This is a genomic window from Sanguibacter gelidistatuariae (assembly GCF_900096585.1).
GTDB classification, from domain to species: domain Bacteria; phylum Actinomycetota; class Actinomycetes; order Actinomycetales; family Cellulomonadaceae; genus Sanguibacter; species Sanguibacter gelidistatuariae.
Map to the genome: position 1 here is coordinate 230,687 of NZ_FMYH01000006.1, position 53,972 is coordinate 284,658.

59 protein-coding genes (2 of these 59 running past the window's edge) are annotated in these 53,972 nt (G+C 70.3%); 22 read left to right on the top strand and 37 right to left on the bottom strand.

Annotated features, from left to right (window positions below; all coding sequences use genetic code 11):
• Positions 1-135 carry the 3' portion of a YbaK/EbsC family protein gene (locus tag BLQ50_RS14040; protein ID WP_093184795.1) on the top strand. It extends 483 nt beyond the left edge of the window, so only the last 135 of its 618 coding nucleotides appear in the window; its start codon lies off the left edge, out of view; the stop codon is at positions 133-135.
• A 30-nt stretch (positions 136-165) separates the two neighbouring features.
• On the opposite strand, the gene BLQ50_RS14045 is transcribed toward BLQ50_RS14040, so the two are convergent.
• Entirely contained in the window at positions 166-738 is a 573-nt protein-coding gene (locus BLQ50_RS14045) for a TetR/AcrR family transcriptional regulator C-terminal domain-containing protein (RefSeq protein WP_093184798.1), read from the bottom strand.
• Between the two features lie 143 nt (positions 739-881).
• Here BLQ50_RS14045 and BLQ50_RS14050 point away from each other — a divergent pair, with 143 nt between their 5' ends.
• Complete coding sequence (locus BLQ50_RS14050) at positions 882-1,481, top strand: biotin transporter BioY (protein WP_093184800.1); 600 nt, start codon at positions 882-884, stop codon at positions 1,479-1,481.
• A gap of 41 nt (positions 1,482-1,522) precedes the next feature.
• On the opposite strand, the gene BLQ50_RS14055 is transcribed toward BLQ50_RS14050, so the two are convergent.
• Positions 1,523-1,708, bottom strand: coding sequence for a hypothetical protein (locus BLQ50_RS14055; RefSeq protein ID WP_139185837.1), 186 nt, complete (start codon positions 1,706-1,708; stop codon positions 1,523-1,525).
• A 137-nt stretch (positions 1,709-1,845) separates the two neighbouring features.
• Between BLQ50_RS14055 and BLQ50_RS14060 the strand changes: the two genes are divergently transcribed.
• Positions 1,846-3,429 (top strand): ABC-F family ATP-binding cassette domain-containing protein, encoded by a 1,584-nt coding sequence (locus BLQ50_RS14060; RefSeq protein ID WP_093184805.1) that lies wholly within the window; start codon positions 1,846-1,848, stop codon positions 3,427-3,429.
• A 27-nt stretch (positions 3,430-3,456) separates the two neighbouring features.
• Here BLQ50_RS14060 and BLQ50_RS14065 read toward each other — a convergent pair whose 3' ends face one another.
• The gene (locus BLQ50_RS14065) at positions 3,457-3,816 is read right to left on the bottom strand and encodes a hypothetical protein (protein WP_093184807.1); all 360 of its coding nucleotides are present in this window, start codon (positions 3,814-3,816) and stop codon (positions 3,457-3,459) included.
• A 176-nt stretch (positions 3,817-3,992) separates the two neighbouring features.
• Here BLQ50_RS14065 and BLQ50_RS14070 point away from each other — a divergent pair, with 176 nt between their 5' ends.
• A complete protein-coding gene (locus BLQ50_RS14070; RefSeq protein WP_093184810.1) occupies positions 3,993-5,720 on the top strand; it encodes an ABC1 kinase family protein in 1,728 nt (575 codons plus the stop codon).
• A gap of 53 nt (positions 5,721-5,773) precedes the next feature.
• Here BLQ50_RS14070 and BLQ50_RS14075 read toward each other — a convergent pair whose 3' ends face one another.
• Together BLQ50_RS14075 and BLQ50_RS14080 are read right to left on the bottom strand one after the other, a co-directional pair.
• Entirely contained in the window at positions 5,774-6,337 is a 564-nt protein-coding gene (locus BLQ50_RS14075) for a hypothetical protein (RefSeq protein WP_093184812.1), read from the bottom strand.
• Positions 6,338-6,513: 176 nt separating this feature from the next.
• Positions 6,514-7,440: a universal stress protein gene (locus BLQ50_RS14080; RefSeq protein ID WP_093184815.1), complete on the bottom strand. Its 927-nt coding sequence runs from the start codon at positions 7,438-7,440 to the stop codon at positions 6,514-6,516.
• Between the two features lie 202 nt (positions 7,441-7,642).
• Here BLQ50_RS14080 and BLQ50_RS14085 point away from each other — a divergent pair, with 202 nt between their 5' ends.
• On the top strand, positions 7,643-8,797 hold the full coding sequence (locus BLQ50_RS14085; RefSeq protein WP_175559138.1) for a winged helix DNA-binding domain-containing protein: 1,155 nt from the start codon (positions 7,643-7,645) through the stop codon (positions 8,795-8,797).
• Here the strand turns inward: BLQ50_RS14085 and BLQ50_RS14090 are convergent.
• A complete protein-coding gene (locus tag BLQ50_RS14090) occupies positions 8,778-9,665 on the bottom strand; it encodes an EamA family transporter (protein ID WP_093184820.1) in 888 nt (295 codons plus the stop codon). The genes BLQ50_RS14085 and BLQ50_RS14090 overlap by 20 nt on opposite strands.
• 40 nt (positions 9,666-9,705) lie before the next feature.
• Here BLQ50_RS14090 and BLQ50_RS14095 point away from each other — a divergent pair, with 40 nt between their 5' ends.
• Positions 9,706-10,206 (top strand): MarR family winged helix-turn-helix transcriptional regulator, encoded by a 501-nt coding sequence (locus BLQ50_RS14095; RefSeq protein WP_093184823.1) that lies wholly within the window; start codon positions 9,706-9,708, stop codon positions 10,204-10,206.
• A gap of 1 nt (position 10,207) precedes the next feature.
• Here BLQ50_RS14095 and BLQ50_RS14100 read toward each other — a convergent pair whose 3' ends face one another.
• The 6 genes from BLQ50_RS14100 to BLQ50_RS14125 all read right to left on the bottom strand — a co-directional run bounded on the left by BLQ50_RS14100 (position 10,208) and on the right by BLQ50_RS14125 (position 15,236).
• Complete coding sequence (locus BLQ50_RS14100; protein ID WP_093184826.1) at positions 10,208-11,191, bottom strand: peptidoglycan-binding protein; 984 nt, start codon at positions 11,189-11,191, stop codon at positions 10,208-10,210.
• 236 nt (positions 11,192-11,427) lie between these two features.
• Positions 11,428-11,799: a hypothetical protein gene (locus BLQ50_RS14105; RefSeq protein WP_093184829.1), complete on the bottom strand. Its 372-nt coding sequence runs from the start codon at positions 11,797-11,799 to the stop codon at positions 11,428-11,430.
• Positions 11,800-11,993: 194 nt separating this feature from the next.
• Positions 11,994-12,842 (bottom strand): hypothetical protein, encoded by an 849-nt coding sequence (locus tag BLQ50_RS14110; RefSeq protein ID WP_139185838.1) that lies wholly within the window; start codon positions 12,840-12,842, stop codon positions 11,994-11,996.
• Entirely contained in the window at positions 12,839-13,426 is a 588-nt protein-coding gene (locus BLQ50_RS14115; protein ID WP_139185839.1) for a S24/S26 family peptidase, read from the bottom strand. Before BLQ50_RS14115 ends, BLQ50_RS14110 begins: the two co-directional genes overlap by 4 nt.
• Before the next feature lie 17 nt (positions 13,427-13,443).
• The gene (locus BLQ50_RS14120) at positions 13,444-13,848 is read right to left on the bottom strand and encodes a hypothetical protein (protein ID WP_093184838.1); all 405 of its coding nucleotides are present in this window, start codon (positions 13,846-13,848) and stop codon (positions 13,444-13,446) included.
• A 152-nt stretch (positions 13,849-14,000) separates the two neighbouring features.
• On the bottom strand, positions 14,001-15,236 hold the full coding sequence (locus BLQ50_RS14125; RefSeq protein WP_139185840.1) for a sensor histidine kinase: 1,236 nt from the start codon (positions 15,234-15,236) through the stop codon (positions 14,001-14,003).
• 39 nt (positions 15,237-15,275) lie between these two features.
• Here BLQ50_RS14125 and BLQ50_RS14130 point away from each other — a divergent pair, with 39 nt between their 5' ends.
• A complete protein-coding gene (locus BLQ50_RS14130) occupies positions 15,276-15,941 on the top strand; it encodes a response regulator (RefSeq protein ID WP_093184843.1) in 666 nt (221 codons plus the stop codon).
• 45 nt (positions 15,942-15,986) lie between these two features.
• Here the strand turns inward: BLQ50_RS14130 and BLQ50_RS14135 are convergent, their stop codons facing one another.
• The 8 genes from BLQ50_RS14135 to BLQ50_RS14170 form a co-directional block, all read right to left on the bottom strand.
• Positions 15,987-16,580: a hypothetical protein gene (locus BLQ50_RS14135; protein WP_093184846.1), complete on the bottom strand. Its 594-nt coding sequence runs from the start codon at positions 16,578-16,580 to the stop codon at positions 15,987-15,989.
• Complete coding sequence (locus BLQ50_RS14140; RefSeq protein WP_093184849.1) at positions 16,580-16,882, bottom strand: hypothetical protein; 303 nt, start codon at positions 16,880-16,882, stop codon at positions 16,580-16,582. Before BLQ50_RS14140 ends, BLQ50_RS14135 begins: the two co-directional genes overlap by 1 nt.
• Positions 16,883-16,928: 46 nt before the next feature.
• Positions 16,929-17,747 (bottom strand): TrmH family RNA methyltransferase, encoded by an 819-nt coding sequence (locus BLQ50_RS14145; protein WP_093184854.1) that lies wholly within the window; start codon positions 17,745-17,747, stop codon positions 16,929-16,931.
• 223 nt (positions 17,748-17,970) lie between these two features.
• Positions 17,971-19,983, bottom strand: coding sequence for an ABC transporter ATP-binding protein (locus BLQ50_RS14150; RefSeq protein ID WP_093184857.1), 2,013 nt, complete (start codon positions 19,981-19,983; stop codon positions 17,971-17,973).
• Positions 19,980-21,713 carry an ABC transporter ATP-binding protein gene (locus BLQ50_RS14155; protein WP_093184861.1) on the bottom strand — a complete coding sequence of 578 codons (1,734 nt, stop codon included), beginning with the start codon at positions 21,711-21,713 and terminating at the stop codon, positions 19,980-19,982. Before BLQ50_RS14155 ends, BLQ50_RS14150 begins: the two co-directional genes overlap by 4 nt.
• A 135-nt stretch (positions 21,714-21,848) precedes the next feature.
• On the bottom strand, positions 21,849-23,090 hold the full coding sequence (locus tag BLQ50_RS14160) for an SPFH domain-containing protein (RefSeq protein ID WP_093184865.1): 1,242 nt from the start codon (positions 23,088-23,090) through the stop codon (positions 21,849-21,851).
• Positions 23,091-23,187: 97 nt separating this feature from the next.
• On the bottom strand, positions 23,188-23,679 hold the full coding sequence (locus tag BLQ50_RS14165; protein ID WP_342672066.1) for an NfeD family protein: 492 nt from the start codon (positions 23,677-23,679) through the stop codon (positions 23,188-23,190).
• 148 nt (positions 23,680-23,827) lie between these two features.
• The gene (locus BLQ50_RS14170; RefSeq protein ID WP_093184871.1) at positions 23,828-24,643 is read right to left on the bottom strand and encodes an ABC transporter ATP-binding protein; all 816 of its coding nucleotides are present in this window, start codon (positions 24,641-24,643) and stop codon (positions 23,828-23,830) included.
• Positions 24,644-24,712: 69 nt separating this feature from the next.
• Here BLQ50_RS14170 and BLQ50_RS18680 point away from each other — a divergent pair, with 69 nt between their 5' ends.
• A complete protein-coding gene (locus BLQ50_RS18680) occupies positions 24,713-25,552 on the top strand; it encodes a hypothetical protein (protein ID WP_245701234.1) in 840 nt (279 codons plus the stop codon).
• Between the two features lie 51 nt (positions 25,553-25,603).
• Here the strand turns inward: BLQ50_RS18680 and glgA are convergent, their stop codons facing one another.
• The gene (gene glgA / locus BLQ50_RS14180; protein ID WP_093185048.1) at positions 25,604-26,824 is read right to left on the bottom strand and encodes a glycogen synthase; all 1,221 of its coding nucleotides are present in this window, start codon (positions 26,822-26,824) and stop codon (positions 25,604-25,606) included.
• 58 nt (positions 26,825-26,882) lie between these two features.
• On the opposite strand from glgA, the gene BLQ50_RS14185 reads away from it, so the two are divergent.
• Both BLQ50_RS14185 and serB read left to right on the top strand, forming a co-directional pair.
• Positions 26,883-28,121, top strand: coding sequence for a glucose-1-phosphate adenylyltransferase (locus BLQ50_RS14185; protein ID WP_093184874.1), 1,239 nt, complete (start codon positions 26,883-26,885; stop codon positions 28,119-28,121).
• 170 nt (positions 28,122-28,291) lie between these two features.
• Positions 28,292-28,990 carry a phosphoserine phosphatase SerB gene (gene serB, locus BLQ50_RS14190; protein WP_425424101.1) on the top strand — a complete coding sequence of 233 codons (699 nt, stop codon included), beginning with the start codon at positions 28,292-28,294 and terminating at the stop codon, positions 28,988-28,990.
• A 93-nt stretch (positions 28,991-29,083) separates the two neighbouring features.
• On the opposite strand, the gene BLQ50_RS14195 is transcribed toward serB, so the two are convergent.
• From BLQ50_RS14195 to fabG, 3 genes are all read right to left on the bottom strand, one after another.
• Entirely contained in the window at positions 29,084-29,617 is a 534-nt protein-coding gene (locus BLQ50_RS14195) for a SixA phosphatase family protein (protein ID WP_425424102.1), read from the bottom strand.
• Positions 29,614-30,381, bottom strand: coding sequence for an enoyl-ACP reductase FabI (gene fabI, locus BLQ50_RS14200; protein ID WP_093184877.1), 768 nt, complete (start codon positions 30,379-30,381; stop codon positions 29,614-29,616). Before fabI ends, BLQ50_RS14195 begins: the two co-directional genes overlap by 4 nt.
• Positions 30,382-30,512: 131 nt before the next feature.
• The gene (gene fabG, locus BLQ50_RS14205) at positions 30,513-31,238 is read right to left on the bottom strand and encodes a 3-oxoacyl-ACP reductase FabG (RefSeq protein WP_245701236.1); all 726 of its coding nucleotides are present in this window, start codon (positions 31,236-31,238) and stop codon (positions 30,513-30,515) included.
• Between the two features lie 242 nt (positions 31,239-31,480).
• Here fabG and BLQ50_RS14210 point away from each other — a divergent pair, with 242 nt between their 5' ends.
• Genes BLQ50_RS14210 through BLQ50_RS14220 form a run of 3 tightly spaced genes read left to right on the top strand, consistent with a single transcriptional unit; the run spans position 31,481 to position 33,052 of the window.
• Positions 31,481-31,864: a DUF3099 domain-containing protein gene (locus tag BLQ50_RS14210; RefSeq protein ID WP_093184882.1), complete on the top strand. Its 384-nt coding sequence runs from the start codon at positions 31,481-31,483 to the stop codon at positions 31,862-31,864.
• Entirely contained in the window at positions 31,857-32,102 is a 246-nt protein-coding gene (locus BLQ50_RS14215) for a hypothetical protein (RefSeq protein WP_093184884.1), read from the top strand. The genes BLQ50_RS14210 and BLQ50_RS14215 overlap by 8 nt, the downstream gene beginning before the upstream one ends.
• A complete protein-coding gene (locus tag BLQ50_RS14220) occupies positions 32,099-33,052 on the top strand; it encodes an SURF1 family cytochrome oxidase biogenesis protein (protein WP_245701238.1) in 954 nt (317 codons plus the stop codon). The genes BLQ50_RS14215 and BLQ50_RS14220 overlap by 4 nt, the downstream gene beginning before the upstream one ends.
• 34 nt (positions 33,053-33,086) lie before the next feature.
• Here the strand turns inward: BLQ50_RS14220 and BLQ50_RS14225 are convergent, their stop codons facing one another.
• The 5 genes from BLQ50_RS14225 to BLQ50_RS14245 form a co-directional block, all read right to left on the bottom strand.
• On the bottom strand, positions 33,087-33,545 hold the full coding sequence (locus BLQ50_RS14225; protein ID WP_093184887.1) for a GatB/YqeY domain-containing protein: 459 nt from the start codon (positions 33,543-33,545) through the stop codon (positions 33,087-33,089).
• A gap of 63 nt (positions 33,546-33,608) precedes the next feature.
• On the bottom strand, positions 33,609-35,837 hold the full coding sequence (locus tag BLQ50_RS14230) for an FtsX-like permease family protein (RefSeq protein ID WP_093184890.1): 2,229 nt from the start codon (positions 35,835-35,837) through the stop codon (positions 33,609-33,611).
• A complete protein-coding gene (locus tag BLQ50_RS14235; protein ID WP_093184892.1) occupies positions 35,834-36,577 on the bottom strand; it encodes an ABC transporter ATP-binding protein in 744 nt (247 codons plus the stop codon). Before BLQ50_RS14235 ends, BLQ50_RS14230 begins: the two co-directional genes overlap by 4 nt.
• Complete coding sequence (locus BLQ50_RS14240) at positions 36,574-37,098, bottom strand: PadR family transcriptional regulator (RefSeq protein ID WP_093184895.1); 525 nt, start codon at positions 37,096-37,098, stop codon at positions 36,574-36,576. The genes BLQ50_RS14235 and BLQ50_RS14240 overlap by 4 nt, the downstream gene beginning before the upstream one ends.
• A gap of 142 nt (positions 37,099-37,240) precedes the next feature.
• Entirely contained in the window at positions 37,241-38,839 is a 1,599-nt protein-coding gene (locus tag BLQ50_RS14245; RefSeq protein ID WP_093184897.1) for an ABC-F family ATP-binding cassette domain-containing protein, read from the bottom strand.
• A gap of 231 nt (positions 38,840-39,070) precedes the next feature.
• Between BLQ50_RS14245 and BLQ50_RS14250 the strand changes: the two genes are divergently transcribed.
• The 8 genes from BLQ50_RS14250 to BLQ50_RS14285 all read left to right on the top strand — a co-directional run bounded on the left by BLQ50_RS14250 (position 39,071) and on the right by BLQ50_RS14285 (position 46,095).
• Entirely contained in the window at positions 39,071-39,688 is a 618-nt protein-coding gene (locus tag BLQ50_RS14250) for a biotin transporter BioY (RefSeq protein ID WP_093185057.1), read from the top strand.
• Between the two features lie 28 nt (positions 39,689-39,716).
• Positions 39,717-40,502 (top strand): energy-coupling factor ABC transporter ATP-binding protein, encoded by a 786-nt coding sequence (locus BLQ50_RS14255; protein ID WP_093184900.1) that lies wholly within the window; start codon positions 39,717-39,719, stop codon positions 40,500-40,502.
• Complete coding sequence (locus tag BLQ50_RS14260) at positions 40,499-41,203, top strand: energy-coupling factor transporter transmembrane component T family protein (RefSeq protein ID WP_093184904.1); 705 nt, start codon at positions 40,499-40,501, stop codon at positions 41,201-41,203. The genes BLQ50_RS14255 and BLQ50_RS14260 overlap by 4 nt, the downstream gene beginning before the upstream one ends.
• A gap of 89 nt (positions 41,204-41,292) precedes the next feature.
• On the top strand, positions 41,293-42,375 hold the full coding sequence (locus BLQ50_RS14265) for an ATP-binding protein (protein ID WP_093184906.1): 1,083 nt from the start codon (positions 41,293-41,295) through the stop codon (positions 42,373-42,375).
• Positions 42,376-42,428: 53 nt separating this feature from the next.
• On the top strand, positions 42,429-43,304 hold the full coding sequence (ypfJ, locus tag BLQ50_RS14270) for a KPN_02809 family neutral zinc metallopeptidase (RefSeq protein ID WP_093184909.1): 876 nt from the start codon (positions 42,429-42,431) through the stop codon (positions 43,302-43,304).
• A 125-nt stretch (positions 43,305-43,429) separates the two neighbouring features.
• The gene (locus BLQ50_RS14275; RefSeq protein ID WP_093184912.1) at positions 43,430-43,687 is read left to right on the top strand and encodes a FeoA family protein; all 258 of its coding nucleotides are present in this window, start codon (positions 43,430-43,432) and stop codon (positions 43,685-43,687) included.
• A complete protein-coding gene (gene feoB, locus BLQ50_RS14280; protein WP_093184915.1) occupies positions 43,684-45,765 on the top strand; it encodes a ferrous iron transport protein B in 2,082 nt (693 codons plus the stop codon). Before BLQ50_RS14275 ends, feoB begins: the two co-directional genes overlap by 4 nt.
• Positions 45,766-45,804: 39 nt before the next feature.
• Positions 45,805-46,095 (top strand): hypothetical protein, encoded by a 291-nt coding sequence (locus BLQ50_RS14285; protein ID WP_093184919.1) that lies wholly within the window; start codon positions 45,805-45,807, stop codon positions 46,093-46,095.
• Between the two features lie 143 nt (positions 46,096-46,238).
• On the opposite strand, the gene BLQ50_RS14290 is transcribed toward BLQ50_RS14285, so the two are convergent.
• The 8 genes from BLQ50_RS14290 to BLQ50_RS14325 form a co-directional block, all read right to left on the bottom strand.
• Positions 46,239-46,631, bottom strand: coding sequence for a metal-sulfur cluster assembly factor (locus BLQ50_RS14290; RefSeq protein ID WP_093184922.1), 393 nt, complete (start codon positions 46,629-46,631; stop codon positions 46,239-46,241).
• 83 nt (positions 46,632-46,714) lie between these two features.
• Entirely contained in the window at positions 46,715-47,224 is a 510-nt protein-coding gene (gene sufU, locus BLQ50_RS14295; protein ID WP_245701240.1) for a Fe-S cluster assembly sulfur transfer protein SufU, read from the bottom strand.
• Between the two features lie 10 nt (positions 47,225-47,234).
• On the bottom strand, positions 47,235-48,551 hold the full coding sequence (locus tag BLQ50_RS14300; RefSeq protein WP_093184925.1) for a SufS family cysteine desulfurase: 1,317 nt from the start codon (positions 48,549-48,551) through the stop codon (positions 47,235-47,237).
• A gap of 93 nt (positions 48,552-48,644) precedes the next feature.
• Complete coding sequence (gene sufC, locus BLQ50_RS14305; protein ID WP_093184928.1) at positions 48,645-49,406, bottom strand: Fe-S cluster assembly ATPase SufC; 762 nt, start codon at positions 49,404-49,406, stop codon at positions 48,645-48,647.
• A gap of 11 nt (positions 49,407-49,417) precedes the next feature.
• Positions 49,418-49,759 carry a non-heme iron oxygenase ferredoxin subunit gene (locus tag BLQ50_RS14310; protein WP_093184930.1) on the bottom strand — a complete coding sequence of 114 codons (342 nt, stop codon included), beginning with the start codon at positions 49,757-49,759 and terminating at the stop codon, positions 49,418-49,420.
• Positions 49,756-51,012: a Fe-S cluster assembly protein SufD gene (sufD, locus tag BLQ50_RS14315; RefSeq protein ID WP_093184933.1), complete on the bottom strand. Its 1,257-nt coding sequence runs from the start codon at positions 51,010-51,012 to the stop codon at positions 49,756-49,758. Before sufD ends, BLQ50_RS14310 begins: the two co-directional genes overlap by 4 nt.
• The gene (gene sufB / locus BLQ50_RS14320; protein ID WP_093184936.1) at positions 51,012-52,460 is read right to left on the bottom strand and encodes a Fe-S cluster assembly protein SufB; all 1,449 of its coding nucleotides are present in this window, start codon (positions 52,458-52,460) and stop codon (positions 51,012-51,014) included. The genes sufD and sufB overlap by 1 nt, the downstream gene beginning before the upstream one ends.
• Before the next feature lie 93 nt (positions 52,461-52,553).
• Positions 52,554-53,270: a helix-turn-helix transcriptional regulator gene (locus tag BLQ50_RS14325; protein WP_093184938.1), complete on the bottom strand. Its 717-nt coding sequence runs from the start codon at positions 53,268-53,270 to the stop codon at positions 52,554-52,556.
• Positions 53,271-53,473: 203 nt separating this feature from the next.
• Here BLQ50_RS14325 and BLQ50_RS14330 point away from each other — a divergent pair, with 203 nt between their 5' ends.
• A protein-coding gene (locus BLQ50_RS14330; RefSeq protein ID WP_093184941.1) for an ABC transporter ATP-binding protein crosses the window boundary here: on the top strand, positions 53,474-53,972 show its 5' portion. Its footprint extends 422 nt past the window's final position; only the first 499 of its 921 coding nucleotides appear in the window; it begins with the start codon at positions 53,474-53,476; its stop codon lies beyond the right edge, outside the window.

Sequence of the window (53,972 nt, forward strand, 5' to 3'; positions counted from 1 at the left end):
CTGCTCGACGCCGGCGCGCGGGCCGGGTGGATCGTCATCGGCTCGGGAGTGCGTCGCTCGAAGATCGCCCTGCCCGGCCATCTCCTGGCCGCGCTGCCGGGCGTGCGCGTCGTCGAGCACCTCGCCATCGGCTGACCAGGGCGTTCGCCTCTGTTGGTTGGTGCATCACACCAACCGGGTGCGCAGCCCGTCCACGAAGACGCTCAGGCCGAAGCCGAACCGCGCCGTCTCGCCGGAGAGCTCCTGGGTGGCGGAGGCGTCGGTGCTCGTCACCCCGAGGGCGACCGACTGGGCGTGCGACTGCTCGTCCGCGGTATGCCCGAAGACATAGTGCAGCACGGTGAGGGCGGCCAGCTCGGCCTCCTCGGGCGTGAAACCCGCATCGACGAGCACCCCGGTGATGAGCGGAACGGTGTTCCCGCGACCGGTCCGCAAGGCGTAGGCGGCCGCGACGACCTCGGCTCCGTCGCGGTGCGCGAGCAGCGCGGCGCGCAGCCGGTGGGCCAGCTCGGTGATCCGGATATCCCAGTCCCCAACCGGCGCGGGTCCGTCGACAGCCAGCAGGATCTCGTCGGCGATCGCACCCAGCAGAGCCTGCTTGCTGGCGAAGTGCCAGTAGAGGGCGCCGGGCTGGATCCCCAACGACGTCGCAAGGCGCCGCATGGTGAGGTCGCCGAGACCGTACTCGTCGAGGATCGCGAGAGCCCCGTGCAGCACGTCGGTGCGGCTGAGCGCCATGCGAGGAGGTCCTTGTCGTCGAGCGGTCGGGGCGGGCAGGGAGTTGACGCTATCCCATCTCAGGGATATCTTGAACGCCGTTCAAGTAATTGAACACCGTTCAAGTTGATTTCCACATCCCACCACCGCCCCCAGGAGCCCTCGTGTCGTCTGCAGCCCTCTCCCCCGCCGCTACCCGGCCGGTCCTGGCCGACCTCGTGCCCACGATCACGGCCTCGCGCACCCTGACCGACGCGCTGCTGGTCGGTGCCGGGACCCTGTTCGTGGCCGCCTTCGCCCAGCTCTCGGTGACGCTGCCGTTCACCCCGGTGCCGATCACGCTCTCGTCCTTCGCAGTCCTGCTCACCGGCGCCGCGCTCGGCTCGCGCCGCGGCGCGCTGTCTATGGCGCTGTACGTCCTGGCCGGCGTCCTCGGAGCCCCGTTCTACGCCGACGGCGCGAGCGGGTGGGCCTTCGCCTCCTTCGGCTACGTGCTCGCCTACCTCCCGGCCGCGGTCGTCGCCGGCCACCTAGCCCGCCGCGGCAGTGACCGGACGCCGTGGGGGACGGTTGCCCTCGTCGCGGCGGCCTCGGCGACCATCTACGTGCCGGGAGTCATCTGGCTCATGACCTACCTCGACGTCAACCTCACCACTGCGCTCGCGCTCGGCGTCACGCCCTTCCTGATCGGCGACGCCGTCAAGGCCCTCGCCCTGGGCGCCGTGCTGCCCACCGCCTGGAAGGTCGTCGGGCGCAAGAGCTGAGCAAGCGGTTCAACCAGCCAGCAGCTCAACCAGCCTGCAGCTCAACCAGCATTGCGCAGCAGCCAGTCGGTGTCCGGGTCGCCGAGGGTCGGGTCAGGTACCGGAGCAGCCGGGTGGGTGGCGATCGTGTCCTCGACCCGCACCGGCTCGGGGAGCTCGCGGAAGCGTTCCCGCGCGTCGTCGGGCACCGCGTCGTCGGGCACTGTGCTGCTGTCCTCGGGACTCATCGAATGCGTGACCATCGTGACCATCGTCTCCTTCTGGGGGAAGAGCAGGTACCAGCACCGTACTCCCGGCGTTCCCTTTGTAGACTCGGCTCCGCCGGGCGTGCCTCGTGACGGCCCCCCAGAGACAAGAGCAGCGCATGAGCCTGATCCGGCTGAACGACGTCAGTGTCCGCTTCGACGACGCGCAGGTCCTGCGCGAGTCGTTCTTCCGCCTCGACGCCGGCGACCGGGTGGGCCTGATCGGGCGCAACGGCTCCGGAAAGTCGACCCTGCTCAAGCTCGCCCTCGGCCAGGTCGAGCCGGACACCGGGACCGTCGCCCTCGAGCTGGGCATCAAGATCGGGTACTTCTCCCAGTTCTCCGAGCTCGACGGCACGGCCACCATCACGCAGGTCCTCACCGAACTGTTCGCTGACATCCAGGCCGTCGAGGCCGAGCTCGCCTCGATCGAGGCGAGCCTCGCCGACGAGGCGTGCGACGCAGCCGACCTCGACCGGCTGATCTCCCGCCAGGGCGAGCTCTTCGAGGAGATGGACCGCCTCGACGGCTGGGACTACCCGCGCCGCATCGACACCACGCTGTCCACCCTCGGATTCGACGACGCGCACCGCATCTGCGCGATCGACGAGCTCTCCGGCGGCTGGCGCAACCGCGCGGCCCTCGCGAAGATCCTGCTCGAGGGTCCCGACGTGCTGCTGCTGGACGAGCCGACCAACTTCCTGGACGTGGCCGGGGTCGAGTGGCTCGAGGCCTGGTTCCGGGACTTCCGTGGCGCGGCGATCATCGTCTCCCACGACCGCGCGTTCCTGGACACCGTCGTGACCCGCATCGTCGAGGTGGAGAACTTCCACCTGCACGAGTACCCCGGGAACTTCGGGGAGTACGTGGTCGCCAAGCAGTTCCGGCTCAAGACCCTCGAGCAGCAGTTTGTCCACGAGTCTGAGCTGCTGGCCTTCGAGGCCGAGGGGATCTCCGACCGCCGCGAGGCGGCCAAGGCCGCGAGCCGCAAGCTCGGCAGCGCCCTCGCCAAGGTCAAGAAGTCCCGTGCGCCGCGTCCCGTGGACCAGATCATCACCGAGATCTACGGCGGCCTGCACGTCAAGGACGTGCTGTGCCGGGTCGAGGGGCTCGCCAAGTCCTACGGGGACAAGCGGCTCTTCTCCGACCTGAGCTTCGAGATCCGTCGTGGCCACCGGATCGTGGTGACCGGTTCCAACGGCAGCGGCAAGAGCACCCTGCTCCGCGTGCTGACCGGCGAGGAGAGCGCCGACTCCGGTGAGGCAGCGTGGACCAAGGGCACCACGGTCGTCTCCTACAACCAGATGCTCGACGCGCTCGACCCCGCCGACACGGTCAGCCACGCGGTCAACGCGCTGCCCGACTCCCTCGCCCTCACCGCGACCCGCAAGTCGGTCAACCGGTTCCTGGCCATGTTCCAGTTCTCCGAGGCCGACCTCAAGCAGAAGATCGGGAACCTCTCCGGTGGCCAGCGGGCCCGTGTGGCGATGGCCCAGTGCCTGCTCTCGGGTGCATCCGTACTGGTCCTGGACGAGCCGACGAACCACCTCGACCTGTCCAGCACCCAGGTCATGGAGCGCGCGCTGGCGCACTTCCCCGGGGCCGTCGTGGTTGTCAGCCACGACCGGTTCTTCAGCGACAAGGTCGGCAACCACCGTCTCGTCTTCAGCGCGGACGCCGAGCTGGCGGTGCTCCCCGCCTGAGCGGGTAGCGCCGCGCGGCCGCGAGTTCTACTCGGCGACGTCGGGCTGGGACTCCGGCTCGGCGTCGGCCGCTGCGGCGGGCGCCTTGCCGAGGGCCGCGCGCGAGGCGTCGCCGTTCCAGTCCGGGACGAGCTCGTCGATGCGCGCGGACTGCTCTGAGGTGAGCTCCCCGGCGTCGTAGGCGTCGATGTGCAGCGCGATCCAGGCGCCGCGGTCAGCCTCGTCCTCGGGGACGGGCGTCACACGGGCCCGGGCACCGAGGTCGTTCCAGCCCGGGATCTCCTCGTCCAGGTGGGCGACCAGGTCCGCGTCGATGGTCCCGGCGTCGAATGCGTCGATCTGCTCCTTGAGCCAGACGACCAGTTCTTCTTCACTTCTCTCGCTCACGATGTGCCTTGTTCTCTCGTGCGGATACGGATGCTGCTGGCCACCATCATCCCTTGCTCAATGCCTGCCCGACGCCGCGCGCACGCACCGGTTGCGGCCCGGGGGCCGCGCCCTAGGCTCGAAGGATCCTCCTCGCGCCCACCCGGACGGAACCTCATGACCCAGACCGTCGTCGCATGACCGAGACCGCCGTCGTGCTCCTGTCCCACCGCAGCCGGCTGGCCGAGATCCTGCGGGTGCTGGCTCGGTACGGGCTCGCGGGGATCCTCGACGAGGGTGCCTTCGACGCGATGATCGCCGACCGCCCGCGGACGCCCATGGCATTCCTCGCCGACTGGCTGACGGCCAAGGTCGACCTGGACGTGGCGCAGATGACCCCGGGTGAGCGGATCTGCGCGGCGCTCAGCGAGCTCGGCACCACATGGGTGAAGCTCGGCCAGATGCTCAGTGTCCGCCCCGACATCGTCGGACCCACGATCGCCGCCGCCCTCGCCACCCTGCAGTCGGGTGTCCCCCCGGACGATCCCGACGTCAGCCTCGCCCGGGTCGAGGAGGCCCTCGGCGGCCCCGTCGGTGACAGGTTCGCGTCCTACTCGACGGTGGCCTTCGCCTCCGGCTCAGTCGCGCAGGTGCACGAGGCGGTGCTCACCGACGGCACGGCGGTCATGGTCAAGGTGGTCCACGAGGGCGCCGTCGAGCGGTCCCGGGAGGACCTCGAGATCATGCACGCCCTCGCCCGCCAGGGTGAGCAAGACGACCCGGGCCTGGCCCGCTACCGGCCGACACAGCTGATCGCGGAGTTCGACACGATGCTCACCCGCGCCCTCGACCTGCGGGGCGAGGCGCAGAACCTCCGGCTCTTCGGCCGGCTGTTCGCCGCCGAGCCCGACCTCGTCCTCCCGGCGCCGATCGACTCCCTGAGCGGGGCGCAGATCCTCACGATGACCCGGATCGACGGCCTGCACATGAGCGACCGGGCGAGCGTGGAGGCGGCCGGGTGGGACGTCGACGCCCTCGTACGCCGGGCCACCGAGCTGTACCTCGACATGATCTTCCGGTACGGGATCTTTCACGCCGACCCGCACCCGGGGAACTTCCTGCTGCCGGGTCAGGGGCGGCTCGCCATCCTCGACTTCGGCGACGTCGGGCGACTCTCCCCCACCCGGCGCGACCAGCTCGAAGAGCTGGTGGTGGCGATCGGCGGGCACGACCTCGACACCCTCGTCGACGCGGTCGTCGAGATGACCAACCCGACCCCGGGAACCGATCTCAAGGAGCTGCGCTCGGCCGTGAGCGCCTGGGCGGACCAGTACCTGCTCGCCGCGGTCGGCTCCCTCGACCTGTCGGAGATCGTCTCGACCGCCATGTCGCTCATGCACGACCACCACCTGTCCCTGCCGGCCGACCTCGCCCTGCTGTTCCGGGTGCTCACCCAGCTGCAGGGCATGGGCGCCGAGCTCGGCATCACCCTCAACATCGAAGAGCTGCTCGCCCCGTACCTGACCCAGAGCGTGCAGGAGCGCCTCTCACCGCGGCGCCTCGCGCGGCGCGCCCTGCGCTCGGCGCACCGCTGGAGCGCCTTCCTGGACGGCCTGCCCGACGACCTGACCGCGCTCCTGGACGGTGTCCGCGAGGGCAAGGTGTCGATCGACCTCAACGTCCACGACGTCGACCACGTCGCCGACCGCCTGGTCGACGCCGGGATCGCCGCTGCCTCGATCCTTGCCTCGGCGCAGCTGGTGTCCCGGTCGACGGGGCCGACGGTCGCCGGCGTGTCCGTCCCCGGCCTGCTCGCGGCCGGGGTGGGCGCGCTCACCTGGCGCCGGCTGGCCGTCCAGCGCAGGCGGCGGCGCCCGTTGTCCGCGAAGGTCCGCGACGCGGTGTCGGTGGCCCGCGCCCGGTGAGCCGCGCGGACCCTCCGAGCACCATGGCAAGGGCCTCGACCCTGAGCCGCCCGTCAGCCCGTGGCGTCCGGCCGGTCGGTCTGGACCGAGACGACCGGTTCCGGGACCGTCGGCCCCTCCTGCGCCGGGAGCAGCCAGGACGCCGCCAAGGCGCAGCACAGCAGACCTACCGACCCCAGCACCAGGGCGACGACGGACAGCGTGTGGTCCGGGCCTGGCCGGAACGCACCGCGCAGCCCGAGGACAAAGGCCGCGAGCGCCGCCGCGACGGCGAGCGGGGGCAGGACCGGCAGCAGGCCCAGTCCGACCACCCCGACCGCCACAGCCGCGACGGACGACCGGCCAGGTCCACCGGAGGCGACCGTCAGCACGTAGCCGTGCCGGGCGAGCACCTCGACCGGGGTACCCAGCCGGGCGAGGATCGCCTCGCCCTCCGACCATCCGACGGGGTGGTCGAGCCGCGAGAGGTTGTTGTCCACCTGCGCGCGCATGTCCGCGAGGACCGTCTCGCGCAACGGTGGAGGAGCGTCGACGAGCGCCCGCTCGATCGCGCCCAGATATGTCTCGAACGCCTTGGGCAACGTGCTGCCCCGCGTGCCCGGTCGAGCTGCCCCCATGCCGTTCCCCCTGTGTCGTCCTGCCGACCCGACACCGTCGATCATTGCGCCGACGGTGCAGGACAGACCTCACGATACTCACGACCATGACGATCTCCCTGCATACTGACCGACTTGCGCCGCAGCCGACTTGCGCTGCAGCCGTTCGTCACCCGCGCCTGCGAGAGGACGACCGGTCAGTCCTCGGCGTCGAGCAGGCCGGTCGCCCTGGGCGAGTGCACGACGACGACCGGATGCCTCGCGTGGTGCAGGACCGCCTGGCTCACCGAACCGAGCAGTACACCACGGACCTCTCCTCGCCCCCGGGAGCCCACGACCGTCATCATCGCCTCCCGGCCCGCCTCGACGAGCACCCGGGCGGCCCGGCCGCTCACCACGCGCTGCTCGACGTCGACGCCTCGGTCCTGCGGGGTGCGCAGCCTCGCGAGGGTCTCGACGAGGCGCTCCTCGGCGGAGACCCGCGCGGCCTTCTCGCCGTCACCGTAGAAGATCGAGTTCTCCCGCCACCGGTCGATCAGCGGGACCTCGTACACGGCGACCGCGAGGACAGCCAACCTGCGGCGTCGGGCCTCGTCGACGGCGAAACGGACCGCCACGTCGCTGTGCGCCGAGCCGTCCACCCCCACGACCACCCGGCCATGGCTGGGCTGGGAGTGGCTGGGCTGGGACCGGTCCTGTCGGCGGGGCACGACGACCACCGGCGCCGAGCACCGTGCGGCGACGCGGGTGCTCGTCGATCCGAAGAACATCGCCCCGAGCGCCCCCATGCCTCGCGCGCCAAGCACCACGAGATCGGCGCCGACCCCCGCGCTGATCAAGGCTGCGGCCGGCTGCCCGTAGTCGAGCGTGGCAGTCAAGGTCACCCCGGGCTCGCGGTCGCGCGCGGCACCCCGCGCGGCGGTGAGCACGGCGTCGGCATAACCCCGCAGCTCGGTCACCGGCTCGGCGTGGGTCACGGCGTCCGTGAACGGCGCACTCGTCACCGGCAGGTGCATGACATAGCGGATGTCGAGGGCTACCCCGCGCAGCGCCGCCTCGCTCGCCGCCCAGGCCAGCGCGCGTGCGCTCTCGGCCGACCCGTCCACCCCGACGACCACAGCCATCGCGCTCACCTCACCGGTTCCTGCGGGGCCCCCTGGGCCCGTCGCCACCCGGCGGCACGGAGCCTGCACGAGAGACCTCGTCACCTTCCATTCTGCGCGCTCGTCCGCAACCGCGCCGAGGCGCCGTCGGGAGGACCACGCCCCTCGCGCGGCCGCTGCCCACGCTCCCCGTATCCGCGCTGGCAGCAGCCATACTGGACGGATGGCACTGGCGATCCCCCGGACGGAGCTGCTGCGGTTGCGCCTGCGCAGCCACGGACTCACCCGACCATCGAAGGGCCCCGTCGCCGGAGTATCAGGAGCCGTAGCGCCGGACGCGGCCGCCGCCCGGATGTTCGCACTGCAAGGTCAGGACCTGCCGGGGGCGCTGTGGTCGATCGGCCAGCGCGCACCGGGGACGGACCTCGCCCAGGTGCGCACAGCCTTCGACTCCGGCGAGCTCGTGAGGAGCTGGCCGCTGCGGGGAACCTTGCACGTCCTGGCGGCCGAGGATCTCGGCTGGGTGCTGGCGCTGACCGGCGCGCGGTCCCTCGGTGGGGCGGCGGGCCGCGAGCGCCAGCTGGGTCTCGACGCGGCCGCCTTCGACGTCGCCCGGGAGGTCGCGGCGGGCGTGCTCGAGCGCGGACGCCAAGCGTCGCGCGCCGAGCTCTTCGCGGCCTTCGACCGGGCTGGCGTGTCTACGGACGGCCAGCGCGGCGTGCACCTGTTGTGGCACCTGGCCGTCGAGGGCCTGCTCGTGCTCGGTCCCTTCCGGGGCGCCGAGCAGTTCGTCGTGCTCACCGAGGAGTGGATCCCCCAGCCGCGTGCGCTCAGCGGTGACGAGGCGGTCCGCGAGCTCGTCGTGCGGTATCTCACCGGGCGCGGGCCTGCGACCCTGGCCGACCTCACCTGGTGGTCGAAGCTCCCGGTGACCGCCGCGCGTCGGGCGCTGGACGACCTGCGCGACTCGCTCACAGAGCTCAGCTGCGCCGGGACGACGTCGTGGGCGCTCGGGTCCACGCTGGACCGGGTGGCTGGGGAGAGCCCGCGGCAGGTGCTCATGCTCCCCGGCTTCGACGAGTTCCTGCTCGGCTACTCCGACCGGAGCGCGCCCCTGGCGCCCCACCACGCGCCGTTGACCGTGCCGGGTGGCAACGGGGTGTTCAAGCCGACGGTGGTCGTCGGCGGCAGGGTCGTGGGACTGTGGTCTCGGCGGGCGTCCGCGCATCGCGTGATCGTGACATGCTCGCCCTTCGACAAGCCGTTCCCGCCGCGGGTGGCGGCGGCTCTTGCGTCCGCAGCGGCGGACTACGGGCGTTTCCACGGGCTCGAGGCGCAGATCGTGCTCGGAGACCCCGTCAGGACGAGAAGCGGCTGAACCCGGTGCCCAGCGTCCGAGCGGTGGTGCGAACCTGACCCACGACGATCCCCGCGAGGACCAGGACGAGCCCTGCCACCTGGCCACGCCCCAGGGCCTCGTGCGCGATGACGGTGCCCAGCAGCACGCCGGTCACCGGGTTGAGCAGCCCGACGAGTCCCACCGACCCGGCAGGGAGATGCTTGAGGCCGGTGAACCACGCGACGTAGGCGATCGCCGTCGCGACCACGCTCACATAGGCGAAGCCAGCCAGCGCGGAGAGGGACACCGGCGGCGGAGCCCCCTCCACGAGGACGGCGAAGGGCAGCACGGTCAGCCCTCCCGCCAGGAGCTGCCACGACGTGGTGGACAGCACATGGGTGCCGCTCCCCCACCGCCTGGTCAGCACGAAGCCGACAGAGGAGATGATCATGGCGGCGACCGAGGCGAGCACGCCGCGTACGTTCACCTCGCCACCTCCGCCGGAGAGCATGAGCACGACGCCGATCACCCCGGCCCCCGCGCCGAGCAGCGCCATGGCCCGTGGCCGCTCGTTGAGCAGCAGCCAGCCGAAGAGCATCATCACGACCGAGGACGTCGCCATGATCGTCGCCGCGACGCTCGTGGGGAGCAGCTGGCCTGCGACGTAGACGAGGGCGAAGAAGACACCCATGTTCAGCGCGCCCAGCACGAGCGAGCGCCACCACCACTCCCCGCGCGGCAGCTCGCGACGCAGCGCGAGCAGGAGCAGTCCCGCCGGCAGGGCGCGCAGCACGGCTCCGTAGAGCGGGTACCCCGCCGGCAGCGCGTGCCTCGTGACGTAGTACGTGGTCCCCCACGCGATGGGCGCGATCGCCGTCACGGCCAACCATCTCCATTTACCTTCCATGGAAGCAACTATAGCTTCCGAGGAAGATATAGTTGCTTCCATGACCGAACGATCTGACCACGTGGCCGACATCCAGGCCGAGTGGGCCCGCGAGCGCCCGGACCTGGACGTCTCCCCCCAGGGCGTCATCGGCCGGCTCCATCGACTGGCCGCCCGCCTGACCGACGAGCTTGTCACGGTCTATTCCCGGCATGGGCTGACCGAGGGCGAGTTCGATGTGCTTGCCGCTCTGCGCCGGGCCGGAGCACCCTTCGAACGGGCACCGGGCGAGCTCGCCCGGTTCACGATGGTGACCACGGGCGCGATGACCAAGCGCGTGAACCGGCTCGACGAGGTCGGTCTCGTCACCAGGCGGGCGAGCGAGGTGGACGGCCGCGGCAAGGTCGTCGCGCTGACGCCGGCGGGCAAGGAGCTCATCGATGCGGCGTTCACCGAGCACATGGCCAACGAGCACCGACTGGTGGGCGCCCTCGATCCCGCGGAGCGAGCCTGCCTCGAGCAGATCCTCGCCGACTGGCTCTCTCGGCTCGACGGGCCGTAGGTCAGGAGACCTTGGTAGCACCCACGACACGCATCGTCGTGCTGTTGAAGTAGCAGGTCTGCAGGAGGATGTCGCCGGCGACCCCCTCGACCGCATCCGTCGTGCTCCCCTGGCTGACGTCCCTCGAGTCCACGACCTGATAGGTGCCGTCGACTCCGCCGCCGGTGATGACCACCGTGTCTCCCGTGGAGAGCTTGAGGATCGGAGCCCCACCGCAGTTGTTGTGGATGGTGAGATACGGGACCGAGAAGAACGCATGGCCGTCGTCACCGCGGAACGCGGTCAGTCCGCCCGCACAGAGGTCGATCGTTGCCTGGCCCCCGGAGTTGGCGACATAGGTGGTCCAGGCCGGGGCCGCCGCTGCGGCCGCTGGCGCGAGTGCCGCTTGAGCAGGCGCAGCCGGCGTGGCGGCCCGGCGAGGGACGACGGTCTTCGCCACAGGCGCGGGCCGGTGCCACCCGGCGTCGGACTTCTCGACGAGCTGGGCGAGAGTCGCGGTGGAGGCCTCACCTGTCACCGGGTAGCCGGCGTCGGCCTGGAACGCCTCGACGGCGGAGGTGGTGTGGGGGCCGGCGAGCGCGTCCACCGCCCCGACGCCCGAATAGCCGAGGCTGAGCAGCGTCTGCTGGACCTGGCTGATCGTCTCGGCCGCCTGCGCCGCGGCCGCTCGAGCCGCCTCAGCAACCTGGTCCGCCTGCACCTGCTCCGCCTCAGCGCTGCGGGCTGCCTCCGCCACGCTGGCCGCTTCAGCGGCACGCGCGACCTCGGCGAGGCCAGCCACCTGTGCCTGCCGGTCCACGATGGCGTCGTCGATCGCCGCGTCCTTGGCCTGTTGGACTTGCGCCGAATCCACCGATTCCACCAGTGACGGTTGCACTTCCCAGACGACCGCACCGATGTCCGGCGTAGAGACGAGCGCGGGTGCGGTCCCCGAGGCCACGATCACGGTCAGCGCGACAAGGGTCGCGGCAAGCCTGTTCTGCATGGTGCCTCCCAAGGGGCTGCGCATACGTCGGACGATCACGTGCTGGTCCGCACGGAAGACACGATCAACAGACTTCGATGAATCGAGGCTCCGCACATCCAGTTTCGCCTGCACTGGACATTTCGGCCATCGGTAGCGATCGCGTCGGGCGGCCCGACGGCGCACAGCGCGTCACGCTGAGGCTCGCGCCAGCGCGCCGGCTCACGTCCAGCAGAGCCGGGGCACCCGTCCAGCAGTCATGAGGCCGAGTCCTCGGCCAGCACAGTCAGGGTGGTGGTAGTGACTGTCTCCGCAGGTGGCTGGCTCGCCTCGGGAATGGACACCCTGCGGGTGGACTCGCCCAGGACTCCACTCATCTCGAGCAGCGGCGCACCGGACCGGGCCGTGAAGGTCAGGCGATAGGCCCGTCCGTCGCACCCATCCGGCACAGCGTCAAAGGTGACGGCCGAGATCACGTACACCTTGTCGGCTGGGGAGTAGTCAAGGATGGGCGCCGGGTGGACCTGAGCGACCGAGCATCCTGTCGACGCGGCGTCCGGGCCGCCACGGCCGAGTCCCGCGCGGTCCGTGGCTGCGATCCCGCTGGCCGCCGTCCCGAGCAGCACCACGAAGCAAGCCGTCGCCAGGCCTCCGGATACCCTTCGAGCGCGGTCGCGCCGTCCACCCGTCACTGCGCACCTCATGTGCTGATGTACCGGGCGTCGTGCCCAGCTCCGGGCGTCGCTGCCCTGACCGACTGATCGGTCAGGGCGAGGCGGTCATGAGGTGTTGGTGAGGTGGGTGCTCCGAGGCTAGGCGCCCCTCATGGGCAAGCGAAGAGAGTCCCGTTGCTCTGCGAAGGCACCGACGTGCCATGGAGCCACGTGACGACGGTCGACCCACCGCCCACATACTGCGTACCGGGACCCGACTGACCACGCAAGACGAGCAGCGGCATCGACGAACAGGCCCACCCCGGGGCCAGCATGACGGCGTTGTTGCTGTTCATACGGGTAGCGAGCAGGAGCAGCGAAGGATCGGCAAGGTTGATCGTGATCTGCCACTCGGCGTTCTTGGTCAGAGAATCGCTGGCGACCGTGAAGTACACGTTGTATTCCGTGGGCGGAGGACCACCCCAGGACTCGAAGTTCGTCAGTGTCGCTGTGCAGGTCTTCGACGGGTCGTTGAGGACCTTGCAACCGACCAGCGGGAGCACCGGCGGCACCGTATTCGTCCAGGTGACCGGCACGCCCCACGACCCGATCGTCGCGGCTGCCCCGGCCACCGTCGCGGGGGTGTAGGCGGGCACTGTGACCGTGACCGATCCGCTGGCCCCCGCGGCCAACGTCACGTTCGCCGTGGTCAGCGCCGCTCCCCCGGTCCCGAAGAGCGTCAGGGCGAGGACGCGTCCACCGCAGCCGGTTCCCAGTCCCGCCACGGTCACGGTGGTCGCCTGCGAACCGGTGACCGGTCCGTTTCCTGCCGAGAGGGTCGGGGTGCAGCGACCCGTGAGCGTAACCGCGGTGATCTTGGCGGCGGCGACCGGGAGCTGGGCCGCCTGGGCCGGGCGCAGCGCGAGGCCGAGGAGCACGGCGAGCAGCACGGCCAGAGCGAGGGCCAACGGCAGCCGCCGGAGTCGTGAGACCAGCCCGTTCCGGTGCGCGGCGCTCACAGCAGCGCCCGTACCGGCTCGGCAGGCCGAGAGGGCGCGAGGGCTGTGCCGACCAGTTCGTCTGGCACGGCGTCTGGCACGGCGTCTGGCGTACGCGGCCACAGATAGATCGCTGCCGCGATGAGCAGCAGCGACAGCCAGATGTAGGGGTTTGCGATCGCGTACACCGCGCTCCCCAGGTGCGGGATGTGCGCGCGGGCGATGCCGACTACGAGCGCGGCGTCCGGGGTCCACGGGTCGATGAAGGTGTTGTTGTCCCCCTGGATCACCCAGCCGTCGACCCCGTCCCCACCGGTGATCCGGTGGATCACCCGGGCGCCGTCGACGCCGGGGGGCGTGTAGACGACGACGTCGCCCACGGCCGCTTCCCCGCACCGCGACCACACGAGGTCGCCCGTGAAGTACGTGGGCTCCATCGAGTGGCCCGAGACGATCGTCAGCGTGCTGCACCCGCCGAGCGAGGTCGGCCAGAAGAAGTACACCAGCCCAGCCATGAAGCCCACCAGGACCAGGCTCGCGACCGACGACCGGAGCCGGCGCGCACGGGGCGCGCCGGCTGTCGGCTGATCCTGGGGGGCTGTCACGGGATGAGGTGCGTTTGTCAGGAGTAGATGACCACTGCGACGCCCGTGATCGCCCTGGCCGAGGCGCTCGGCGTGACGGGGATCGTCAGGACGCCGGCCGCGGCGATGGTCCCGGTCAGCTCGGTGCCGATCGCGACGCCGGCCGAGTCGGTCAGCGTCACCTTGTACTTCAGCCCGACGCAGGCGGCGTCGACGGCCTTGAGCGCGACGCTCGTGGTCTTGTACTCGGCCGCGGAGAAGGCGTTCTCGAAGCCGACCCCGATCGGCGTCGCGGCTGGCTGGCAGCCGGCGACGACGGTGGTCCCGGCGCCGAGGCTGCCGGTCCCGAGGTTGAGCTGGGCGGCGGAGGCGATGGACAGTCCCGCAACACCGACGAAGGCGAGGGCGAGTGCTGCGGTCTTGCGGCGCTTCGAAGAAGCCATGATGTCTCTCCACGTTTTGAGGCGCTCATCGTGAACGCAGACACAAACTACGGTCGCGCCCGTCTCCGTGGCAGTGCCGCCTGGGTCCTAGTACCCAGAGTGGAGGCCTCCGACCAGGGATTTCACCCGTGCCGACGGCAGTTCATCACGATTCATCCTCCGATCGGCAGGGGCCTCGGTGACGCGACGACACCGCCGACACCTCCGAGCGGGAGCGCCGCACGCAGGCGCACACTGCCGTCCGCACCCGCCAACCCCACCGCCCCCGCCGCTCCGCCCTTGTCCAAGCTCCCAGTTGGCACGACGTCGACCCTGCCACCGGCCAGTGCAAAACGCTCGCCCAGCCGTCGAAGGCCGGTGCCGGTCTCGACCGCAGCCGGGTCGATCGCCGACCCGTCGTTGGCCACCTCGATTCTCAGTGCTCGCCCGACGAGGTCGACCGTCACGGCGAAGGCGGTCGCGTGCCCGTGCCGCAGACCGTTGGTCACCGCCTCCTCGACGAACCGCACCGCCAGCAGGCGGGTGGCCTGGGACATCAGCGAGCCGGCCGGATCGTCAACCGTGCGGACCTCGTCGCTCACGTCGAAGCTGGTCGCGATGCCTGGTGGCAGCCGTCGGAGCAAGATCCGGATCGCGGGCACCATGCCCACCTCGATGCCCTCGGGGTAGAGCATCCGGCTCATCTCGCGGACGTCGTGCTCACGGATCAGGTCGATCTCATCGCGCAGCTCGCGCATGCTCTCGACGATCTCGGGGGCGACGGCGTGGTCCTGCGCCTGCCTGATCATGATCTCGAGCCGGATGGACTGCACCACAAGGCGTTGCTGGAGGCTGCCGTGCAGGCCCTCGGCGATGCTGCGACGGACGCGCACCTCCTCCGTCTCCAAGGTCCGTAGGGCCAGCTCACGCTGGGTCGCCCGCTCTCCCGACAGTCGCTCTTCCACGCGCAAGGCGCGTTGGCTGCGCACGTAGAAGTAACCCAGGAGGGCCGCACAGACGCAGATGGTCATTCCACCGAGTCCCTCCGCGAGCCACAGCGCCCTCAGGTCGCCCGTCCAGGCTCCCGCGAGCAGGAGCACGCACCCCCGCGCGACGGAGGCGAGCACAGCTGCCGGGAGGATCGAGCGCAGCGCGCCCCAGACCCTCGACGCCCGGTGCGCGCCGCACACGAGGGCGAGGGTCGGCATGAGGACCACCATGACGACGTTGCCGGGCACGCGGATCCACAGCGCCTCGGTCACGGTCCTACCCAAGATCCTCGTGACGATCGCGCCGTGCACAACACCCATCAGCACGATCACGATCAGGACCAGCGCGGTCCCCACCGCCATGGCGCGCCGGTCTCGCCTCCGGTCGTTGTCCACCGTGCGCGCTACCTCAGCGTCCATCCGCCCATTATCACTGGTCAGGCACGTCATACTGACACGATGAGAGCTTCCGAGAGGCCTATCCGGGTCGCGGTGGTCGAGGACCACACCCTGTTCCGGAGCATGCTCGACCACATCGTCACCACGACCGACGGTCTGGAGCTGGCCGCCTCGTGCGCGACCGTGACGCAGGCGCGCACCCTGATCACCCCTGGCTCAGCCGACGTCGCGCTGCTCGACGTCGACCTGCCCGACGGAAACGGCATCGCCCTCGGCGTGCTGCTCTGCCGCACCGACCCGAACATCAAGGTGGTCCTGCTCAGCGCGCAGGACGCGATCGGTCTCATGCTCGACCTGCCCAAAGACGTCGCCGGGACCTGGAGCTACCTGTCGAAGACGTCGACCAACGACTCCGGCGCGCTGGTCCGCGCGATCAAGGTGGCGGCAGATGGTGGCAGCACGCTCGACCCGGCGCTGCTTCGGCGCATGCGCCCACGGGTGGGGACGAAGGTGGCCGAGCTGACCAACCGCCAGTACTCGGTCCTGCGGCTGCTCGCCTCCGGCCTGTCCAATGCCGGGATCGCCCGCGAGCTCGTGATCACGGAGAAGTCCGTCCAGAACCACGTCTACGCCGTCTACGCCACGCTCGGGATCGACGCAAGCCCCGAGTGCAACCCCCGCGTCATGGCCGCCCTCAAGCTGATCGAGGAGACCGGGTCGGACTAGCCGCCGCCTGCTGGCGGCAGCCGCGCTGCTCGCCCTGCCCTGCCTTCAGTCCAGAGCTCGGGACAGATCGTCCACGGAGAGCTGCGCGATTGGTGCGTGATCTGGGTTCACCGCCGTGAACGTGCCGGCGCCGCTCGGCTCGTACAGCCCGGCGCTGCCGCCGAGGATGTTGAGGCGATCTCCGGTCTGGCCGAGGAACAGCAGGTAGTCGGATCCAGAGACGACCAACGGGACCGCGTCGTCGACATACAAGGTCGAGTCGACGCGCCCACCGGTCTGGTTGAAGGTGACGATGTCGCCCGGGGTCGCGTCTCCGTGGTGGACCACCGTGACCTCGAAGCGCACCTCGGTCGCCGGAACTCCGTTGTCCGAGGACAGTGCCTGCTTGATCTCGTCATCGCTCAGGCCGAGCAACGGGTTCTCCTCGGGGGTGTCACCCTCCGGAGGTTGGGGCAGAAGCAGGGTCGAGGCGGTCGAGACGACCCTGCCTTCGACCACGAGGGCGGCTTCGCCGTAGAGACCGGCGAGGTCGTAGGGCGGGTAGTCGGCGATCATGTGGACCACCTCCGGTTCCTGGGGCGAACAGGCACCCAAGCCGGCAAGGACCGCGATCACGACGATCACGAGGTGGCGCTTCATCAGGTCTCGACCGTCCGGTCAGGCACCGCCGACGACGCAGCGTTCCGGCGCCCGACGGCGTAGCCCACCACGGCGCTGAGGACGAGGGCGCCAAGCCCAACCAGGGCGAGGGCAAGACGGCGGCGGGTGTCCAGCAGGACGACGCCGTCGGGGAACGTCGTGTCCGACATCGGCGCGTAGGCGAACCATCCAAAGCTCGTGGTCCCGGAGTTGGAGTTGGCGAACCACACCGCGCCTACTGTGACAAAGACGATCCCAAGAACGACAAGGGCGACGAGAGGACGAAAGCGGGGCAGATGCATGGCCCGATCTTGCCACGGCGCGCCGGACAGAGATAGAGCTGCTCGCTCAGCGCGTCGCGTAGAACACCACAGCGGCCGTCGCCGCGACGTTGAGGGAGTCCACTCCCCCGGCCATCGGGATCCGCACCACATAGTCCGACGCCGCCAGCGTCGCCGGCTGCAGCCCGTGCCCCTCAGTCCCCAGGATGAACGCCGTCTTCTCGTGCTTCATCTCGATGAACTTATCCAACGTCACCGAGTCGTCCGAGAGCGCCAACGACGCCACCGTGAACCCCGCCGCCTGCAGCTCAGCGATCCCCGCCGGCCAGCTCTCGATCCGCGTCCACGGCACCTGGAACACCGTCCCCATGCTCACCCGGACCGAGCGCCGGTAGAGCGGGTCCGAGCAGCGCGGGGTGACCAGCACGGCGTCGACCCCCAACGCGGCGGCGCTGCGGAACGCAGCACCGACGTTCGTGTGGTCCACCACGTCCTCGAGGATGGCCACGCGTCGGGCGCCCTCGCCGCCCCGGGCTCCAGCCAGCAGCTCCTCGACCGAGACGAGGGGCGGGCGGTGCATGGCTGCGAGCGCGCCGCGGTGCAGGTGGAAGCCGGTGATCGCCTCGAGCATGGCGGGTTCGCCGACGAAGACGGGGACGTCGGGCCAGTCGGCGATGACGTCGGCCATGGAGTCAAGCCACTTCTGTGCCATGAAGAAGGACCGCGGCCGGTGCCCGGCCGCGAGCGCCCGGCGGATGACCGTCGAGCTCTCTGCGATGAACAGCCCCTTCTCAGGCTCGCTCTTGGAGCGCAGGACGATGTCCGTGAGGTTGATGTAGTCGGCAAGACGGTCGTCGGCGGCGTCGGTGATCGCGATGAGAGGCACCCGACCATTCTCCCCGCCACCACCGGACCCCACGACCACGTCTCCGCTGACCCAAGTCCGCCCCAGCCGCCACGCAACCGCTCAGTCATCTCGTGAGTGCCCGATTTCCGCCCTGTTTTCGGCGGCGAACAGGGCGGAAATCGGGCACTCATCGGGGGCGCCGGGGGTCGACGGGCCGGAGGTGAGTACCAGGGGCGGGGGCCTGGGCCGGGAGAGATCGACCCTAGTCGACCTCGGCCACCGCGAACTGGCTCTGGTAGAGCCGGGCGTACGCCCCGCCCGCGGCCAGCAGGGAGTCGTGGTCGCCCTGCTCGACGATGTCGCCGTGCTCCATCACGAGGATGACGTCGGCGTCGCGGATCGTGGAGAGCCGGTGGGCGATGACAAAGCTCGTGCGGCCCTCGCGCAACGCGTTCATCGCCTTCTGCACGAGCACCTCGGTGCGGGTGTCGACCGAGGAGGTCGCCTCGTCCAGGATGAGGATCGCCGGGTCGGCCAGGAAGGCGCGGGCGATCGTCAGCAGCTGCTTCTCCCCCGCGCTCACACTGCCGCCCTCGTCGTCGAGCACCGTCTCGTAGCCGTCCGGCAGCGTCCGCACGAAGGGGTCGACGTGCGTAGCCACGGCCGCCTCGAGCAGGCGCTCGGTGGGCACGTCGCCGGTCGCCCCGTACCGGATGTTGTCCGCGATCGTCCCGTTGAACAGCCACGTGTCCTGGAGCACCATGCCGATGTTGGAGCGCAGCTCGTCCCTCGTCATGGTGGCGATGTCGACGCCGTCGAGCGTGATCCGCCCGGAGTTCACCTCGTAGAACCGCATGATGAGGTTGACCAGGGTGGTCTTCCCGGCTCCGGTCGGTCCCACGATCGCAACCGTCTGCCCGGGCTCGGCCACGAGGGACAGCGAAGAGATGAGCGGGACGTCGGGGCTGTAGCTGAACGCCACGTCCTCGAAGGCGACCCGTCCCTGGACGTCGGGCACGTGCTGGGGATTGGCCGGGTCGGGAGTCTGCTCGTCTGCGTCGAGCAGCTCGAAGACCCGCTCGACCGAGGCGACCCCGGACTGCAGCAGGTTCATCATCGAGGCGACCTGCGTGATCGGCTGGGTGAACTGGCGCGAGTACTGGATGAACGCCTGCACATCGCCGAGCGTCATCGTCCCCGACGCCACCCGCAGCCCGCCGACGACCGCGACGATGACGTAGTTGAGGTTCGCGATGAAGCCCATGGCGGGCTGGATGATCCCGGAGATGAACTGCGCCTTGAAGCTCGCCTCGTAGAGTGCGACGTTCTCCTCGTCGAAGGTCTCGATCGCGCTGTCCTGGTGGCCGAACACCTTGACCAGTGCGTGCCCGGAGTACATCTCCTCGACGTGCGCGTTGATCGTCCCGGTCGCGGCCCACTGCTTGATGAACTGCGGCTGGGAGCGCTTGGCGATGAGCGCCGTGACCAGGACCGACAGGGGCACGGTCACGAGCGCCACGACGGCGAGCAGCGGGGAGATCCAGAACATCATCCCAAGCACACCGATGATCGTCAGGATCGAGGTGACGAGCTGGGACAGGGTCTGCTGGAGCGTCTGGGCGACGTTGTCGATGTCGTTGGTGACCCGGGAGAGCACCTCACCGCGCTGTTCGCGGTCGAAGTAGCTCAGCGGCAGCCGGTTGATCTTCGCCTCGACCTCGTCCCGCAGGTTGAGCACCGTGTTCTGCACGACGGTCGCTGTGAACCGGCCCTGCAGCCAGCCGAAGAGGAACGAGCCGACATACACGGCGACCACGACGAGGAGCACGTTGCGCAGGGCCGTGGTGTCGAGTCCCTGGCCCGGGGTGAGCGTCATCCCGGACAGCAGGTCGGCGAGCTTGTCCTGCCCCGTCGCCCGCAGCCCGGCGATGACCTCGTCCTGAGTCTGGCCGGCCGGCAGCCCTGCGCTCATCACGCCCTCGAAGATGAGGTTGGTCGCGTTGCCCAACAGCTTCGGGCCCAAGACCGCGAGCGTCACCGACACGACGGCAAGTGCCGTGACGACGACGACGCGCACCCGCTCGGGTCGCAGGTACCCGGCGAACCGGCGCAGCGACCCACCAAAGTTCATGGCCTTCTCGGTGGGCATGCCCATCCCGCCCATCGGACCGCGACCTCCGGGACCGCCGGGGCCCTTGGCCCCGCGGGCCGACCGGACCACCGCGCCGTCGTCGGGCTTCTCGGAGGGTCCCTGGGTCGTGCGGTCGGCGCTCATGCTGCCTCCTCGGCGGAAAGCTGGGAGAAGACGATCTCCTGGTAGGTCTGGCAGTCGGCGAGCAGCTCGGCGTGAGTTCCTTGTCCCACGATCCGGCCGGTGTCGAGCACGATGATCTTCTCCGCCATGCGGATGGTCGCCACGCGCTGGGCGACGACGATCATCGTCGACTCCTTGGTGCGCGGTACCAGGGCACGGCGCAGGGCCGCGTCCGTGGCGTAGTCGAGGGCGGAGAAGGAGTCGTCGAAGAGGACGATCCTCGGCTTGCGGATGAGCGCCCGGGCGATCGCCAGGCGCTGGCGCTGGCCGCCGGAGAAGTTGGTGCCGCCCTGGGAGACCGGGGTGTCGAGCCCGTCGGCGAGCTCTTCGACGAATGTACGGGCCTGCGCCACCTCGAGCGCGTCCCACATCTGCTCGGGCGTCGCGCCCTCGAGCCCGTAGGCAAGGTTGGAGCCGATGGTCCCGGAGAACAGGAAGGGCTTCTGGGGCACCATGCCGATGTGCGCCCACAGATCCTGACCTGCGGCGCTGCGGACGTCGACGCCGTCGACGCTGATCGTGCCGCCGGTCGCGTCGAAGAGTCGCGGGATGAGGTTCATCAGGGTGGTCTTTCCCGAGCCGGTGGACCCGATGATCGCGGTGGTCTCCCCCGGCTCCGCGGTGAAGGTCACCTCCGACAGCACAGGGTCCTGGGCGCCCGGGTACCGGAACTCCACGTCGGAGAAGGCGACCCGCCCGGCGACCTGACGCAACGGGGTCGGGTCGAGCGGCTCCACGACGGAGGACTCGGTGTCCAAGACCTCCTTGATGCGCTCGGCCGAGACCGCGGCGCGCGGCACCATCATGAAGATCATCGTCGACATCATGACGGCCATGAGGATGTACATGATGTAGCTGAGGAAGGCGGTGAGCGAGCCGATCTGCATCTCACCGGAGTTGATCCGCTGGCCGCCGAACCACATGACGGACACGCTCGAGAGGTTCATCACGAGCATGACCACCGGGAACATCAAGGCCATGAGCTTGCCGACCCGCAGAGACGTCTCGTAGAGCTCGGTGTTGGCGACCCGGAAGCGCTCCTCCTCGTGCCGTTCGCGGACGAAGGCGCGGATCACGCGGATACCTGTGATCTGCTCGCGCAGGACGGAGTTTATCCGGTCGATGCGCTTCTGCATGGCGCGGAAGTACGGCACCATCCGGGAGACGATGGGCGCGACGGTGATCCCGAGCACCGGGACGATGACCACGAGCAGCGCGGAGAGCCCGACGTCCTGCTGCAGCGCCATGACGATGCCGCCGACGAGCATGATCGGCGCCATGACCATGATGGTCAGGCCGAGCATGACGACCATCTGGACCTGCTGCACGTCGTTCGTCGTGCGGGTGATCAGGGACGGCGCACCGAAGGTGGCTACGTCCTGCCCGGAGAACTTCTGCACGTTCGTGAACAGCCCCCCACGGACGTCGCGTCCGAAGCCCATGGCGGCCCGGGCGCCGAAGTACACGGCGGCGATCGCGCAGACGATCTGCCCGAGGCTCACGGCGAGCATGATGCCCCCGACGCGGAAGATGTATCCGGTGTCGCCCGTGGTGACGCCCTTGTCGATGATGTCGGCGTTGAGGGTGGGGAGGTAGAGGGAGGCGATGGTCTGCACGAGCTGCAGCACGATCACGAGAATAAGTGCGCCACGGTAGGGCGCGAGATAGGTCTTGAGCAGCTTGAGGAGCATGCGAGTCCCCATTTCAGCGATAAGTAGACAGGGCTGCACGCCCTGGCTGACGACTGGTCAGAAAGTGACCGATCGCCAGCCTACGGTGTGCAGCCCTGTTCGGGTGCGCTGTTTTGCGCGTCGCCGTGGAGGAACTCAGATCTCCTGCGGCGGCAGTTCCTGCTCCGGCCCGTCGGGCTGCTGCCCCGTCGGCGGGGCGAAACGCCCGCCCTCGGTCCCGAGCGTCCTGGGCAGGGACGGGGTGACCGGTGGAACGCCGTGGCTGCCGCTGGGACGCTGGCCGGCCTCGCGGGCCGGGTCGAAGGGGGCCCCGGACTGGGTGCCCGCGCTCGTCGCGTCCGCGGTCGCTGCCTCGGCGAGACGACGTGCCTCGGCGAGCGCCTGCGTCGGATCGGCCAGAGCCGGCTTGAGCGTGGTCTTCGACCGTTCGCGGCGCGCCGCGACGGACTCGTCAGAGACTTCCTCGCCCCCCGAGCTCTCCGGGCCGCCGACGATCCCGCCGAAGCCCTTGGTGATGGAGTCGAGCGCAGCGGTGAACTCCGCCGGCACGATCCACATCTTCGAGGACTGCCCGTTCGCGATCTGCGGGAGCATCTGCAGGTACTGGTAGGCGAGCAGCTTCGGGGTCGCGTCGCCCTCGTGGATGGCATCGAAGACCTGGAGGATGGCGCGAGCCTCACCCTCGGCGGTGAGGATCGCGGCCTGGGCCGAGCCCTCGGCGCGCAGGATCGCGGCCTGCTTCTCACCCTCGGCGGTGAGGATCTGGGACTGCTTGAAGCCCTCTGCGGTGAGGATGACCGCGCGACGGTCACGCTCGGCGCGCATCTGCTGCTCCATCGAGCCCTGGATGGACTGGGGCGGGTCGATCGACTTGAGCTCGACCCGGTTGACACGGATGCCCCAGCGACCGGTCGCCTCGTCGAGGACCCCACGCAGCTGACCGTTGATCTGGTCACGGCTGGTCAGCGTCTGCTCGAGGTCCATGGAGCCGATGACGTTACGCAGGGTCGTCACGGTGAGCTGCTCGATCGCGGTGATGTAGTTCGCGATCTCGTAGACGGCCGACTTCGGGTCGGTCACCTGGAAGTAGAGCACCGTGTCGATGCTCACGACGAGGTTGTCGGACGTGATGACCGGCTGCGGGGGGAAGGAGACGACCTGCTCGCGCAGGTCCACCCCGGCGCGCACCTTGTCGACGAAGGGGATGAGGAAGTGCATCCCGGCGTCCAGGGTGCGCGAATAGCGACCGAGGCGCTGGACGATCAGTGCGACCGTCTGCGGCACCACCTTGACCGCGCGGGTCAACGCGATGATAAAGAACAGGGCGATCAGCCCCGCGATGACGATGCCGATGATCTGCCCACTGTCTTCAGGCATGGATTGTCCTCTCGCTCACATACGTGCTCTGGTCCAAACGGGATAGGGCTTCCAGGGGTCGCACGCTCGCCGTCGGCGACGAGCCCGCGGCGTCGGGTCAGGCGAGGGCGGCGGGACCCGTCGAGGTGTTGTGCGACGTGGCCGCATCGACCACGGCTGTCGCGCCGTCGATGCGCACGACACGGACGTCGGTGCCGACCGGGAAGCGCTGGCCGGCCGCGGACCGCGCGGTCCACACCTCACCGACAAGCTTGATCCGGCCGCCGTCCTCGGTGACCTCGGCAACGACGACGGCGCTCCGGCCGACCTGCGCGGAGACATTCGTCTCGGTCAGGGGCGTGCGGTGACGCAGATACTTGAGCAGCCAGGGACGCAGGGCGAAGAGCAGCATCGTCGAGACGACGCCGAAGACGATGATCTGCACGATCAGGTTCGCGCCGAGCAGGCTGGCGAGCCCCGCGGCGATCGCACCGCCGGCGAACATGATGAGTACCAGATCGAGAGAGACCATCTCCACCACTACGAGGAGAAATGCCGCACCAACCCACCAGTACCAGTCCATGACTGCCTCCGTTCGTGAAGCCTTCATCGGCTTTACCTGAACTTTACGCTACTTCTGGGTGTTTACATACCCTGAAAACGCGTGTTCCCGGACTGGAAACCGCTGCCTGACCTGCACCGACGGGTGAGCCCTCGGCAGCCCGGAAGCGCCCTGCAGAGCCACTGCGGCCCACAGCTCAGCCGGAGTGTCCGCCCGACCGGGTCGCCCGCTGGGCAGCGCGCGCCGACCACCGGTCACCGGTGCGGGTGACCTCGAGGTCGAGGCCGAAGGCTGCCGAGAGGTGAGCGTCCGTGAGGACATCCTCGACCGGTCCGGCGATGTGGATCCCGCCGTCGCGCATGAGCATGACGTGCGTGAATCCCGGCGGGATCTCCTCGACGTGGTGCGTGACGAGCACAAGGACCGGGGACTGGGGGTAGGCGGCGAGCTCGGCGAGCGCGCCGACGAGCTCCTCGCGCCCGCCCAGGTCCAGCCCTGCGGCCGGCTCGTCGAGCAGCAGCAGCTCGGGGTCGGTCATGAGCGCCCGGGCGATCTGGACGCGCTTGCGCTCGCCCTCGCTGAGCGTGCCGAAGCGCCGCTGGGCCAGGTGCGCGACGCCGAAGGCCGCGAGCAGGTCGTCCGCGCGGGCCTGGTCGAGTTCCTCGTAGGCCTCGCGCCAGCGACCGGTGACCGCATAGGCGGCCGTCAGGACGACGTCGGAAACGATCTCGGAGGGTGGGATGCGCTCGGCCAGGGCGGCGCTGGCCAACCCGATCCGGGGACGCAGCTCGAAGACGTCGACACGCCCGAGCTGGGAGCCGAGGATGGTGACGGTGCCGGTCGTGGGGTGCATCCGCGCGGAGGCGATCTGCAGGAGGGTGGTCTTCCCCGCGCCGTTGCGCCCGAGGACGACCCACCTCTCCCCCTCGGCGATCTGCCACGACACATCATCGAGGATGTTCTTCTCACCACGGCGGACAGAAACGTTGTGAAGGTCAAGAACCCAGGTCATGGTTTCAGACCCTATCGGCATCCGGACGCCCCGGGTGACGAAATCGTGGACCGGCGTAGTTTTGGTTGCGTGATCTCGCCTACTCCCCTGCCCCAGCCCGCCCGCGACCCCGGGGCGATCCTCCCGCGGTCGGCAAGCCTGGCCGCCTGGCTGTGGGCTGGCGCGCCCGACGACCGCTCGGTCGTCGCCGCCCTGAGGATCCTCATGCACGACGACGAGCCCCACCAGCTGCGCGGCCACCTGCCGGCGGGGGTCGCCGTCGCGAGCCTCGCGTCGTTGTTCCACCTCTGGTCGGGACGGGTCGTAGCCGCGGTCGCCCTGTTCCCGGGACCGGGCGACGCGATGGGCGCCCCGGCCGCGATCAGCGCCGAGGCCATCGAAGCCGAGGAATGCGTCCTGGTGACGGTACGCGCGGACGAGGCGGACGGCGTCGTCGAGCACTGGGCCCTCGCGCCCGACATCGAGCCCTTCGGCAGCGCGCTCGAGCCCGGGTTCTTGGTCACGTGGGACGTGGTGGCTATCGATGCCTGGGAGAACCGCGCGCTCGGCACGGTCGGCGCCCTGGGCGACGCGGAGCGTCAGCTGCAGCGCGGCCTGCGCGAGGCGACCGAGGCATTGATGGAACTCGATGTGTCGCGGTGGCGCGACGCCGCCGGCGAGACCATCGCGGCCCTGCGCGAGGTCGTGGACCTGCGCCCCTATCTGCCGTCCGACCTCGACCCGCGCCGCTCGCACGTTCTCCAGTCCGCGGCCCGGCTGCGGGCGATCGTCGACCTGGCCACTGAGGACGACGGCGGCGCCGTCAACCTCTGGCAGGCCGACCAGCGCTCCACGGCCCTGCGCGAGGTCGACCGGACAGCCCGCCGCGCGATGTCCGCCGCGACCCTCCTCACCCCCCTCACCCCCTGACCCACCCACCCCACACCGCTGAGTGGGGTGGGGTGGGGCGGGAGGGGTGGGTCAGGGGGCGGTGAGGACTGTCTGGTAGACCTCAAGGGTGCGGTCGGCGATCGCGGCCCAGGCGAAGTGGTCCTCGACGCGCTTGCGCGCTGCGGCGCCCATCTGGGCGGCGCGGGCCGGGTCGCTGACCACGGCGACGAGCGCGGCCACGAGATCCGTGACGAACTTCTCCGGGTCGGTCGGTGTCCCCGTGCCGTCCTGGACCTGGTCGATCGGCACGAGCAGACCGGTCACGCCGTGGTCGACGACCTCAGGGATGCCGCCCGTCGCGCTGCCGACCACCGGCAGCCCGACGGCCATCGCCTCGAGGTTGACGATGCCCAGCGGCTCGTAGATCGAGGGACAGACGAAGACGGTCGACGCGGCCAGGACCGCGACGAGGTCGGGGCGCGACAGCATCTCCTCGATCCACACCACCCCGGTGCGCTTGCGGGAGAGCTCGGCGACGGCGCCCGCCACCTCGGCGGCGATCTCGGGGGTGTCGGGGGCTCCGGCGCACAGGATGAGCTGGACCTCGGCTGGCAGCCGCTCGGCGGCCTGCAGCAGATAAGGCAGACCTTTCTGCCGGGTGATCCGACCGACGAAGACGACGGCGGGACGCTCGGGGTCGATGCCCAGGGCCCGCACGACGGCGTCCCCGCGCTCGGCCTCGGCGCCCTCGGGGCGGCGCCAGCCGGCCAGGTCGATGCCGTTGTGCACGACGTGCACCTTGGCCGGGTCGACATTCGGGTACGACCGCAGGATGTCCCGGCGCATGCCCGCGCTCACCGCGATGACTCCGGCGGCGCCCTCATAGGCCACGCGCTCGGCCCAGCTGGACAGGGCATACCCGCCGCCGAGCTGCTCAGCCTTCCATGGCCGTAGCGGCTCGAGGGAGTGCGCAGAGATCACGTGCGGGATCCCGTGCAGCAGACCGGCCAGGTGTCCGGCCAGGTTGGCGTACCAGGTGTGGGAGTGCACCAGGTCGGCCCCCGCGACGTCGTCGGCCATGGCCAGGTCCACTCCGAAGGTGGACAGCACAGCATTGGCGCCGCTCAGCTCGGCGGGCGGGGCGTAGCCCGTCACGCCCTCGACCGCGTCGGCGCCGCTGCGGGGTCCGTCGAAGCACCGGACCCGCACGTCGATGCGGGGGCGGAGCACGGCGGACAGCTCGGCTACATGAACACCGGCCCCTCCGTAGACGAACGGTGGGTACTCACGGGTTAAAAGATCGACTCTCACGGTCGACACCGTAGCGCGTCTTGATGCAATTGGGGTCCTTCGGCTCTATGGTCGTGGCATGGCAGCCCCTAAAGTTCTCGCGATCGTCCTGGCCGGTGGCGAAGGCAACCGACTCAAGCCACTGACGGCACACCGTGCCAAGCCCGCTGTGCCGTTCGGCGGGATCTACCGGCTCGTCGACTTTGCCTTGTCCAACCTGGTCAACTCCCACTACCTGCACATCGTCGTGCTCACCCAGTACAAGTCCCACAGCCTCGACCGTCACATCTCCAAGACGTGGCGGATGTCGGCGCTGCTGGGCAACTACGTCGCCCCGGTCCCCGCACAGCAGCGGGTCGGCAAGCACTGGTACCTGGGCTCCGCGGACGCGATCTTTCAGTGCCTGAACATCATCGAGGACGAGCGCCCCGACATCGTCGTCGTGGTCGGCGCGGACCACGTCTACCGCATGGACTTCTCCCAGATGGTCGACGCCCACATCGCCTCCGGCGCCGAGATGACGGTCGCCGGCATCCGCCAGCCGATCGCCTCGGCCACGGAGTTCGGTGTCATCGACACGATGCCCGAGGACCCGACGAAGATCCGGGCGTTCCTGGAGAAGCCCGTCGCACCGATCGGCCTGGCCGACTCCCCTGGGGAGATCCTCGCCTCGATGGGCAACTACGTCATCAACGCCGACGCGCTCGTCGAGGCCGTCACCAAGGACTCCGAGAACTCCGGCTCCCGCCACGACATGGGAGGCGACATCGTCCCGTACTTCGTCGACCGCGGGACCGCCGGGGTCTACGACTTCATCCGCAACGACGTCCCCGGGTCGACCGATCGCGACCGTGACTACTGGCGCGACGTCGGGACGATCGACTCCTACTACGACGCCAACAAGGACCTCATCGCGGTCACCCCGGTGTTCAACCTCTACAACTCCCTGTGGCCGCTGCACACCGGCTACGTCGGGCTCCCCCCGGCGAAGTTCGTGCACGCCGGCGCCGGGCGCCTCGGGCACGCGGCCGACTCGATCGTCTCCCCCGGTGTCCTCATCTCCGGGGCGACGGTCGTCGGGTCCGTCCTGTCCCCCGGGGTTCACCTGCACTCCTGGGCCGCCGTCTCCGACTCCGTCCTGCTCGACGACGTCAAGGTGCACCGTCACGCCCAGGTCCACCGGGCGATCATCGACAAGAACGTCATCATCAACGAACGTGCCCGCGTCGGCCTCAACCCCGAGGAGGACCGTGCCCGCGGCTTCACGGTGACCGAGTCGGGCATCACGGTCGTCCCCAAGGGCACGATCGTCGACTGATCGCGACACGGTCTCGAGCGACACCGTGACAGGACTCGACCCGCAGGCGCAAGCCCGCGGGTCGAGTCCTCTCACGTTCTTGGCGGTCCGGGGACTTCGCCGTCCGGGCGTGGCCGTCCGTCCCGCGAACGCCCCGGATCCCCCGACCTGGCTCCGTCTAGGCTGGGCAGGTGACCCGACCCACGCCGCCCCTCACCCCCTCCACCACACCCGCGCCGAGCCTCTCCTCCGGCCCGCGCCGGCTCGTGGTCATGGACGTGGACTCCACGCTCATCTCCCAGGAGGTCATCGAGCTCATCGCCGCGCACGCGGGAACCGAGGCGCTCGTCGCGGACATCACCGAGCGCGCCATGCGGGGCGAGCTCGACTTCGCCGAGTCGCTGCGGGAGCGGGTCGCCACCCTCGCCGGCCTCCCGGTCAGCGTGCTCGACGACGTCCGCACCCGCGCGACGTTCACCCCCGGCGCCCGCGAGCTCGTCGCCGAGTGCCACCGGCGCGGCTGGGTGGTCGCCCTCGTCTCAGGGGGCTTCGAGGAGATCGTCGCCGATCTGGCCGCCGAGCTGGGCATTCTGACGTTCCGTGCCAACCGCCTCGAGGTGGCCGACGGTCACCTGACCGGCCGTACGACCGGTCAGGTCGTCGACCGCGCGTACAAGGCGCAGAGCCTGCGCGAGTTCGCCGCCGCCGAGGGCGTCGCGATCGAGCACACGGTCGCGATCGGCGACGGCGCGAACGACCTCGACATGATCGGCGTGGCCGGGATCGGGATCGCCTTCGCGGCCAAGCCGGTCGTGCGGGAGCAAGCGCCGTTCAGCGTCGACGGCCCGCGCCTGGACGCCGTCCTGGCGATCATCGACGCCCAAGCGTAGCTGGCCCCTCCTGCACGCATCCGGCGGCAGACGCGACGTAGAACGACAGCAGGGCCCCAGCGATCGCTCGCCGGGGCCCTGCTGCTGTGCATCCTAGACGTGCGGGCGATCCAGGGTCGTCAGCACCGCGCTGCGCCCGGTCCAGCCGTCCCAGCTGGCACCCGACTCAAGCACCGAGTAGGCGGCCGTCGGTACGCCGACCTGCACCTGGGCGAAAGCCGCCGGGTCGGACCCCGGCCCGGCCAGGTGCGCGGCGACCGACGACATGGCCGGTTCGTGCCCGACGACGAGCACCGTGCGGACCCGCGGGTCCACCGCGGCCACGAGGGCGAGTATCTCCTCGACCCCGGCGGTGTACACCTGCCCGCTGATGGTCACCTCGGGCTCGCTGTCACCTAGTCCTACCTTGAGCAGGTCCCACGTCTGACGGGTGCGGACCGCGTCCGAGCACAGGACGAGCTCGGGCACGATGTCTGCCTCCACGAGCGCCGGACCGATTCGGGTCGCCTGCTTGCGGCCGACCAGGGCGAGCGGGCGCAACGCGTCCGCGACCGATCCTGCCGGCTCCGCCTTGGCGTGGCGCAGCAGGACCAGCCGCCGCACGACCTGGGTCGAGGTCAAGGTCACATCCCCATCGCGTGGACGCCACCGTCCACGTGCACGATCTCGCCCGTGGTAGCCGGGAACCAGTCGGAGAGCAGGGCGGCGACGGCGCGCGCGGTCGGCTCAGGGTCGGTCATGTCCCAGCCGAGGGGGGCACGCTCGGGCCAGCCACCCTCCATCTTCTCGAAGCCGGGGATCGACTTGGCCGCCGTGGTGCGGATGGGGCCGGCCGAGACGAGGTTGACCCGGATGCCCGAGGGGCCCAGGTCGCGGGCCAGGTAGCGGGAAGTCGACTCGAAGGCCGCCTTGGCGACGCCCATCCAGTCGTAGACCGGCCAGGCGAAGCTCGCGTCGAAGGTCAGGCCGACGATCGAACCGCCCGAAGACAGCAGCGGCCTTGCGGCCACCGCGAGGGACTTGAGCGAGAAGGCGGAGACCTCGAGCGCGGTCGAGACGTCGGCCCACTCACCCGAGAGGAAGTTGCCGCCCATGACGGACTGCGGGGCGAAGCCGATCGAGTGCACAACACCGTCGAGGTGGTCGGTGTGCTCGCGCACGCGGCCCTCGAGAGCCGCAAGGTCCTCGTTGTTCGTGACGTCCAGCTCGATCACGGGAGCCGGTGCCGGCAGTCGCTTGGCGATCGCCTGCGTCAGGCGGAACTGCCGCCCGAAGGACGTGAGGATGACCTCGGCGCCTTCCTGCTGCGCGAGACGCGCGACGTGGAACGCGATCGAAGAATCGGTGAGAACTCCGGTCACGAGCAACTTCTTGCCTTCAAGCAGGCCCATCGTCTTCCTTCCGTCAGATGAGTAGGGATCACGCACCGGATCCCCACGGCGGTGGCTCACCGACGAACGGTGAGCCACCGATGACACTATGTGCAGACGTACGACGAGCGCCGCACGGAGAGCAAGACTGGTCAGTGCCCCATCCCGAGGCCACCGTCGACCGGCACGACCGCGCCGCTGATGTATCCAGCATCGGCGGAGGCGAGGAACTGCACAACACCTGCGACCTCGTCGGGCTGGGCGAAGCGCCCGGCCGGGATCGCGGCCTTGTAGGCCGCCTGACGCTCGGGCGGGAGCTCCGCGGTCATGGCCGTGTCGATGAATCCCGGGGCGACGACGTTCGCGGTGATGCCCCGACCGCCGAGCTCGCGGGTGATCGAGCGGGCCATGCCCACCAGCGCCGCCTTGGACGCGGAGTAGTTGACCTGGCCGGCGCCACCGTACAGGCCGACGACCGAGGAGATGAGGATGATCCGGCCGCGACGCATGCGGATCATGCCCTTGGAGGCCCTGCGCACGCAGCGAAAGGTCCCCGTGAGGTTGACGTCGATGACGCTCTCGAACTCCTCGTCGCTCATCCGCATGAGGAGCTGGTCGCGGGTCACGCCCGCGTTCGCCACAAGCACCTCGACCGGGCCGAGCTCGGCCTCGATCGTGGTGAACGCGGCGTCGACCGCGGCGGTGTCTGTGACGTCGGCGACCACGCCGAGCACGCCGTCGGGCAGGTCGCCGCTGCGGTAGATGGTGGCGACCCGGTCGCCGCCAGCGACGAAGCGCTCGGCGATCGCGCGGCCGATGCCGCGGTTCGCACCGGTCACCAGCACCACGCGCCCTGCGTTGGTGGATTCCTCAGCCACGGGTCCTCCTCGTTCACGGTTCATGACTGTGCGCCCTGGTAGGCCAGGCCAGCACATATGTGGGAAACGGTAGTCGACGCGTGGGCGCACTCGCGCGCAGGAATCGTCACGTGCAGGCGTCCGGACTAGTGGGAACCCTACAGACGATCGGTCCACGCGGCCCGCGAAGGAGCGACGGGTACCCCGCCGGCGGCCGCGGGCGTGGCCCTCGTCACAGCCGGGGGGACGCGTAAACTCAAGGGGTGAACACTCGTGGCTCGAAGGGGCTCAGTCGCGCGCGCCGGCCCACCAGGGCCCCGGCGGAGGAGGTCCACCGCATCACGACCGCGGCGGACTCGCTCCACGACGACCAGGCGCGACGCACGAGGCGGTACCTCATCCAGATGGGTATCCGGATGGTCTGTCTGGTGGCGGCGGTCTTCGTGCACGGGATCTTCATGTGGCTGCTGCTCGCCGGCGCGATCGTGCTGCCGTACATCGCGGTCATCGAGGCGAACGCGGGACGCGACAAACGCGAGGTCGGTGACCCGCTGATGGAGTATCGCCAGCTCCCGGGAGGGCCGGTACCTCCGCCCACGAACGATTCTGGCTCATCTCAACCATCTTCGGGAGAACCCCATGATTGACCTGCTCGGACTCGCCGACCCGATCTCGGACGACCTCGTCTGCAGCGGAAAGGGATGCCCTCAGCAGGCGGTGTGGGGACTGCTGTGGAACAACCCGAAGATCCACACTCCCCAGCGGCGCAAGGTGTGGCTCGCCTGCGACGAGCACCGCGAACACCTCGAGACATTCCTCGGCGCTCGGGGATTCCTCCAGGGAACGGTCCCGGTGGACGAGCTCGAGCAGCAGACCCGGCCGTGAGCGGAGCCGTGAAGGACACCGTGCGAACGTCCCCGACCGGTGGGCGCACCAGGGTGCAGTGGCTGGGCCTCGGCATCGGCGTGGCGATCCTCGTCGTCGGTTGCCTCTTCGCCGGGCGGTGGCAGTGGAACCGGCATGTGGTCCGTGACGCGGCGATCACGATCATCAAGGAGAACTACTCCGCTCCCCCGGTCCCCCTCGCCGAGCTCCTGCCGCAGGCAGGTGCCACCGTGGACGGGGACGACGTGTGGCGTCCGGTGTCGATGCACGGGCACTACCTGCCGGAGGCGACCGTGCTGCTGCGCAACCGGCCGATCGACAGCCAGGCCGCCTTCCACATCCTCGTGCCCTTCGTGACCGACGACGGCTCGGTTCTCGTGGTCAACCGCGGATGGCTGCCCTACGGCCGAGGCAGCGCCGAGCCGGACTCGATCCCGGATCCCCCGGCGGGCGAGATCGACGTCGTCGTCCGGCTCCGCGCCGACGAGCCCGCCGCAACCAACGGCGCCCCCGACGGCCAGGTCCAGAAGATCAACATCGCCCAGGTGCTCGCGGCCGGCCCGGACGGCGCAGCCTGGGCGCAGGGCCTCACCTACGGCGCCTACGGTGCACTCGCCTCGGAGACACCGGCCCCGGCGCAGTCGGTCGCCCCCCTGCCCGTGCCGGACACCGATCCGCGCTCGCACCTGTCGTACGCCTTCCAGTGGTGTGTCTTCGCCCTCGGCGGCATCGGCGGCTTCATCCTGCTGGTGGTCCGTGAGCGCCGGGAGAACACGCTGGCCGCGCTGGGCGGGCTGGCGCACCCCTTCGACCCGGCTGACCCGGGCACGCGGGGCGGGGCAGGGTCGGACGGGACGGCGGGTTCACCCGTAGGTCGGCGCGGAGCGCCGCGCCAGCCCACGCCGGAAGAGATCGAAGACTCCCTGATCGAGTCCCACACCGGGCGGTAGCGTCGGGCGGCAGCACCGGGCGGTAGCGCCCCGCTCAGCCTTGGAGCGCCTCGCGCACCTTCTGGGAGAGGACCTTGCCGTCCACCCGGCCAAGACCGGCCGCCGCGGCATTGGCGGCCTTCATCACCAGACCCATCTCCTTGGGCGTCGTGGCCCCGGTCGAGGCGATCGCGCCGGCCACGAGCGAGTCGAGCTGGGCGTCGGTGAGGGCGACCGGCAGGTAGCTCTCGATCAGGTCTGCCTCGGTCGTCTCGGTCAGGGCGCGCTCGTCGGCGCCGGCCTCGGTGTAGATCTGAGCGCTCTCGCGGCGCTTCTTCACCTCGCCGGTGAGCACGGTCTCGGCCTCCGCGTCGGTCAGCTCGTGGGCCGTCTTGCCCGACTTCTCCGCCGTGCGCAGGGCGGCGATCATCTGGCGCAGGGTGTTGGTGCGGAAGGCGTCACGGGCCTTCATGCTCACGGTCAGGTCGCTGGTCAGTGTCTCGAGGATGGTCATGGTCACCATCGTGCCCGACTTTTGCTCCGCACCCCACGCACTGACCCCGCCGGGTCGATTCGGTCACTCGTTGCGTGCCGCCTCGGGTCCGGTGATCCGAGCCAGCAGCGGGAAGGTCGACCCGATCAGAGCGAGCGCCCCGGCCAGACCGAGCACGACCGCCACGTAGTACGCACCTCCCGGAGCGTGCAGGCTGTAGTCGAGCTGAGACCGGAGGAACAGCTGCGCTGTCAGAAGACCCGCCCCGATCGCCACGAGTGCACCGATCAGGAGCGGCACCGCCGCCTCGAGGGCGACCACCCGACGCAGCATGGCGAGCGGCACCCCCGACAGCCGCAGCAGGCTGAAGGGACGACGCCGGTCACTGAGACCGCCCGCGACGCTCACCGCGAGGCTGCACCCCGCGACGACGAGGCTGATCGCGACGACCACGGTCGCCAGCAGCTGGTACTGCTCCATCTCCCGGGTGCTCTGGGCATGGCCCTCACCGCCCGTCGTCGGGCCCCGTGGCGCGCCCGGGTATGCCCGGTTGATGATCGTGCGGGCCTGCTCGACCGCGGCGAGAGTGCCGTCGGTGCCGACAACCAGCCGGACGGGTGCGAGGGCATACAGGTCGGCGGCCGAGAGCGGGGCTGCCGGCCAGACCACGTCGCTGCGGTCCGAGGTCTCCTCGAAGGAGATGAGGGCGACCTCGGCGCCGTCGGCGCACCGGCCGAGAGCACTCACCTGTGCCAGGCCTGCGCAGTCGACGTAGGAGTCGCTGCCGGCCAGGTCGAGAGCGTTCCGGGCATCCGAGGGGCTCTCACGCAGGACCAGGGCACCGTCGACGCCAGGGACCGCCGCGAGGTCGGCCAGCAGGCTGGCCGGGACCGTCGTCGGCGGACCGTCGACCTGGCGGACCTCGGTGAAGCTCATCGCGAGGGTCCCCGCAGCCGCCGAGCCGACCGGTGGTGCCCCCCGTTCACCGGTGAAGGTAGACACGATGGCGACCGCGGTCGTCCCGACGAAGAGGGCGAGGATGAGGCCGCTGACGGCCCGGAACCCTGCCCGCGGGTCGTCGGCGAGGCGTCGCCCGGCGATGAGTACGGCGGGCCTGCTGGTCCGGCGGGCTATGAGGCGCGACCCGACCATCGTCAACCAGGGGCCTGCCACCACGAGCCCGATCATGACCATGAGGATGCCCGGCAGATATGCGAGCACCTGACCGTTCGTGGAGCCGGGACGTCCGACGATCCCGAAGTAGGCGAGCTCGCCGATCCCGAGCGCGAGCGGGATGAGGCGAAAGGCGCTGGGCGGGGCGGGCGTCACCCGTCGGGAGACGCCCAGCGGCGAGATGGTCACCCGGCGCAGCGCCAGGCGTGCGACGACGGCGGCGGCGAGCGGCACCCCGACCACGACGCCCACGACGTCGACCGCGGAGAGGGCCAGGTCCGCGAGGAAGAATCGGGTCCCGGTGAAGGAGATCTGTGCCAGGGCCGGCCGGACGAGCGCGAAGATCCCGAAGCCGAGCAGCACTCCGAGCGTCGAGGCGACGACCGACTCGACGACGGACACCGTCCGTACCTGCCCGGGCGTGGCGCCCACGAGCCGCATCGCCGCGAAGCGCTGCTCGCGCCGCGCCGCGGAGAGCCGGGTCGCGGAGCCGATGAAGATGAGAACAGGCAGGACGAGTGCCGCGGCGACGACCGAGAGGACGAGCGCGGTGCCGGCGGCGTTGATCCCGATGCCGGGCGCACAACTGCTGCAGTCGGCGGGCGAGACGGTGCTCACGGCCTGGATCTGCTGCGCGCGACCGGAGGCGGACAGCTCGCCGGCCTCGTGACCGATCATGACGACGAGGCTGTCCGGCCCCGGCAGCGCCTCGTCTCCGATGATCCCGACCAGGCGGCCGTCGTACCGGTCGCCGAGCTGCTCAGCCGGAGCCGCAGCGAGGAGCTCGGCCATCGCAGGCGAGGCGTAGATCTCACCGGGTCCCGGCGGCGACGCGATCCCCGGCAACGCCGGGGAGTCCGGGCCGGTGACGGCGAGATCGACCCGGCCGATGAGCTCCCCGTCGAAGTGGTCCGCCGTGACCATCCACCACATCGGGTCGGCTGCGGTCGCGGCCGGGGGCGAACCCGCACCGGTCTGCAGCCAGGCGTAGCGGTCGTTCTGAGTCCCGACGGCGTTGATTCCTGCGAGCGTCACGAGCAGCAGGCCGACGCCGATCGCGACGGCGACCGCGGTGAGGACCAGCCGGACGAGCGCCTCCCGCCCACCGCTCAGCGACAGGCGCAGGCCGAGTGCGATCATCGCTGCACCTGTCCCGGTGACGTCGTGGTGGACGCGACGGGTCCCAGTGAGGTCACCTTGCCGTCGCGGACGATGACCTCGCGGTCCGCGTACGCAGCGACGCGGGCCTCGTGGGTCACCACGACGACCGTCGTGCCCTGTTCTCGCGCGGCGGCCGTGAGCAGGTCCATGACTCGCTCACCGGTGAGCGAGTCGAGCGCTCCGGTCGGTTCGTCGGCAAAGAGGACGGCGGGCCTGGCCACCATCCCGCGCGCCAGCGCCACCCGCTGCGCCTGGCCGCCCGACAGCTCTCCGGAGCGTCGACGCTCGAGACCGTCGAGCTCGAGCCGGGCGAACCAGCCGCGAGCTGTCTCGAGGGCCTGGGCCCGGCGGGTACCTCCGAGAAGAAGCGGGAGAGCGACGTTCTCCTCGGCGGTGAGTTCGGGCACAAGCTGGCCGAACTGGAAGACGAAGCCGAAGCGGTCGCGGCGCAGCGCGCTGCGTTCCGTCTCGTCCAGCAGATCCGTGCGGCGCCCGTCGACGAGCACCTCGCCACGGTCGGGCACAAGGATGCCGGCGAGGCAGTGCAGCAGAGTCGACTTGCCGGAGCCACTCGGACCCATGATCGCGAGCATCTCCCCCGGAGCAACCGTCAGGTCCGCGCCGCGCAGCGCGGGCGTGGGGCCGAAGGACAGCTCGACGCCGCGGGCCTCGAGCGCGGGCGCCTGACCCGGGCCCGGGCCCGGGCCCGGGCCGATCATGACCGGACCTCTGCCGCGAGGGCATCGAGCCGGGCGACCGTGAGGTCGATCCACCGCAGGTCGGCCTCGAGCCGGAAGAGCCCGTGGTCGGCGAGCAGGGCGTCGACCAGGCCACTCGTGCGCCGCACCTCGGTGAGCTCGCGCATCCGTTGCAGGTGCGCGGCACGCTGGACATCGAGGTACGCCTCGGCGTCCCTGCCGAGCAGCAGGGACAGGACGACCTTGGAGAACAAGACCGTCTGCAGGTGAGGCTCGGGCGCGACCGGCTCGGTGAGCCACGCCTCGACCTCGGTCGCCCCCTGCTCGGTGATCACGTACTGCTTGCGCTCCGGCCCGGCCCCGGTCTCCATCTCGCCGACGACGACCTTGCCGTCGCGTGCCAGCCGACCGAGCGTCGCGTAGACCTGGCCGAAGGGCAGGGGCTTGTCATGACCGAAGAAGGTGTCGTAGTCGCGCTTGAGGTCGTATCCGTGGCTGGGCTCACGATCGAGCAGGCCGAGGAGGGTCAGAGGAACGTTCATGCAGGCGACTATACCTCAGGTGTATAGCCTGAGGGAATAGTGCGACAGGCGATCATGCGGCCCGGACGCACCAACGCCGCCCCTCAGAAGAGGGGCGGCGTTGGTCACGGGGCCTAGCTGGCGGCAGAGCCATCCGTTGGGCTCAGGCGAGCTCGATGAGCTCGGCGTAGCTGTCGTTCCAGAGGTCCTCGTCGCCGTCGGGCAGCAGGAGCACCCGCTCGGGGGCGAGCGCCTCGACCGCGCCGTGGTCGTGGGTCACCATGACGACCGCGCCCTCGTAGTTCTTCAGCGCGCCGAGGATCTCCGCGCGGGAGGCCGGGTCGAGGTTGTTGGTCGGCTCGTCCAGCAGCAGCACGTTGGCCGAGGAGACCACGAGGGCCGCGAGCGCCAGACGGGTCTTCTCACCACCGGACAGGACGTGGCTCGGCTTGTTCGCGTCGTCGCCGGAGAACAGGAAGGACCCGAGCGTGGAACGCACCTCGGCATCCGTGAGGTCCGGCGCGCTGTGGCGCAGGTTCTCCAGGACGGTGAGCTTCATGTCGAGGGTCTCGTGCTCCTGCGCGTAGTAGCCCAGCTTGAGACCGTGCCCGGGGTGGACCTCACCGGCATTGGGTTGCTCGACCCCCGCCAGGATGCGCAGCAGCGTCGTCTTGCCGGCGCCGTTGAGACCCAGGATGACCACTCGGCTCCCGCGGTCGATCGCCAGGTCGACCCCGGTGAACACCTCCTGGGAACCGTAGATCTTGCTCAGCCCCGAGGCCGTGAGCGGAGTCTTGCCGCACGGCGCCGGGGTCGGGAAGCGGAGCTTGGCGACCTTGTCGTCGACGCGCTCGCCCTCGAGGGAGTTCATCATGCGCTCGGCGCGACGAATCATGTTCTGGGCGGCGACGGCCTTGGATGCCTTGGCACGCATCTTCTCGGCCTGACCGAGCAGCACGGTCGCCTTCTTCTCGGCGTTGGCGCGCTCCCGACGACGACGACGCTCATCGGTCTCGCGCTGGGCCATGTACGCGTCCCAGCCGAGGCTGTACTGGTCAAGCTCACCGCGGTTGGCGTCCAGGTGGAACACCTTGTTGACGGTCGCGCGCATGAGCTCGTTGTCGTGGCTGATGACGATGAAGCCACCGGCGTAGCTCTTGAGGTACTCGCGCAGCCAGATGATCGAGTCCGCGTCGAGGTGGTTGGTCGGCTCGTCGAGGAGCAGGGTGCCCACACCCGAGAACAGGATCCGGGCAAGCTCGACCCGGCGGCGCTGACCACCCGAGAGCGTACCGATCTGCTGGCCCAGGACACGCTCGTCCAGGCCGAGGTTGGAGGCGATGCGCTCGGCCTCGCTCTCGGCCGCGTAGCCGCCGGCCGCGGTGAAACGCTCCTCGAGGGCCGGGTAGCGCTCCATCGCGGCAACCTGGGTCTCCTCGTCGGCGCTCGCCATCTCACCCTCGGTGTCACGCATGGCCCGCACGAGCTTGTCGAGGCTGCGTGCGGAGAGCACCCGGTCCATGGCGATCATGTCCATGTCGCCGGTGCGCGAGTCCTGCGGGAGGTACCCGACGTCACCCGTCCGGGTGATCTGGCCCTTGGTTGGCAGCGTCTCCCCGGCCAGTGCCTTGGTCAGGGTCGTCTTGCCGGCTCCGTTACGGCCGACCAACCCGATTCTGTCGCCTGGGGCGATGCGGAAGGTAGCCTCTTCGAGGAGCACGCGGGCGCCGACTCGAAGTTCAACGGCGTGGGCAGAGATCACTGAGGTTTCCTCCGTAGGATGCCCACAAGTCTTGGGGGCGGGCACAAACGCCTCCAATTCTATCCGTGGATAGGCTTCACCTGGCACCGAATTACTTGACCGGTGTGCCCGCCGGGCGTCGTCGGCAGGCCCGCACCCCGAGGGCGCGCGGCTGCGGGCACGACCTCGCCCGTGATCGTCGGTTGCGTCACAGACGCTTTTGTCACGCTCTACGACCACCGCGAGGGAAGAATGTCAGACGCACCAGCCGCACAGTCCCCCGCCGTCCGACGCAACCTCGTTCGTGACTCCGCCGCGACCGACGTCGCGCTGATCGCCACCTTCGCGGCACTCATCACCGCCTGCGCCCTGCTTCCGGCGATCACGATCGCGGTCGTGCCAGTCCCGATCACCCTGCAGACCTTCGCGGTCCTGCTCACCGGCGCGGTGCTCGGCCCCCGCCGCGCGCTGCTCACCCTCGGCCTCTACCTCGCGATCGGGATGGCGGGGGTGCCCGTCTTCTCCATGGGCCGCACCGGCCTCGCCGTCCTCGCCGGCCCGTCGGCCGGCTACGTCGTCGCCTTCCCGATCGCCGCCGCGCTCGTCGGCGTCCTCGTCGGGCGGATCCCCGCCCGGGCCGGGCGCACCGCCCGGGTGGCGCTCACCTTCGCCGCGTGCGCCGCCGCCACGGCGCTGGTCATCTACCCCCTGGGGATCGCGGGCATGGCCTGGCGCCTGGACCTCACGGCCGCCGAGGCCTTCGTCGCCAACGCCGCCTACATCCCGGGCGACCTCGTCAAGTGCACCGCCGCCGCGGTGACCGCGACCGCGGTCCTGCGCGCGTTCCCCCGGCTGCAGCGGCGCGCCTGAGCATGCCCGACGACGAACGATCGCGCCCATGATCGAGTTCCTGGCGGCCCACGTCGCGGTGGCCGCCCCGGCCGGCGCCGCACCCACAACCGCGCCCCCAGCCGCCCACGCCGGCGCAGCCACCGTTACGCCCACCGCGCTATCCGGCGAGGTGACCATCCTGGAGCCTACGACGGTGACCCTCACGGAGCGCCGGGTCGCGGTGATCGGCGCCAACGGGTCCGGCAAGTCCACCTTCGCCCGGCTGATCAACGGCCTCGTCCTGCCTACGAGCGGATACGTGCGGGTGAACGGACTGGACTCCCACGACGACGGGCGGGCGGTCCGCCGCCAGGTCGGCTTCGTCTTCTCCGACGCCGATGCCCAGCTCGTCATGCCCACCCCGCTCGAGGACGTCACGCTGTCCCTGCGCCGGCTGCGGCTCGGTCGCCGCGAGCGCGCGGACCGAGCCCGAGAGATCCTCGACCGCTTCGCCCTCACCCACCTCGCCGACGTGAGCGTGCATGCGCTGTCCGGCGGGCAGAAGCAGCTCCTCGCCCTGGCCGGCGTGCTGGCGACCGAACCGGCGGTGCTCGTGTGCGACGAGCCGACGACGCTGCTCGACCTGCGCTGGCGCACCCGCGTCAACGACCTGCTCGCCGGCCTGGACCAGCAGCTCCTGCACGTGACCCACGACCTCGAGGCCGCCGCCCGGGCCGACCGGGTGCTCGTGATCGACCGGGCCCACGTCGTCTTCGACGGCGACCCGGCGAGCGCCGTCGCGCACTACCGCGAGCTCATGACCGGCCAGGCCCAGGCTCCGGACGAGCCGTGAGCGCGGGCCCCGGGCCCGTCGGCGAGACAGGTTCCCAGCCGCCCGGCCGCCGCCGCCGCGCGGTCCGCCCGCGCTGGACCGGTCCGCTCGGCCTCTACTCCCCAGGCCACTCGTGGGTCCACCGCCTGGGCCCAGGATGGAAGTTGGCCGTCCTTGCTGTGGTGTCGATCCTGCTCACCGTGTTCCAGCGACCCGCCGTGGCCGTCGCCGCGCTCGCCGGCGCCCTCGCCGTGCTGGGCGTAGCCCGCGTCCCGCTGCGCGCCACCGGACGCTCCCTGCTGCCCGTCGTCGTCGTCGCACTCACCTTCGGCGCCTACCAGTGGTGGGCGCGCGACTGGCAGAGCGCGCTCGTCACGTCCGCGAGCCTGCTGGCCGTCGTCGTGCTCGCCACTGGGATCACGGCGACCACCCGCACCGACCGGCTCCTCGACTCCATGACCCGGTCTGCCGGCCCGCTGCGGTTCGTCGGGATCCGGCCGCAGACCTTCGCCCTGACCGTCGCCCTCGTGCTGCGCACGGTCCCCGCGCTCATCGACCTCGCCTGGGACGTGCGCGACGCCGCGCGCGCCCGGGGCCTGGACCGCTCACCCCGGGCGCTCCTCGTCCCCTTCGTGCTGCGCGCGGTGGCCCGCGCGCACACGACCGCCGACGCGCTCACCGCCCGCGGCCTGCTCGACGACGACGGGGTGGACGGCCCCTGACCGATTGTTCACCGCGGGCCATGGGCACACGCACGTCCCGCGCGGTCTCTCGCCCTGCCGTTCAAGCCGCGCGGAGTTACGCTCGCCAGATGATCCAGATCGGGCAAACAGTCGATTCTGAGGGCGGCACCGCGGCGGAGCTCGATGTCCGTCGGTTCAACCGCCACACCTTCTGGTGCGGGCAGAGCGGCTCGGGCAAGACCTATGCGCTGGGCGTCGTCCTCGAGCAGCTCCTGCTGCACACCCGTCTGCCGATGCTCATCCTCGACCCGAACGCCGACTTCGTCCGGATGAGCGACGTCCACCAGGGCATCGATCCCGTGGTCGCGGCGCAACTGGCGGACGCAGACGTGCGGATTCTCCGGTCGGGTGACGCTCCCGGTGAGCGGCTCGTCGTACGGTTCAGGGACCTCGGTCTCCGCTCCAAGGCGGCGGTCCTGCGGCTCGACCCCCTGCTGGACGCCGAGGAGTACAACGTCCTCCTGCACCTCGATGAGGAGATCAGCAGCCTCCGCCAGGACAAGGGTGGCCTGGTGGACCATCTGCGCGCGGCCACCGACCCCGGACGCCGCAAGCTGCTCCTGCGGCTGGAGAACCTCGGGATCATGGACTGGGACCTGTGGGCGTGGGGCGGCAGGTCGGCCGAGGACATCATCGACACCCGGCCGCGTGCGGCTGTGCTCGACCTGAGCGGCTTCCGCTCGCACTGGGAACCGAAGGTCGCGGCGCTGGCAGTCCTGGACCACCTGTGGGGCACCCGCGAAGCCCGTCAGCCGGCGCTCATCGTCATCGACGAGGCCCACAATCTCTGCTCGGCCGATCCGGTCACCCCGGTCGACAGGGCACTGACCGAGCGGATCGTCCAGATCGCGGCGGAGGGGCGCAAGTACGGGCTGTGGCTGCTGCTGTCGACCCAGCGTCCCTCGAAGATCCACCCGAATGCCCTGTCCCAGTGCGACAACCTGGCCCTCATGAAGATGAGCTCCCCGCACGACCTGGCCGAGCTCGCGGACTACTTCGGCTACGCCCCGGCGGATCTGCTCGCCCGGTCACCGCGGTTCCTCCAGGGACAGGCGCTGTTCGCCGGCGGCTTCGTCGACCGGGCAACTGTCGTGCAGATGGGGAGCCGCCTCACCCACGAGGGCGGAACCGACGTCCCCGTGCCGATCTAGGCTCGCGGGCAGCGCCCGCGCGCCGGTGCCCGTGGCCCGGTACTCTCCCCGGTATGACGTTCCAAGAAGGTGGTTCCTTCGACTCCGGCCGGGTCCGCAAGCGCACCGGCAAGGCCGGCGGCGTGGCGATCGGCGGCGGCATCGGAGTCGTGGCGATCTTCCTGCTGTCCCAGGCCCTCGGGGTGGACCTCACGGGCCTGTTCGGCGGGGGCTCCTCGACCGAGACCGAGACCGGTCTGGTCGACTGCAGCACCGCCGAGCAGGCCAACTCCGACTCCGAGTGCCGGTACGGCTGGACGGTCGCCTCGCTCGACGCCTTCTGGGCCGACGCGCTGCCCGCACAGACCGGGGTGGCCTACACGCTCCCGGGTGCGGTCGCGTTCTCCGGGTCGACGACGACGGCCTGCGGCAGCGCGTCGAGCGCGACCGGGCCGTTCTACTGCCCGCCCGACCAGACGGTCTACGTCGACGTCGACTTCTTCACCGTGCTGCGCGACCAGTACGGGTCCTCGGGCGGCCCGCTCGCCGAGGAGTACGTCGTCGCGCACGAGGTCGGCCACCACATCGAGCAGCTCACCGGCGTGATGAGCTCGGCCGACCGCTCGGGCACCGGCCCAGCATCCGACTCGGTGCGGATCGAGCTCATGGCCGACTGCCTCGCCGGGATGTGGGCCGGCAACGCGGCCGTGGTCCCCGACCCGGACACCGGCAAGCCCTTCCTCGAACCCATCAGCGACACCGATCTCGCCGACGCCCTCTCGGCCGCCCAGGCGGTCGGCGACGATCGCATCCAGCAGGCGTCGACCGGTGAGGTGAACCCGGAGGCGTGGACCCACGGTTCGGCCGAGCAGCGGCAACGGTGGTTCATGATCGGCTACCAGGGCGGGAACTTTGAGCAGTGCAACGCGTTGACGGCCGCCACGCTCTGACCATGCTCTGACCACCGCACACCCCGGGTCACCCGGTCACACCGGCCGCCCGCGCACCTGACACAGTGCCATCTCAGGACCTCCGTCCTATGAGGTATGCCTAACCTTTGTCCTAGTGTCGGAGCATGCGACTGACCGAGGCACCATTCGGAGTCCCGCTGCGCCTGACCGCGGTCGGCGTGGGTGACCCGCTGCGGATGCGTGAGCTCGGCCTGCGGGTCGGCTGCGCGCTCGAGGTCACCCAGCGAGCCGGCTTCGGAGGGCGGGTCCTCGCCCTCGGCCCGACGCGGATCGCCCTCGATCACGTGAGCTGCGCCGCGCTCGACGTCGAGCCCGACGCCGGCCGCCCCAGCCCGAGGCTGTGCGCCGAGGTATCCGCATGAGCTGCCCCCACTGCCCGGCCGGCCCGACACCCGGGACGGACCCGGGAGCGGGCGGTGCGGGCGGCGTCGGGCAGGCGGTCCTGGCGCTCGTGGGAACTCCGAACGTCGGCAAGTCCACGCTGTTCGCCGCGCTCACCGGCGTCCGGGCGACGGTGCGCAACGCGCCCGGGACCACGGTCGATCTCGCGGCCGGCAGCTGGCAGGTGCGCGGAGCGGGCTCGCCCCGGGTGCAGCTGCTCGACCTGCCCGGGACGTACTCGCTCGTTCCCCGGTCCCCCGACGAGCAGGTGACCCGCGACGCCGTGGCCGGTACCCATCGCCGTCCCCCGGACGCGATCGTGCTCCTGGTCGACGCGCACGAGCCCGCCCGCTCGCTCTACCTCGCCGCGCACGTGGCCCGGACCGGGCTGCCCGTCGTCGTCGCGCTGACCCTGGCCGACGTCGCCCGCAGCCGCGGCGCGGGGATCGATCCCGCCGCGCTCGAGGCCGTTCTCCAGGTCCCCGTCGTCGAGCTCAATCCCCGCACTGGGTCCGGCGTGCCCGCGCTGCACCGCGCCGTCGGCCTGGTCCTCACCCGGCCCCGGACCCTGGTCGGACCAGCGGGGGCGGAGGCCGACTGGTCGCCGGAGGCGCTGACCACGAGCGCCGACGCCATCTTCGACTGGGTCCACGCGGTCATCGAGGCGACCGCCATACTCGACGCCGAGTCCGGCGTCGAGTCCGGCGTCGAGTCCGCTACGGCGGGCGGCGGGCGACCGGCGAGCAGGACACCAGCTCGCCGTGGTCGGGCGAACGATGCCCCAGCCGGCACACGACCCGTCCGCGCCACGCCGCTCACCGAGCGCCTCGACCGGGTCCTGCTCCACCCGCTGTGGGGGTCGCTCGTGGCCCTCGGAGTGCTCTGGGGGCTGTTCAGCGTCGCGACGGCCGTCGCGGCCCCGCTCATGGCCTGGGCGGACGCGCTGTTCAGCGGCCCGGTCGCGGTCGCGATCTCGACCGTGCTGGGGTGGGCCGGCTGGGGAGGCGGTTGGCTCGAGAGCCTGCTGGTCGGCGGGCTGCTCGTCGGCGTGGCCACGGTCGCGTCCTTCGCTCCGCTCATGGGGCTGATGTTCCTGGCGATCGCGGTCCTCGACGACAGCGGATATCTCGCCCGGGTGACGCTCATCACCGACCGGGCCATGCGCCGGCTCGGGCTCGACGGGCGAGCGGTGCTGGCCCTCGTCGTGGGCTTCGGCTGCAACGTCCCGGCGTTGGCGGCCACCAAGACGCTGCCGGACCGCCGTCAGCGCCTACTCGTCGGTCTGCTGATCCCCTACACCTCCTGCGCGGCGCGGCTCACGGTGTTTGTGCTGCTCGCGACGGTGTTCTTCCCCGGCCACGCGACGCTCGTGGTCCTGGTCATGTATGCGGCGAGCGTCGCGCTCGTGGTCGTGGCGGGCCTGGTGCTGCGGGCCACCCTGTTCCGCGACGTCCACGCCGATCCCCTGGTGATCGTGCTGCCGACATATCAGCGGCCTCGGCTGCGCTCCCTGCTCGGCGCGGCCTGGGTGCGCACCTGGGGCTTTGTCACCGGGGCCGGCACGATCATCGTGGCCACCCTCGTCGTGGTGTGGGCGCTGCTGGCCATCCCGGTCCACGGCGACCACCCCCTCGGCGACGTCCCGGTCCAGGACAGCGTCTACGGCGCGACGGCGCAGGCCCTCGCGCCGGCATTCGCCCCGGCGGGGTTCGGTGACTGGCACGCGACGTCCGCGCTGATGACCGGGTTCGTCGCCAAGGAAGTGGTGATCGGCGGGCTCGCGCAGTCCTACGCCGTCGCTGAGCCGGACCCAGAGGCCACGTCGAGCGCGCTCGGTGAGAACCTGCTAGCCACCTTCGACCGGTCCTCCGGCGGGCACGGCCAGGCGGCAGCGGCGGCCTTCATGGTGTTCATCCTCGCGTACACGCCGTGCCTGGCGACCGTCGCCGAGCAGGCGCGGATGCTGGGACGGCGGACCACGGCCCTGGCGGTCCTGGCCCAGGTCGCGGTCGCCTGGGTGCTCGCGGTCGCCGTCTTCCAGGTCGGGACCCTGCTGTGAGCGAGACTGCTGTGAGGCAGCTGTCATGAGCGTGCCGTCGTGAGCGTGCTCTCCGACGTCCTGCGCGAGCTCGAGGCCGGGGCGGATGTCGCGACCGTCGCTCGCCGACTGCAGATCTCCGATGATCTGGCCGCCGCCGCGATCGACCACTGGGTCGACGCCGGCCGAGCCGTCCGCCCGGCCCGGACCACGGCGCTGGCCGGCCCCGGCGCGACGCCGGCCGGCCAGCCGTGCCCCGGCTGCGCACCACGCCCGCTGTGGCGGATGGCCCTGTCCTGCCACGGCTGCCCCTTCGCCACCCGCCCCATCGCCACCCCACCCCCTCGCTGAGTGCGCTCGAATGGCTGCCCAAACCGGACATCGGGCAGCCATTCGACCGCACTCAGCGGGAGGGAACTCTGGGAGTCCCTCAGACGCAGCAGGACCCGGCACCGTGGTGCCGGGTCCTGCTGGTGAAACGGGTCCCGCGGGACTCAGACGTTGAAGCCGAGCGCCCGCAGCTGGTCCTTGCCGTCCTGGGTGATCTTCTCCGGGCCCCACGGCGGCATCCAGATCCAGTTGATCCGGAATCCGTCGACGATGCCCTCGAGCGCCTGGCCGGTCTGGTCCTCGATGACGTCGGTCAGCGGGCAGGCCGCCGAGGTGAGCGTCATGTCGATCACGGCATGGTTGTTCTGGTCGAGCACGACGCCGTAGATGAGGCCGAGGTCGACGACGTTGATGCCCAGCTCCGGGTCGATCACGTCGTGCAGGGCCTCTTCGACGTCGGCGACGTTGGACGGTCCGCCCGCGGGGGCGAGCGTCACGACCAGGGCCTCCGCTGACGCGGGGGGTGGGGCACTCTCGTGCGTAGTGTCACTGCTCATGACGGTCTCTCTCCTCGTGGTTGCCGGGCGTGAATTCTGGTGCTGCATAGGTCATGTGGTCGCCGCGGGTACGCGGACGGGTCTCAGCCGTGGTCGTGATGGGTAGTCACCACGACGTCGTCGAGCACGCCCGACGTCGCGAACGTGTCCCGCAGCGCGGCCCAGCCGAGCAGCGCGCACTTGATCCGGGCCGGGAACTGGGACACCCCGGTGAACGCGGTCGCGTCCCCCAGCTCGTCCTCGAGGTCCTCGTCCAGGCCCTTGCCGCGGGACTGCATGAGCTTGCGGAACGCCTCGCCGAGGTGTTCGCCCTGGTCGATGTCCTGCCCGGTGACCAGGTCGGTCAGGACAGACAGTGACGCCTGGGAGATGGAGCATCCCTCACCGTCCCAGCTGACCCGCTCGATGACCTTGCGGCCCGCGGCGTCTTGGGCGAACTGCACGCGCATGGTCACCTCGTCGCCGCAGGTCGGGTTGACCTGGTGGGACTCCCCGGCGAGCGGTCCTGTGGCCTCGACCAGGCCCCGCCCGTGGGGTCTCTTCGAGTGGTCCAGGATGACCTGCTGGTACAGCGCTTCCATCGAGTTGCTCACGATGTCCTCCTCATGTCAGACCGAAGAACGCTCGGACGGTGCCCAACGATTCCCGGAAGGCCGTGACCTCGTCGACGGTCGTGTAGACGGACGCGGACGCGCGGGCCGTGGCCGCGACTCCGAATCGGCGGTGCAGCGGCTGCGCGCAGTGGTGCCCCACCCGCACGGCGATGCCCGCGTCGTCGAGCACCTGGCCGACGTCGTGGGAGTGCACGCCGTCCACGACGAAGGACACAACCGCCAGGCGGTCGGTCGCGTCCGTCGGGCCGATGATCCGCACGCCAGGGATGTCGGCGATCTTGAGCAGCTCGACCGTGATGTCGTGCTCGTGCTGAGCGACCGCGGCCATGCCCAGGTCACCCAGGTACTGGGCGGCCGCGCCCATGCCGATCGCCTGGGCGACCATCTGGGTGCCGGCCTCAAAACGCTGGGGCGGCGGGGCGTAGGTGGCCTCGGTCATCGTGACGACCTCGACCATCGACCCGCCCGTCGTCACCGGCGGCATCGCCTCGAGCAGCTCACGCCGCCCGTAGAGCGCGCCGACGCCGGTGGGGCCAAGCATCTTGTGCCCGGAGAATGCCGCGAAGTCGACGCCCAGCTCGTGCAGGTTCATCGGCAGGTGGGGCACGCTCTGGCAGGCGTCGAGCACGACGAGCGCGCCGACGGCGTGCGCCGCGGCGACGAGGCCGGCGACCGGAGTCACCGCGCCGGTCACGTTGGAGGCGTGGGTGAAGGCCACGACCCGGGTGCGGTCGGTGATCACCGAGGCGACGTGGTCGGCGTCGGTGCGGATCCGCCCCGAGTCGTCGACCTCGAGCCAGCGCAGGACCGCCCCGGTGCGGGCGGCAAGCTCCTGCCACGGCACAAGGTTCGCGTGGTGCTCGGCCCCGGTGACGACGATCTCGTCACCGGGGGCGAGCGCGAAGCGGCGAGCTGCCGCTCCCCCACGACCCGCAGTCGCGTTGGAGATCGCGTAGGCGACGAGGTTGATCGCGGCGGTCGCGTTGGTCGTCCACACGATCTCGTCGGCGTCCGCGCCGACGAAGGCGGCCACGGATGCCCGGGCGTTCTCGAAGGCCTCGGTGGCCTCCTCGGCGAGCTGGTGCGCCCCCCGATGGACCGCGGCGTTGCGCTGGAGGTAGAAGTCCTGCTCGGCGTCGAGCACCGGGTCGGGCTTCTGGGAGGTGGCTCCCGAATCGAGGTAGACGAGCGGTCGCCCGCCGCGCAGCGTGCGGGTCAGCAGCGGGAAGTCGGCGCGGATCGCGGCGAGCTCGGTTGCGCTGAGCCTGGTCACGCCGGAGACCGGGGCCTGGTCGATGGCTGTCATGGATCCTCGATTCTGGTGGTGGTGGGCCCGTGGGGCCCACCACCGTGGGTCACGCTGCAGGGATCGAACCCGGGCGGATCGGGTCGGCGTGGATCAGGCCGTCGCGGAGGTGAGGAAGCGGTCGTAGCCCTCGGCCTCGAGACGGTCGGCGAGCTCGGAGCCGCCCTCTTCGGCGATCCGGCCGTCGACGAACACGTGGACGAAGTCCGGCTTGATGTAGCGCAGGATCCGCGTGTAGTGCGTGATCAGCAGGACACCGGCGTCGGTGTTCTCCTTGACGCGGTTGACGCCCTCGGAGACGACCCGCAGCGCGTCGACGTCGAGTCCGGAGTCGGTCTCGTCGAGGATCGCGAACTTCGGCTTGAGCAGCTCGAGCTGGAGGATCTCGTGACGCTTCTTCTCACCACCGGAGAAGCCCTCGTTGACCGAGCGGTCAGCGAAGGAGGTGTCCATGCGCAGGGCTTCCATCGCGCCCTTGACGTCCTTGACCCACGTGCGCAGCGCCGGGGCCTGGCCGTCGATCGCGGTCTTGGCGGTCCGCAGGAAGTTCGTCACGGAGACGCCGGGAACCTCGACGGGGTACTGCATGGCCAGGAAGAGGCCCGCGCGAGCCCGTGCGTCGACGGTCATGGCGAGCACGTCCTCGCCGTCGAGCGTGACGGTCCCCGAGGTCACGGTGTACTTGGGGTGACCGGCCAGGGAGTACGCGAGGGTCGACTTGCCGGAGCCGTTGGGGCCCATGATCGCGTGCGTCTGGCCGCTGTTGATCGTGAGGTCGACGCCGCGCAGGATCTGCTTGGGGCCTTCTTTGGTCTCGACGCTGACGTGCAGGTCGTGGATTTCAAGACTGGACATGATCAGGTCTCCTAGGAAAAGGTCAGGGGGGCATCGACGTCGACGAGCACACGCTCGCCGTCGACGCTCAGGGGATAGACGGGCACGGGGCGGGTGGCCGGCAACGAAGTCGGCTGGCCCGTGCGGAGGTCGAACGTCGAACCGTGGAGCCAGCACTCGATGAAGCACCCCTCCACCTCGCCCTCGGACAACGACACCGCTCCGTGGGAGCAGATGTCCGAGATCGCGTGCAGCTCACCGTCGGAGTCGCGGACCACCGCGACCTCGACGGTCCCGCGCGCACCCTCGAGCTCGACACGCAGTGCCGATTCCGCGGGGACGTCGCCGGTCAGGCAGGCGAGCTGTGCGCTCATGCGGTCACCGGTGCGGTGCCTTCGATCACGGACATCGACTTGGACAGCTCGACCTCGATCGAGGCGAGCAGACGAGCCTCGATCGACTCCACGCCGATCGAGTGGATGAGCTCGGCGAAGAAGCCCCGGACAACCAGACGACGCGCCTCCCCCTCGGGGATCCCGCGTGCCTGCAGGTAGAAGAGCTGCTCGTCGTCGAATCGGCCGGTTGCGCTCGCGTGCCCGGCCCCTTCGATGAGCCCGGTCTCGATCTCGAGGTTGGGGACGGAGTCGGCGCGGGCGCCGTCGGAGAGCACGAGGTTGCGGTTCAGCTCGTACGTGTCGGTGCCTTCGGCTTCCTTGCGGATGAGGACGTCACCGACCCACACGGTGTGTGCGGCCTCGCCCTGCAGCGCGCCCTTGTAAGTCACGCGGGACTTGCACCTGGGCACGGCGTGGTCGACGAAGAGGCGGTGCTCCTGGTGCTGGCCGGCGTCGGCGAAGTACAGGCCGATCATCTCGACCTCGCCGCCCTCGCCGGTGAACTCGGCGTCGGGGGTCAGGCGGACGACGTCACCTCCGAGGGTGACGACGACGTGCTTGACCTTGGCGTCGCGGCCCAGGCGGATGCGGTGCGAGCTGGCGTGCACGGCCCCGGTCGCCCAGTCCTGGACGCTGACGACGGTCAGGTGGGCGCCGTCGTCGACGACGATCTCGACGGTCTCGGTCAGGGTCGCCGATCCGATGTGGTCCAGCAGGATCACGGACTCGCTCAACGCACCGGCGTGGATGAGCAGGTGGTTCGCGGTCGGAGTGTTGTTGATGCCCTCGACGCGGATCGACGTGACGGCCGAGGCGATGGCCTGGGCCGGCACGGTCACGACCGTGGCTTCCTTGATGGAGTTCCAGGCGGTGACCGCGGTGCGGTCCCCGGGAACGCCGGCCTTGCCGAGGCGCTCGTCGTCGCGGCCGACGATCTCGACCGTGACCTCGGGGGACTCGACCACGGTCGTGCGCACCCCGGAGGAGGCGAGGTCTGCGGCGAACAACGGCGCGAGCTTCGCGACCGGCGAGAAACGCCATTCTTCTTCGCGCCCGGAGGGGACGGTGATGACATCCAGGTCGAAGGAGGTCACGCGCTCGGCGCGCGACCCCTGCGGGGTGCCGCCGGTTCCGTGGGTGTGCGCGCCATCGGCCGCGGCACGGGAGTGGTCCGTGCTCAGGCCGGTGGGGGCGACGTCGGACGTGGTGGACTCTGTCTGTGTGCTGGTCATCAGCCGACGGACCCTTCCATCTGCAGTTCGATGAGGCGGTTGAGCTCGAGGGCGTACTCCATGGGCAGCTCGCGCGCGATGGGCTCGACGAACCCGCGCACGATCATGGCCATGGCCTCGGTCTCAGCCATTCCTCGGGACATGAGGTAGAACAGCTGCTCTTCGCTGACCCGCGAGACGGTGGCCTCGTGACCCATCGACACGTCGTCCTCGCGGACGTCGACATAGGGGTAGGTGTCCGAGCGGGAGATCTGGTCGACGAGCAGCGCGTCGCACAGCACGGTCGAGGCGGAGTGCTCGGCGCCCTCGAGCACCTGCACCAGCCCGCGGTAGGACGTGCGTCCACCGCCACGGGCCACAGACTTGCTCACGATGGACGACGACGTGTGCGGGGCCGCGTGCACCATCTTGGCGCCCGCGTCCTGGTGCTGGCCCTCGCCCGCGAAGGCGATGGACAGTGTCTCACCACGGGCGTGCTCGCCCATGAGGTAGATCGCCGGGTACTTCATGGTGACCTTGGAGCCGATGTTGCCGTCGACCCACTCCATCGTCGCGCCCTCAGCGGCCGTGGCGCGCTTGGTGACGAGGTTGTACACGTTGTTCGACCAGTTCTGGATGGTCGTGTACCGGACGCGGGCGTTCTTCTTGACGATGATCTCCACGACCGCGGAGTGCAGCGAGTCGGAGGAGTAGATCGGCGCGGTGCAGCCCTCGACATAGTGCACGTAGGAGCCCTCGTCCGCGATGATCAGCGTGCGCTCGAACTGGCCCATGTTCTCGGTGTTGATCCGGAAGTACGCCTGGAGCGGGATGTCCACGTGCACACCCGGGGGGACGTAGACGAAGGAGCCGCCCGACCACACGGCCGTGTTCAGCGCGGCGAACTTGTTGTCGCCCGCGGGGATGACCGAGCCAAAGTACTGCTCGAAGATCTCCGGGTACTCGCGCAGGCCGGTGTCGGTGTCGACGAAGATGACGCCCTGCTCCTCCAGGTCCTCACGGATCTGGTGGTAGACGACCTCGGACTCGTACTGAGCGGCCACGCCTGCGACCAGACGCTGCTTCTCCGCCTCGGGGATGCCCAGGCGGTCGTAGGTCTGCTTGATGTCGTCGGGGAGCTCGTCCCAGCTCGTCGCCTGCTTCTCGGTCGAGCGGACGAAGTACTTGATGTTGTCGAAGTCGATGCCCGAGAGGTCGGCGCCCCAGTTCGGCATGGGCTTCTTGTCGAAGAGCTTCAGGGACTTCAGGCGCAGCTTGAGCATCCACTCGGGCTCGTTCTTGAGCTCGGAGATGTTGCGGACGACGGACTCGTCCACGCCGCGCCGCGCGAGCCTGCCGGCGACGTCGCTGTCGTGCCAGCCGTAGCTGTACGAGCCGATCGAGTCGATGATCTCCTCGTCGCTCTGCTTCTCCGGCACGTTGGCCGTCTCTTGCGTCTGGGCGCTCATTGTGTTCCTTCCACGGACCGTTTGTTCACGGGCACTGCTGGGCATACGTCTGAAGCGGGTGCGGCTTGTTCTGCTGGTGAGTCGGACAGGATGTCAGCCCGCCGGTCGAGGTGATCGAGGGGGCGGCGACGACGCGACGGGGACGTTGGTCGTGCAGACGTGCCCCCCGTTCGCGAGCGTCACAAGTCGTTGGGTGTGCGAGCCAAGAAGTCTGGAGAAGGCCTGAGCCTCGGCGTCGCACAGCGCGGGGAACTGCGCGGCGACGTGCTGGACGGGGCAGTGCCCCTGGCACAGCTGGACGGTCACGGCCCCCGGCACAGGGCGCACGCTCGCGGCAAAACCGTCCGCGGAGAGGGCGTCGGCGAGCTGTTGCACGCGGCCCTCGACGTCGGGGGCGGTGATCTTGGGGGCGTACCGCTTCTCGAGGTCTTCCATCCGGCGCTGGGCGAAGTCTTCGATCGCCTCGTCCCCGGCCACGCTGGCCAGGAAGTGCAGCGCCTGGGTCGCGATGTCGGGGTACTCCCCCGTGCCTTCCGCGTGCGCCCGGTCCGTCGCGACGTAGGCGCGCGCCGGGCGGCCGCGGGCTCCGGTGGGGCGGCCGTCGTGCACGGCCACGAGACCGGACTCCTCAAGACAGCCGATGTGGCGCCGGATCCCGGCCGCCGTGAGGTGGAGCCTCGCGGCCAGCAGCACCGCGGTGACCGGACCGTCGGTCGTGATGAGCGCCAGCACCCGTGCGCGGGTCGTGGACTCGGGGTCAGCCGGGTCGAAGCGGTCGGGGCGGTCGGGCACAGGTGAAGTCATGCTCATGCCCAGCACCTCCCGTCGACTCGCGGACCGATCACACATTAGGCAACATCCTTATGGTCTAAATACATTCCCGCAAGGAAGGAAACCCTCACTTCGGCCTGTTACCGCGGCAATCCGGGCGACGACAGGCGGTGACATAGGACACGTCGGCCGTCCGGGGCGGCTTCGATCCCCCGCTCGGATGCGCACTAGACTCATCGATCGTGCCTTCCAACACCCCCGCAGTGGAGATCTCGGGCCTCATCAAGAGGTACGACGGTCGCGAGATCGTCCGAAGCCTCGACCTCGTGGCCCAGCGCGGGCAGGTCACTGCGGTGCTCGGCCCCAACGGCGCCGGCAAGACCACCACGATCGAGTGCTGCGAGGGACTGCGTGTGCCCGACGGCGGCACGGTCCGGGTGCTCGGCCTCGACCCGCTCACCCAGGGCGCCGAGCTGCGAGCCCGGGTGGGGGTCATGCTGCAGGACGGCGGGCTGCCCACCTCGGTGCGGGCGCTCGAGATGCTCACCCACGTGTCCTCGATGTACGCCGACCCCTGGGACGTGGGCGACCTCGTCGAACGTCTCGGCCTGGCCAGCTTCGCCCGGACCACGGTCCGGCGCCTCTCCGGCGGCCAACGCCAACGCCTGGCCCTCGCGGCCGCACTGGTCGGCCGGCCCGAGCTCGTGTTCCTCGACGAGCCGAGCGCGGGCATGGACCCGC

What these genes read in the sequence shown, in the direction of transcription:
- BLQ50_RS14045 (WP_093184798.1), bottom strand. Translation starts at nt 738, where the DNA reads ATGGCGCTCAGCCGCACCGACGTGCTGCACGGGGCTCTCGCGATCCTC.
- BLQ50_RS14055 (WP_139185837.1), bottom strand. Translation starts at nt 1,708, where the DNA reads ATGAGTCCCGAGGACAGCAGCACAGTGCCCGACGACGCGGTGCCCGAC.
- BLQ50_RS14060 (WP_093184805.1), top strand. Translation starts at nt 1,846, where the DNA reads ATGAGCCTGATCCGGCTGAACGACGTCAGTGTCCGCTTCGACGACGCG.
- BLQ50_RS14070 (WP_093184810.1), top strand. Translation starts at nt 3,993, where the DNA reads ATGACCGAGACCGCCGTCGTGCTCCTGTCCCACCGCAGCCGGCTGGCC.
- BLQ50_RS14075 (WP_093184812.1), bottom strand. Translation starts at nt 6,337, where the DNA reads ATGGGGGCAGCTCGACCGGGCACGCGGGGCAGCACGTTGCCCAAGGCG.
- BLQ50_RS14080 (WP_093184815.1), bottom strand. Translation starts at nt 7,440, where the DNA reads ATGGCTGTGGTCGTCGGGGTGGACGGGTCGGCCGAGAGCGCACGCGCG.
- BLQ50_RS14085 (WP_175559138.1), top strand. Translation starts at nt 7,643, where the DNA reads ATGGCACTGGCGATCCCCCGGACGGAGCTGCTGCGGTTGCGCCTGCGC.
- BLQ50_RS14090 (WP_093184820.1), bottom strand. Translation starts at nt 9,665, where the DNA reads ATGGAAGGTAAATGGAGATGGTTGGCCGTGACGGCGATCGCGCCCATC.
- BLQ50_RS14095 (WP_093184823.1), top strand. Translation starts at nt 9,706, where the DNA reads ATGACCGAACGATCTGACCACGTGGCCGACATCCAGGCCGAGTGGGCC.
- BLQ50_RS14100 (WP_093184826.1), bottom strand. Translation starts at nt 11,191, where the DNA reads ATGCAGAACAGGCTTGCCGCGACCCTTGTCGCGCTGACCGTGATCGTG.
- BLQ50_RS14120 (WP_093184838.1), bottom strand. Translation starts at nt 13,848, where the DNA reads ATGGCTTCTTCGAAGCGCCGCAAGACCGCAGCACTCGCCCTCGCCTTC.
- BLQ50_RS14125 (WP_139185840.1), bottom strand. Translation starts at nt 15,236, where the DNA reads ATGGACGCTGAGGTAGCGCGCACGGTGGACAACGACCGGAGGCGAGAC.
- BLQ50_RS14130 (WP_093184843.1), top strand. Translation starts at nt 15,276, where the DNA reads ATGAGAGCTTCCGAGAGGCCTATCCGGGTCGCGGTGGTCGAGGACCAC.
- BLQ50_RS14135 (WP_093184846.1), bottom strand. Translation starts at nt 16,580, where the DNA reads ATGAAGCGCCACCTCGTGATCGTCGTGATCGCGGTCCTTGCCGGCTTG.
- BLQ50_RS14140 (WP_093184849.1), bottom strand. Translation starts at nt 16,882, where the DNA reads ATGCATCTGCCCCGCTTTCGTCCTCTCGTCGCCCTTGTCGTTCTTGGG.
- BLQ50_RS14150 (WP_093184857.1), bottom strand. Translation starts at nt 19,983, where the DNA reads ATGAGCGCCGACCGCACGACCCAGGGACCCTCCGAGAAGCCCGACGAC.
- BLQ50_RS14155 (WP_093184861.1), bottom strand. Translation starts at nt 21,713, where the DNA reads ATGCTCCTCAAGCTGCTCAAGACCTATCTCGCGCCCTACCGTGGCGCA.
- BLQ50_RS14160 (WP_093184865.1), bottom strand. Translation starts at nt 23,090, where the DNA reads ATGCCTGAAGACAGTGGGCAGATCATCGGCATCGTCATCGCGGGGCTG.
- BLQ50_RS14165 (WP_342672066.1), bottom strand. Translation starts at nt 23,679, where the DNA reads ATGAAGGCTTCACGAACGGAGGCAGTCATGGACTGGTACTGGTGGGTT.
- BLQ50_RS14170 (WP_093184871.1), bottom strand. Translation starts at nt 24,643, where the DNA reads ATGACCTGGGTTCTTGACCTTCACAACGTTTCTGTCCGCCGTGGTGAG.
- BLQ50_RS14185 (WP_093184874.1), top strand. Translation starts at nt 26,883, where the DNA reads ATGGCAGCCCCTAAAGTTCTCGCGATCGTCCTGGCCGGTGGCGAAGGC.
- fabI (WP_093184877.1), bottom strand. Translation starts at nt 30,381, where the DNA reads ATGGGCCTGCTTGAAGGCAAGAAGTTGCTCGTGACCGGAGTTCTCACC.
- BLQ50_RS14215 (WP_093184884.1), top strand. Translation starts at nt 31,857, where the DNA reads ATGATTGACCTGCTCGGACTCGCCGACCCGATCTCGGACGACCTCGTC.
- BLQ50_RS14225 (WP_093184887.1), bottom strand. Translation starts at nt 33,545, where the DNA reads ATGACCATCCTCGAGACACTGACCAGCGACCTGACCGTGAGCATGAAG.
- BLQ50_RS14230 (WP_093184890.1), bottom strand. Translation starts at nt 35,837, where the DNA reads ATGATCGCACTCGGCCTGCGCCTGTCGCTGAGCGGTGGGCGGGAGGCG.
- BLQ50_RS14235 (WP_093184892.1), bottom strand. Translation starts at nt 36,577, where the DNA reads ATGATCGGCCCGGGCCCGGGCCCGGGCCCGGGTCAGGCGCCCGCGCTC.
- BLQ50_RS14240 (WP_093184895.1), bottom strand. Translation starts at nt 37,098, where the DNA reads ATGAACGTTCCTCTGACCCTCCTCGGCCTGCTCGATCGTGAGCCCAGC.
- BLQ50_RS14250 (WP_093185057.1), top strand. Translation starts at nt 39,071, where the DNA reads ATGTCAGACGCACCAGCCGCACAGTCCCCCGCCGTCCGACGCAACCTC.
- BLQ50_RS14255 (WP_093184900.1), top strand. Translation starts at nt 39,717, where the DNA reads ATGATCGAGTTCCTGGCGGCCCACGTCGCGGTGGCCGCCCCGGCCGGC.
- BLQ50_RS14265 (WP_093184906.1), top strand. Translation starts at nt 41,293, where the DNA reads ATGATCCAGATCGGGCAAACAGTCGATTCTGAGGGCGGCACCGCGGCG.
- ypfJ (WP_093184909.1), top strand. Translation starts at nt 42,429, where the DNA reads ATGACGTTCCAAGAAGGTGGTTCCTTCGACTCCGGCCGGGTCCGCAAG.
- BLQ50_RS14275 (WP_093184912.1), top strand. Translation starts at nt 43,430, where the DNA reads ATGCGACTGACCGAGGCACCATTCGGAGTCCCGCTGCGCCTGACCGCG.
- feoB (WP_093184915.1), top strand. Translation starts at nt 43,684, where the DNA reads ATGAGCTGCCCCCACTGCCCGGCCGGCCCGACACCCGGGACGGACCCG.
- BLQ50_RS14290 (WP_093184922.1), bottom strand. Translation starts at nt 46,631, where the DNA reads ATGAGCAGTGACACTACGCACGAGAGTGCCCCACCCCCCGCGTCAGCG.
- BLQ50_RS14300 (WP_093184925.1), bottom strand. Translation starts at nt 48,551, where the DNA reads ATGACAGCCATCGACCAGGCCCCGGTCTCCGGCGTGACCAGGCTCAGC.
- sufC (WP_093184928.1), bottom strand. Translation starts at nt 49,406, where the DNA reads ATGTCCAGTCTTGAAATCCACGACCTGCACGTCAGCGTCGAGACCAAA.
- BLQ50_RS14310 (WP_093184930.1), bottom strand. Translation starts at nt 49,759, where the DNA reads ATGAGCGCACAGCTCGCCTGCCTGACCGGCGACGTCCCCGCGGAATCG.
- sufD (WP_093184933.1), bottom strand. Translation starts at nt 51,012, where the DNA reads ATGACCAGCACACAGACAGAGTCCACCACGTCCGACGTCGCCCCCACC.
- sufB (WP_093184936.1), bottom strand. Translation starts at nt 52,460, where the DNA reads ATGAGCGCCCAGACGCAAGAGACGGCCAACGTGCCGGAGAAGCAGAGC.
- BLQ50_RS14325 (WP_093184938.1), bottom strand. Translation starts at nt 53,270, where the DNA reads ATGAGCATGACTTCACCTGTGCCCGACCGCCCCGACCGCTTCGACCCG.